Here is a 55,771-nt window from a genome sequence, read left to right as displayed (position 1 = left end):
TTCCGCCGCGTCTACGGCGAATCCCCGTACTCGTACCTGATGACGCGACGGATCGAGCGGGCGATGACGCTGCTGAGGCGCGGGGACATGAGTGTCACCGAGATCTGCTTCGCCGTCGGCTCGTCGTCGCTCGGCACGTTCAGTACCCGGTTCACGGAGCTGGTCGGCGTGCCGCCGAGCGTCTATCGACGCGACCACTCACAGCACGGCGAGGGCATTCCGCCGTGCCTGGCCAAACAGGTGACGAGACCGGTCAGGAATCGAGAAGCGCGGCAGCAGTAGCCCCTTTAGCGTGATGGACATGAACATCACCATTCACTACGCGTTCCTCCCGCACACCGATGCCGACGCGGCACTGGGCTTCTACCGCGACACACTGGGTTTCGAGGTCCGCAAGGACGTCGGCTACGAAGACATGCGGTGGATCACCGTCGGGCCCGTCGGACAGCCGGGCACCTCGATCGTGCTTCACCCGCCTGCCGTCGACCCCGGAATCACCGACGACGAGCGTCGCACCATTCTCGACCTCATCGCCAAGGGTTCGTACGGCGCCGTGACGCTGGCCACCGACGACCTGGACGGTCTTTTCGAGCGTCTGCAGGCGGCGGGGGCGGACGTACTGCAGGAACCGATCGATCAGGACTACGGCGTGCGCGACTGCGCCTTCCGCGATCCCGCGGGCAACCTGATTCGCGTCAACCAGCTCTGATGCGTTGACAGGCAAGTCATCGCTTGCCTATGGTGAGGGCGTGACCGAACAGCCGGACGACTCCGAACTGTTCAAGGCGCTCGCAGACCCGACTCGCCGAATCATCCTCGACGAGCTGGTGGAGCGCGACGGTCAGACATTGTTCGAACTGTGCACGAGATTGATCATGAATCACGGCAATTCGTCGTCGCGGCAAGCAGTTTCGCAGCATCTCGACGTCCTGGCCTCGGCGCAGCTGGTCCGCGCCGAGCGTCAGGGCCGCTACAAGTTCCTCTATGTCGACACACGCCCACTCGCCCGGATCCAGCAACGCTGGCCCATCGCTCAGGAGTTCACGTGAAGATCTACATCTCGTCCCTGTTCGTCCCCGACCAGGACAAGGCACTCGAGTTCTACACCACGACACTGGGTTTCGTCGTCAAGCACGAGATCCCGCTCGGTGAGCACAAATGGCTCACCATCGTCAGCGCCGAGAATCCGGACGGGCCGGAAGTGTCCCTCGAGCCCGACGTGCACCCGGCCCTGAAGCCGTTCAAGACCGCGTTGATGGAAGACGGCATTCCGGCGACGTCGTTCATGGTCGACGACGTGAACGCCGAGTACGAGCGGCTCACGAAGCTCGGCGTCGTGTTCACGCAGCAGCCCACCGAGATGGGCTCGATGACCCTCGCGACGTTCGACGACACCTGCGGCAATCTGATCCAGATCGTCAGCGGCGCAGAGTAGGCGCGAGGGCATCGGCGGTCAGGATCGGACGCGTCGCTCCGACGACAGATCCAAGGCGATGTCGGCGATCAGATCCTCCTGACCTCCCACGAGTCCCCGCTCACCGACAGCGAGCAGAATCGAGCGCGTGTCCAATCCGTACTGCGCGGCAGCGGATTCGGCGTGCCGGAGGAAGCTCGAGTAGACGCCCGCATAGCCCAGGGTGAGCGTCTCGCGATCGACCTGCACCGGTCGATCCTGAAGAGGACGCACGATGTCGTCGGCCGCATCCTGCAACCCGAACAGGTCGCAGCTGTGCTTCCACCCGTACAGATCTGCGACGGCCACGAACGGCTCGAGCGGGCAGTTACCGGCGCCTGCGCCGTGCCCGGCCAGCGACGCGTCGACACGCGTCACGCCTTCCTCCACGGCCACAACGGAATTGGCCACGGACAACGACAGGTTCTGGTGAGCGTGAATTCCGATCTGCGTCTCGGGATCGAGCACGTCCCGATAGGCGCGCACGCGGTCGCGCACCCCATCCATGGTCAGACGCCCACCCGAGTCGGTGACGTAGACGCACTGGGCGCCGTAGGACTCCATCTTCTTCGCCTGCTCCGCGAGAAGAGCCGGCTCCGCGAGATGGGACATCATCAGGAACCCGGAGACGTCCATGCCGAGTTCTCGTGCCGTCGAAATATGCTGCGCGGACACGTCCGCCTCGGTGCAATGGGTCGCGACGCGGACCGACGTCACTCCCATCTCGAACGCCCGCTTCAGCTCCTTGACCGTCCCGACACCGGGAAGCAACAGCGTCGTGAGCCGGGCCCGATGAACCTGTGCCGCAGCAGCTTCGATCCATTCCCAGTCGGTGTTGCTGCCGGGGCCGTACGTGAGGCTGTGGCCTGCAAGGCCGTCCCCGTGCGTCACCTCGATGGCGTCGACGCCTGCACGGTCCAGCGCGCCCGCGATTCGCCCCACGTTCTCGGGGCTGATGCGATGCCGCAACGCGTGCATACCGTCGCGCAGCGTCACGTCCTGGATGTACAACGCCGCGCCGTCGGGCACGGTCGAACGGTTGTCGGTCGAGATGCTCATCGTGCTGCCACCTTTGCCCTGTCGCCCGCGATCGTCTCCGCGACCTGCAGTGCCGCCGACGTCATGATGTCGAGATTTCCCGCGTATGCCGGGAGGTAGTGTGCAGCCCCCTCGACCTCGAGAAAGACCGAGACCTTCCACAGCCCTGGGCCCTTGTCGACGCCACCGGTCAGCGTGGTCATCGAGTCGCCGTCGTCCACACGAGTGAACTGCACGTCCTGCTTGAGGCGATATCCCGGTACGTAGGCCGACACGGTGTCGATCATGTCGAGGATCGACCGGCGGATCGCATCCTGGTCCGGATCGGACACCAGTGCCAGGACGGTGTCTCGCATGATGAGAGGCGGATCTGCCGGGTTCAACACGATGATGGCCTTGCCGTGTGCCGCACCGCCCACCTGTTCGATCGCGGCGGCCGTCGTCTCGGTGAACTCGTCGATGTTGGCCCGCGTACCGGGACCTGCGGATTTCGACGCGATCGACGCGACGATCTCCGCGTAGTGGACCGGGGTGACGGACGAGATCGCTGCCACGACGGGGATGGTCGCCTGTCCGCCGCACGTCACCATGTTGACCACCGGCGCGTCGAGGTGTTCGTCCAGGTTGACCGCGGGGACGACGAACGGGCCGATCGCGGCGGGCGTCAGGTCGATCAGGCGTTTGCCGTACGGACGCAACGCCTCCTCGTTCGCCTTGTGGGCGGCAGCCGACGTGGAGTCGAAGACGATCTCGATGTCGTCGAAGTCCGGGTGTTCGATCAGACCCTGTACGCCGGTGGCGACGGTGTCGATGCCCATCCGGGCGGCGCGGGCGAGGCCGTCGGATGCCGGGTCGATTCCGACGAGGACGGCGATCTCGACGTTCTTCGCGATCCGCTTCAATTTGATGACCAGATCGGTTCCGATGTTTCCGGAACCGATGACTGCGGCCTTCGTGGTGGCCATGGTGCTACCTGTCCTCTTCCGGTCGATGCGTGAATGTGGCTGTGGCGGTGCCGATTCCCGAGATCGTCGTCGTGTACGTGCTTCCCGGTGCGACGGGGACCATCGGGCCGAGCGCTCCGGTCAGCACGATGTCGCCTGCGCGGAGCGGGGCACCGAACTCGATGCAGGTGTTCGCCAACCACACCAGTGCGTTCCACGGACTGCCCAAGCAGTCCGAACCACGACCGGTGGACACCTCGACTCCGTCCGCGGTCAGCGTCATCGCGACCGAGGCGAGATCTGGTGCATCGACACGTGGCACCGAATCGCCGAGCACGAACAGGCCGGACGACGCGTTGTCCGCCACCGTGTCGGCCAGCGAGATGTCCCAGTCTGCAATTCGGCTGTCGACGATCTCGAAGGCCGCGAACACGGTCGAGACCACATCGGGCGCCCGTTCTGCGGTCAACTCTTCGGTGACGTCGACATCGAGGATCACGGCGATCTCCGCCTCGATCTTCGGTTGCAGAACACGGGTGATGTCGAGCGGGCCCGCTCCCGTGCAGTCCATGTCGTCGAGCAACACTCCGAAATCGGGTCGGTCGACGCCGAGTTGACGCTGGACGGCGGGCGACGTCAACCCGATCTTGCGACCCACGACAGTCCGCCCCGACGCGAGCAGCGCATCGATGTTGCGTGACTGAATCCGGTACGCGGACGCGATGTCGTCGCGGCCGATGAGATCACGCACCGGTGAACACGGCTGCCTGGTGCGCGCCGCTGCGGCGAGACGATCCGCGGCTTCGCCGATCGTGTGTGGCTCCAACGTTGTCATGAGGCACAGAGTAGGAACGGCGACGGTCACTGCATACGAGATCGGTCCGGTCAGCGGTCCCGCACCGTTCGCACGACAACCGATGCGCATCTAGTGTCGACGACATCCAGCAACCGCGACGATCGGAGAGATCCACCTTGAGTGACAACGACATCCGAGTTGTCGAGCTGTCGGGGCCCTTCGTGCGGTCCGCCGGGCGGATGCTGGTCGGAATCGGCTGCGACGTCGTACTCGTCGAGCCACCGGAGGGTGACGATACGCGTCGCGACCTCGGCGGGTGCACGTTCGCGCACTGGCACGCGGGTAAGCGATCGGTCGTCGTCGAGACGGGCACCGCGAGCGGGTCGACGTCACTGACCACTCTGCTGCAGTGGGCCGACATCGTGCTCGACGGAAGGCAGCCCGGCGCAACGCCTTTGCCCGACGTCGACGGTCTCGTCCGCGTCCGCGTCACCCCGTTCGGCAGCGACGGCGTCCACAGTGGTTGGGAGGGAACGGATCTGACCGTCGCCGCACGCGGCGGCGCCATGGCACAGGTCGGGGATCCGGACGGACCCCCGTTGCTTTTGCCCGAGGGTCAAGCCGAACAACTCGCCGGCGTCAACGCTGCCATCGGCGCTCTGCTCGGCCTGTCGGCCCGACGTCGCGGACACGGCGGGCAGGACATCGACATCTCGGCACAGGAATGCGTCGCGGCGGCGCTCGAAGCAGGAACGCTGGCGTACCTGCACGAAGACCGAGTTCCACCGCGTCCGGGCCGTGTGCATCCTCTCGTGCCGCACGGCTTGTTCGACGCCGCGGACGGACACCTCGGAGGAGGCCTAGGCGGCAGCCCGCGCATGTGGGACAACCTCGTCGCATGGCTCACCGAGATGGGTGTGGAGGAGGATCTGGGCGATCCGAAGTGGGCCGACGCCCGCACCCGAAAGTCGGGGCAGCAGCACATCTTCGACGTCCTGAACCGCATTCTCTCGTCGTGGACGAAGGAAGAGTTCGCCGCCGCGGCCCAGGACCACCGACTGCCGTGGGCGGCCGTGGACAGGCCGGACGAAACGATCCGCAACCCTCAACTCAACGATCGCGACTTCTTCGTCGATCTGGAACGTGAGACGGGAACCGTGCGCGACCTCGGCTTCGGCTTCGCGTTCCCCGAGGGCCGTCGGCCGACGCGTCTGGACGTGCAGGCGCTGGGAGCGGATCAACAGCTGCTGACGTCGTTGCCCGATGTACGGCTCCCCGCCCACAGCAGCGAACAGGCCGGTCCGCTCGCGCTGTCCGGGATACGCGTGCTCGATCTGACCTGGGTTCTCGCGGGTCCGTACTGCACGCGCATTCTGGCCGACCACGGCGCGGAGGTGATCAAGGTCGAGTCGCTCGGACGACCGGACCCGACGCGCTTCGCCCCGTTCATGCACCTGTCGCGGGACGGCGGCGACGACCCGAACACCAGCGGCTACTTCAACGACGTCAACCGCAACAAACGCAGCATCACACTCGACACCAGATCGCCGGAAGGGCTTGCGGTCCTGCGGGATCTGATCGCCACGTGCGACGTCGTCGTCGAGAACTTCAGTTCGTCGGTGATGGAACGGATGGGCCTCGGTTACGCCGAACTCGACAGCATTCGCCCGGGTATCGTCTACACCTCCATGTCCGGCATGGGCCATACCGGACCTCGCAAGGACTGGGTCTCGTACGCCGACATCGTCTCTGCCAGCAGCGGTCTCACGGCCCTGACCGGCTGGTCCGTCGACGACGTCGTCGGAGTCATCTACGGCCACGGTGACATCGTCGCCGGGTTGCAGGCGGCGTTGGCGACGCTCGCGGCTCTCGAACATCGCAGCCGCACCGGCCGCGGGCAACACATCGACCTCTCGCAACTCGAAGCGATGGCGTCGCACATGGGTACGTCGGTCGTCAGCGCCAACGGCGCGGGCATCACTCCGACCCCGATCGGCAACGCGCACAGACTGTATGCGCCGCACGGGGTGTATCGATGCCTCGGCGCCGACTCGTGGTGCGCCGTGGCGGTACGCGATCATGCCGAGTGGGCGGCCCTGTGCCGTGTCGTGGGCCGAACCGACTGGGTCGACGACCCCCTTCTGCAGACGGCCGATGCTCGACGCGCCCGAGACAAGGACATACGCGATGCCGTGGAGGCCTGGACCCGCGTACGTCCGGTCGCAGTGGTTCAGGACGCGCTGCAGCAGGCGGGCGTGCCCGCGGGCGCGGTGCAGAACGGCAGGGATCTCGTGGAACACGATGTGCACCTGCGTGATCGACAGTTCTACGTCCCCGTCGACCATCCCGTGGCGGGCACCTTCCTGCACGAGGGAACGCCCATCCGTATGTCGTCCACCAGGGGCGGTGTTCGTCGCCCCGCCCCCGTTCTCGGATCCGACACCGACGACGTGTTGAGCACGATCCTCGGCTACACGCCCGACCAGATCGCATCCCTACGGTCCGCACAGACACTGCGCTGACCACCCCGCACACTATTTCAGGAGGCCACATGCGCGCCGCGCTACTGCACACCTACGGCGAGAGCCCCGTCGTCGAGGACATCGATGTACCGGTGCGGGAACCGGGTCGTTCCCTCGTTCGGGTCGACGCGGCCGCCCTCGGCCATCTCGACCTCACCGTCGCCAGCGGCACGTTCGGGGTCAAGCCCACGCTGCCGCACATCGGCGGCACGGACGGGTCCGGCACCGTGGTGGAGTCCGACACCTTGCCCATCGGCTCACGAGTCCTCGTGCGCGGCAAAGGGATCGGACTGTTCAAGAACGGCTGCTGGGCCGACTACGTCGTCGTCGACGACCGCGCTCTCACTCCGGTGAACGCCGAGCTCGATCCAGCCGTCGCCGCGACCTTCTTCCTGCCGAGCACCACCGGATACGTATCGGTCAACGACGTGGCTCGGGTCGCGCCGGGTGAACGCGTCGTCGTCTCCGGCGCGTCCGGCGCCGTCGGCGCGATGGCCGCACAGTTCGCGCTGCTGGCCGGAGCGGCCGAGGTCATCGGGGTCGTACCGCGCGAGGACCAGGTCGAGTTGGTGCCCGCAGGCGTACGGCCGGTGGTGGGGCGCGGGGACACGTTGCTCGAGGCGCTCGGATCGGAGCCCGTCGCCGACGTATTGATCGACACCCTGGGCGGCGACGTACTCGCGCCGCTACTGCGGACGGTGGTGCCGGGTGGTCGGGCCGCGCTGATCGGCTACACCCTGGGTACGGAACTGACCGTCGATCTGCCGAACTGGTTGCTCAGCGACGTGTCGCTGCTTCCGGTCAACATGATGCGCAAGACCGATCGACAGGCCGAACTCGCACCTGTCATGATCGACCGACTGCTGTCCGGTGATCTGGTCCTGACCGTCCAGCGATTCGATCTGGAAGACATCGCCGACGCTCTGATCGCACTGCGGGAAGGCAAAGTGGCCGGCCGGGCAGTGGTCGTTCCCGGGCTCCGGAATCGCTGAACCCTTGGATCGACGCGTGAGAACCATACCGGCGCTGATCGCGGCGCGCGCTGCCGAGCGTCCCGACGCATCGGCGCTTCGCGGGTCCGGTACGACGCGCTCGTACGGACTCCTCGCGGAGCGCGTCGCGTCGATGGGCGGCGCCTTACTGGATCACGGCGTGGTGCAGGGTGATTCGGTCCTCGTGCTGTCGTCGAACCGCATCGAGATGGTCGAGGCCATGCTGGGGTGCGTCTGGATCGGCGCAGTAGCCGTTCCCGTCAACCCCGAGTTGCGAGGCGACGGGTTGACCTTCGTCCTCGCAGCCTCGGGGGCACGCCACGTGTTCACCGAACCCGTCCATACGCAGCGGATTCGATCCGCCGGTTTCCGAGGGGCCCTGTGGGAGTTCGGTTCCGACGCGCCCTCACCCGAGACCGGCCGATCGGTTCCCGCCGCGGACGTCGATTCGCTCGACACCGCCATGGTGCTGTTCACGTCGGGAACCACCGGACCTCCCAAGGGCGTGCGGTGTCCACACGCGCAGTTCGTGTACTGGGGACTCGGTGTCGGTGACGCGCTCGCGGTGACACAGGACGACGTGCTGTACAACTGCTTGCCGTTCTTCCACACCAACGCGATCAACGCCATGTTCCAGGCCTTCGTCGCGGGTGCGACGTTCGTTCTGGGACAACGGTTCTCCGCCCGTGCCCATTGGGCCGACGTCGCCGACGCGCAGGCGACGGTGACCTATCTCCTCGGCGCGATGGTCGCCATGTTGTCGTCGCTACCGCCATCCGAGGCCGACCGCGCACATTCCGTCACCCGATCGCTCGCGCCGGCGACGCCGCCGCACCTGTACACCCTGTTCCGGGAACGGTTCGGCGTGGACCTGATCGACGGGTTCGGATCGACGGAAACCAATCTCGTGCTCGGAAACGACTGGGCGACAGCCCGCCCGGGCTACCTGGGCACCGTACGTCCCGGATACGACGCGGTCGTGCTCGACGCCGACAACGCTGTCGCCGACGGCAATCCGGGCGAACTGGTCGTGCGTACTCACCTGCCCGGCGCCTTCGCGACCGGGTATCTGGGCGAGCCGATTCCCGCGACGGACTCCTGGCGTCGTACCGGCGACAGGGTCGTCCGTGAACCCGACGGCTGGTTCCGCTTCGTGGACCGCATCAAGGACGTCATTCGTCGACGAGGAGAGAACGTGTCGTCCGTCGAGGTCGAAACGGTTCTCGGCCGGCATCCGGCCGTCGCACAGGTGGTGGCGTTTCCTGTCCCGTCGTCGCTGGCCGAGGACGACATCATGGTGGCCGTCGTTCCTCGGACCGGGCACGTCGTCGATCCGCTCGACCTGCTGCGCCGGTCGGAACCGCATCTGCCGTACTTCGCACTGCCCCGTTACGTCGACGTCGTGGACGAGCTGCCACTGACCGACACGGGCAAGGTGCGGAAAGCCGAATTGTCCGGCCGTGGGGTCGGACCGAACACCTGGGATGCCGAACGCTACGGGTACGTACCGACGCGGGTGGTCACCGACCGCACCCGTTGAACGAGCACACCGTCGGGTGGCACGTCGACTCGCGATTCGCGAGGCCGTCGGGTCGGTGGCACTTCATCGCCTGCAGCGTGCGGGAGATCCCCATGCCCGCGGTGCGCAGTGCACCGGTGACGCGACTGACGTTCAACCGAGAGGTCGGTGCCGTCACCGACAGCGCGCCTGCCAGGACGTCGTGGCCGCTGAACACCGGCACCGCGACACTCATGTACCCCAGCCGCGTCTCCTCGACCTCGACAGCGAGCTTGTCGCGTCGCATCCGCTCGAGTTGGTGCGCCAGTACCGACACCGACATCGTCGTACGTGCCGTCAGCGCGGTGAAGCCCTGGGCCGCGACCTCGTCGAACACCGAGCGAGGCGAGAAGGCCATGATGATCTTGCCGGTGGCCGTGCAGTACAGCGGCAATCGACCGGCGACGCGGGAGTTCTCGTTCAGTCCCCGGTGCCCGACGATCTTCTCGATGTAGAGAACGTCGAGGCCCTCGCGAACCGCGAAGTGCACGGTCTCCTGCGTGGCGAGCAGGAGATCCTCCATGTACGGCAGAGCGGCGTCGCGCAGGATCCGCTGCCGCGGTACGAGCTGACCGAGTTCGAAGAGCCGGAGGCCGAGTCGGTATTTCGTTCCCGCACGCTCGAGCAGTCCCCACTCGACCAGCTCACCCGCCAACCGATGCACACTCGCCTTCGCCACACCGCTGCGGCGGGTGAGCTCGGTCAAGGACAGATCGGCGTTCTCGCGGTCGAACGCGTCGAGGATGAGTCGCGCTTTCCCCAGGACGGACGCAAGATCCGCCGAAGGAGCAGACGGCGCGGACGGGCGTGCATCGATGCGCAGCAGCGGAGCCGACGAAGGACCTGGGGATGCGGGAACTGCGGAACTCATTCTTCACCTCGTGTTCGACTGTTGGCTTCCCCCGACAGAACGTTAAGGGTTTTCGGCCGGCTCGGTCACCGAAACGGGTTCATTGGGCGAACTGGACTCATGTTCGTTACATGCCGAGCCGTTTCGTCCGGTTCCGGTCAGGCTTCCTCGAATTCGTCGACGATGGGAGTGTCGACACCGATCGGCCCGATCTTCGCGGCACCGCCCGGCGTTCCGACCGGTTCGGATCTTCCGTCCAGCACCTCGAGGAAGAACCGCTTGTTGTCCTCGCGGAACTCCGGATCCGCCTTGCGGTCGACCGTGATGGCCTCGACCGGGCACGCCAATTCGCATGCCCCGCAATCGATGCACTCGGCCGGGTTGATGTACAGCTTGCGATTGCCCTCGTAGATGCAATCGACCGGGCATTCTTCCATGCACGATCGATCCATGTAATCGATGCACGCTTCTCCGATGACGAACGGCATGACGTCAGTTCTCCTGCTCTGTGGAATGACCCGGGAAGATTTCCGCGTCGGGGTCGAGGACGGCGGCCGCGTTGTTGACGGCGGTGGCGGCTTCACCGAAACCGACGGCGATCAGCCGCACCTTGCCGGGGTAGTCGGTGATGTCGCCCGCTGCGTACACGCGCGGGGCCGTGGTCTGCATTCGGGTGTCGACGAGTACGTGCCGGTTCTCGATCGCGATGCCCCAGTCGTTCAGCGGACCGAGGTCGGCGGTGAAGCCGAGAGCCGCGATGACCGACTGCGCCGACAGGGTGTCCTGGTGACCTGCCTTGTGCGCGATGTCGACCTCGGAGATCCACTCCTCACCGCGCACCGCCGAGACGTCGGCGTTGACGACGACCTGCACCGAGCTGTCGAACACCTTGGCCACCGATGCCTTGTGCGCACGGAACTTGTCACGCCGGTGCACGAGAGTCACCGATTTCGCGATCGGCTCCAGATGGGCTGCCCAGTCGAACGCGCTGTCACCACCGCCCACGATGACGACGTCGCGATCGGCATGCGCGGACAGGTCGGGCACGAAGTAGCTCAGCCCGCGACCGAGGAAACCGTGCCCCTTCGGCAGAGGCCGCGGCGTGAACGCGCCGATGCCACCGCAGATGACGACTGCACCCGCGAAGATGGTGCGGTCCTTGTCCGTCGAGATCGCAACGGATCCGTCCGGAAGGTGCCGCAGATTCGATGCGCGCTCGCCCAGTACGTATTCGGGTGAGTACGGAGCAGCCTGCGCCAGAAGGCCGTCGATCAGGTCGCGTCCTTTCACCGACGGGAACCCTGCGATGTCGAGGATGGCCTTCTCCGGGTACATCGCGCTGATCTGCCCGCCGGGCTCGTCCAGTGCGTCGAGTACGGCGACCCGCAGTCCGCGGAATCCGGCGTAGTACGCGGCATACAGCCCGGCCGGGCCGGCGCCGATGATCAGAATGTCGACCGACAGGTCCACCGATGAAGTCATGATCGAACCGTAAACACAGTGCGGCGCAGAGGAAATGGAAACGGTTCGCTCACCGGAACACTCCCGCCGGCCCGTGCAATCGGCGGTGCACGACGAAAACCGGGTACGCGCGACAAGTCGTCGCGCGTACCCGGTGCTTGAAGTGCAGAACGAAATCAGTGACCGAAGATGTCGGGCTCCTCGGCCGCGATCTTCTGGATGATGGTCGAGTAGGCGAACCACCCCACCTTCTCGGTCCCCACGGCGTCGTACGTCGTGGCCGCGATCTTGTCGTACAACACCACTGGCGTTCCCGCCGCACGTGCCGCGAGCTCCGCCTGCATCGAGCGTTCCATCGACACGTACCACCAGACGGCCGACTCGACGGATTCCCCGACCGTGAGGTGGCCGTGATTGGTCAGGATGACCGCCTTCTTCGAACCCAGTGCGGCCGCGATCCGTTCGCCCTCCTCGTCGTCGAGAACCACACCGTGGTACTCCTCGTACATCGAGTGATCGTCGTAGAAAGCGCACGCGTCCTGCGTGATCGGTGAAAGCAGTTGGTGCAGCGACGAGAACGCCTTGCCCTGCAGGCCGTGTGCGTGGACCGCGCCGATCACGTCCGGGCGTGCGTGGTGGATCTTGGAGTGGATGACGAAGGCCGCCCGGTTCAGTGGCCCGGAACCGGACAGAATCGTTCCGTCCGACCCGACGTGCAGTAGTTCTTCGGGTCGCACCTGCGAGAAGTGTCGACCGAACGGGGCCGTCCAGAAGGTTTCCGGGTCCTCTGGGTCACGGGCCGTGATGTGGCCCGAGATTCCCTCGTCCAGTCCGAAGCGAGACAGGATTCGGTAGCCTCCGACCACCGCGACCTTGCGGCGGTGACGTTCCTGCTCGACAGTCAGACCTGTTGGGGCGCCGGGGATTCCGGCCTTCTCTGCGATGGTGGCGGTGTCGTTCGTCATTTCACTCCGTACTTTCCGAGGAACCTGGTGGAGACCGTTCGGAGAATGCGGTCGAAGAGGAATCCCATGATTCCCAACGTGATGATTCCGACGAAGGTCCAGTCGATGCGTCCGTAGTTACGAGCCTGCCAGATCATCGAGCCGATACCGGCGTTGGCGGCGACGATCTCGGCCGAGACGATCGTCAGGAAGCTGTTTCCCATCGCCAGACGCGCACCGGTCACGATTCCCGGGACGGTCGACGGCAACACGACCGTCTTCATGATCTGGAAGCGACCGGCACCGAGATTGGCCGCTGCCTGCAGCTTGTTGTCGCTGATCGCGACGGTCGCCGCGATCGTACTGACGGTCACGATGAACACCGACGTGTAGAAGATCAGAACGATCTTGGACGTCTCACCGATGCCGAACCAGACGACGGCGAGTGTCACGAACGCGATCGGTGGGATGAATCGGAAGAATTCGATGTACGGGTCGAGGAGTTGTCGAACGATGTCGATGCGGCCCATGAGAATTCCGACGGGGGCTCCGACCACGACGCCGAGTGCCCAGCCGATGAGAATTCGTCCCGCCGACGCCTGGATCGAGCTCCACAGGACGCCGCTGTCGGACAGTTCCTTGGCAGCGGACACCACTGCCGTGGGCGACGCCATCGTGGTCGGCCCGTACCACCATGCAAGGAAGGACCACACGGCCAGTCCGAGCACGACGGACGCCGACCAGAGGGCTGCCGTGCGGAGGACCGATCCGCTCATGGAGCGCGCTCGGCTTGCCTTCCGACGGCTGGGTGCTGATGCGGTCGCGGGACGACCGGCGACGACTGCGGTCACAGCTCGTCCTCCTCGATTCCTTGATTTCTCAGTGAGGCAACGACTTCGGCACGGATGTCGTCGCGAAGACGTTCGTAGAGATCCGCCACGGCCGGGTTCTTCCGGTCACGTGGGCGGGGCGCGTCGACGGTGTAGACGCTCTTGATGCGTGCACTCGGCCCTGCGCTCATGACCACGACCCGATCGGCGAGCGTGATCGCCTCGTCGATGTCGTGGGTCACGAACACGACGGTGCAGCCGGTGTTCCGCCAGATCGTGTCGAGTTCGGTCTGCAGCACCTGACGCGTCTGCGCGTCGAGGGCTCCGAAAGGCTCGTCCATCAGGACCAGGCGCGGCTGGTTGGCGAGAACGCGAGCGATCTGCACACGTTGCTTCATGCCGCCGGACAGCTGGGTCGGGTACTTGGCGCCTGCGTGACGGAGACCGACCATGGCCAGGTACTCGGCGGCGATCCGGGCCTGTTCGGCCTTGTCGGCCCCGCGCATCCGCGGACCGTAGGCCACGTTCTGGCTCACGGTCATCCACTCGAACAGAGCTTCCGAGCTCTGGAAGACCATGCCGGCGTGCGTGTTGTTGCCCTCGACGCGGACGTCGTTGCAGACCACCTCACCCTCGGCGGTGTCGACGAAACCGGCGAGTGCCGACAGCAAGGTCGACTTGCCGCATCCACTCGGTCCGAGCAGACAGACGAACTCGCCCGGTTGGATGTCGAGATCGATTCCGGACACGACCTCCAGCTCGCCGAAACGAATGGCTACATCGCGTACGTGAACCGGGACTCCCTCGATGGTGCTCGCGGTCATGCCTGCCCTCCTTCGGACCAGTCGACGAGAATCGACGCGTTCAGATCCGGCTGCGCGTTCATCGCTCCCACCTTCAGATAGAAGTCGACGACCGACTGTGCGTCCTCGATGCTCTTCTCGGTGAGGTCCTCGACGACGAAGTCGATCTCGTCGATCGCGGTCAGCGTCTGCTGCTCGTCGGAGTTGACCGCGGCCATCGTCGCCGCGGTGGCGGCTGCAGGGTCGGCTTCGACCTTCTCGGTAGCCTCCTGCAGGACGTCGCGCACGGTGCGTGCGGTCTCCTCGTTCGCGCTCAGCCAGGAGTCCGTCGTGATCGCCCAGTGGTGGTAGAACCAGTCGTAGTCACCGGTGGTCGCCACGACCTTGCCCGTTCCCTGGTCGAGGGCCGCCGTCGGCCACGGCTCCCAGAGCACGTAGCCGTCGATGTCACCTCGGCTCAGCAGAGCGGGCATGTCGGTCGGTGTCGCGGTGATCTCCTCGATCGAATCCGCGGCGATGCCGTTGGCCTCGAGGTACTTGTCCGTCGAGATCTGGCTGAGCCCGGGAACGATGCCCAGCTTCCTGATGGCCTGCGGGGAATCGACCCGGTTACGCAGAACCACCTTGATGTACTCCCCCGAGGTCTCGTAGGAGTACATCGCACGCAGCCCCGGGTTCTGCTGCAGCTGCGCGATCGTGGTGGTGTCCGAGCTACCGGCCATCTGAACCTGCCCGGTCGACAGCGCATCGACCGCTTCGCCGCCGCGCCCGAACTGGACCAGTTCGACGTCGAGTCCGGCGGCGTCGAACATGCCTTCGTCCTTCGCGAGGAAGAACGGTGCGTAGGACGCGTCGATGCCGACCGCGATGCGGATGCTCCCTCCCGCCGAGGTGGATTCCGCTGCCTCGGTCGCGGGACGGCTGCAGGCTCCGAGAAACAGTGCGGCCAGCGTCGCCGTCGCGAGAACACTCGTCGTTCCGAGCTTGAATCGTTGTGCCATGGGCTGAAGCTTTCCTTTGTGTGATCTGCGTCGCATACGCGGGCTCATGTCCGAAAACGTAATTGCGGTAGTCGTGAGCGCCCACCAACTGGGTCCACCGTGCGGACCGGGACGAACAACTTACGGCGACGCAACGTCCGGCCACCGGGCCGGAACGAGGACGCAACGCGGGCGAAACATTCCCCGCGCCGAGGTGAGAAGCCGATTATCGGGACGAGAGCGACGTCGGCTGCTGCCCGGCGACGCCGTTGACGACCCACAACGGGTCGTGGTCGCTCAGTACACGCTCGACGTTCCTGGCCACCATGTCGGCGATCGCACGCATTGCCGTCGAGGAACCGCCCGCCACATGAGGACTGAGCAGCACGTTGTCGAACTCGCGTAAGGGTGAGCCGTCAGGCAGCGGTTCGGTCTCGACGACGTCGAGCGCCGCGCCTCCCAGCCGGCCGCGCCGCAGAGCGTCGATCAGCGCGGCCTCGTCGACGACGCCTCCGCGCGCGACGTTCACCAGCACTGCGCCGTCGGGCATGGCGTCGAACTGTGCGCGACCGATTGCGCCCCTCGTGTCGTCCGTGAGCGGTACCGACAGCACGAGGACGTCCGACTCCGCGACGAGCACGTCGAGCGGTACGCGTTCGAAGTTCGCGTCCCGTTTGTCGCTCCGCGCGGCATAGCGCACCGTGCACCCGTACGCGCCGAACAACGACGCAGCGCGTCGCCCGACCTCACCGAAACCGACCACGCCGACGCGACACTCGGCCAGATCGCGGCAACCACGACGAACGATCGACTCCTGCGGCCACCGGCCCGCGCGGACTTCGGCATCGGCCCATCCGACGGATCGGTTCAGGTACGACGCGGCCGTGACGGCCCACTCGGCAACGGAACTAGCATTACCGCCCGGCGCGTTGCTGACCGGCACTCCGGCGTCGGCCCATGCACCGAGATCGATGAAGTTGACGCCTGCACCGGGCTGCTGGACGAGGCGCACGTTCGACCCGGCCAGGGCCTCGTCACGTCCGAGTGGCAGTTCGCCGCTCCACTCTCCGATGACCACCGTCGCGTCGGGAAGCAGTGCCGACACCGCTCGTCGCGTTCTCTCCGGTGGGCGAACGACGTGCCCCCTTTGTCCGATCCGGTCGGTCACGGTGCATTCGATCACACCGTATTCGTCCGTCGCCAACAACAAGATCGTTTCCACGCCTTCACCTTTCACGTCGAGCAGCATCGGCCGAAAACGCACGCGGCCGACGGCACCATTGTGGGTCCCGTCGGCCGCGTCCGCGAGTTGTGCGCACCGAGGCTCACTCGCCCTCGGTTCGAGAATCGGTCAAGCAGTCGTCTTCGCCGCCGCCGACGCTTCCGCGAGGAAGTCGAGACTGAGCGGGTTGTAGAGCGCCGCCTGCTCGTGCTGCGGCCAGTGTCCGCACTCCTCGAAGAGTTCGAGGCGCGCACCGGGGATGTCGGCGGCCATCTTTCGGGCCTCCGGCACGTCGCCGAACGGGTTCTCGTGACCCCACACGACGAGCGTCGGCGCCGTGATGGACGCAAGCCGCTCCGGCCGCAGCAGGTTTCGCTGCCGGGTCTCCATCTCCTGCAGGGTCAGCAGATTGTGGATGTTGTCGACGAATTCCTGGCGGTGATAGATGCGGTGACGTACGTTCACCAATTCTTCGGTCGCGTTGGCCGGATCGTGCATCAGCAGATGCATCCGCGAACGCGTCAGGCCGATGTCGTCGGTGGTGACCGCACGCATGGTGGACGTCTTGATGCGTTCCATCACCTCCGGGTTGGCCACGGTGCCGCCCGCCGCCAGAAGTTGCAGCGACAGAACGCGTTCGGGCTGCTCACTCGCCAGGTGTGCGGCAACCCAACCGCCGAGGGACTCACCGACCAGGTGGGCGCGCGAGAGGCCGACGGCATCCATGTAGGCGACGAGATGCTCGACGTAACGCGGGATTTCGTACGGGTAGTCCGGTTTCCCGGTGTACCCGTGTCCCAGCATGTCGATGGCGTGGCATTCGTAGCGTTCCGAGTGCGAGGCGATGTTGCGTGCGAACGCCTCGAGATGGCCGCTCGTGCCGTGGAGGAAGATGACGGCCTCGTCACCGGATCCGGCTTGCAGCGAACGCGTCGGAATCCCCGCGGCGTCCACCGTCTTCACGCAGAAGTCCAGCCCTGCCAGTTCGGTCCAGATGGTCATTGTCTCTCCGATTTCGTCGTCGTAGCGTTCTGTAGGTCCTGCTGTGCTGCGGGATCGAGCACCGTGATGCCCATGCCCGTGAGCCATTCGGGGATCGACTCGTACGCGAGCCGTTCGCCCGCGACGTCGCGCAGGAGGGTCGACATCATCAGCCAGGTGCGCAGCTCCTGGGCGCCGTTGCCCGCTTCCTTCTCCATCGATTCGGTCGTGTAGTCGACCAGTTCGGACGCACTGCCCTTCTCGAACAGGCGAAGCACGTAGTCGTCGAAAGCCGGCGTGATCGCGGCCTCGGCCGCTCGGATGATCTCACGACGTCGAACGTCGTACTGAGACCAGTTGGCGCGGCCGTCCAGCCACGCCTGGACCATGAAGTCCTCGTCCTCGCCGTGCGGATCCCGCCAGTCCGGCCACGGCAACCGGTGGGACATTCCACCGGACGCGATGACCACGACTCGCTTGTCGGAGGCTTCCCGCTCGATCGAATCACGCAGCGCGACAGCGAAATCCCTGCACCGCTCGAACGTCGGGAGGGGAGGCGCGAACACGTTGACCACGATCGGGACGATCGGCACGTCGATACCGTCGAGAAGATACTGAATGGCGTGCGACTGGCCGTGATCGATCTGAATGCGTGCCGAGAACGCCGGATCGAACTTGCCGTTCTCGATCAGGTCGTTCGCGAGATGACGGGCGAACTCGACGTCGACCCGCTGCGGCCCCTTGGGCGTACCCGACTCACCGCTCGCGACGCATTCGCCGACGCCGATGGTGAACGCGGGTATGAGATCGAGCCAGAATCCTCGAAAGTGGTTGGAGCCCAACAGAACGACGACGTCCGGCCTCGAGTCCGCGATGCGATCGCGAGCCGCGCGCAGTCCGTCACGGAACCGCTCCGCCTCGTCCTTGTGGGTGGTCTCCTCCCAGTGGGTGTTCATCAGGGTGCTGTGCGAAGCACCTACACCCAACGTCACGATAGCCATGTCGTCACAGTCCTACTTCCTCGAGTGTGCGGGTGACCGTGTCGAGTGCGACGTCGACGAGATAGTGCGTCAACTCCTCGGCCCGGCGCAGATCCACGGTGTTCATTCCCATCGCGAAATCCACCTCGAACGGCGCGTCCACTACCTTCGGCATGCCGACCCGAACGGTGGGAATTCCTCTGCTACGCAATATGTTCGCGTCTGTTGCGCCACTGGCGTCGTACGCGGGTTCGTGCGGTCTTCCTTCCCTCGCCTCCCACGCGGCGATCGCGCTACGGCACAACCACATGTCCTCGTCCGACGATTCGCCCGCGATGGCCAACACCTGCTCGACCTCGATCTCCAGTCCGCCCAGGTCGTCCGCGATTCGCCGCACGGCCGCCAGGAGCTGTCGTTTGGCGTCGCTGGGTGTGGTGCGCGGACTCAATCGCAGATCCACCGTCATCGTCACCTGCTCGGGGGTGAACGACGCGGTGCGTTCCCACCCGCCGCGGATGTTGGCGACGATCCCCTGTGGCGCCACCAGACCCGAGGTGTTGGCCACCGAGTACTTCGGGAACCACTCCTCGAGTCGCGCAGCGACCGCCCCCGCCGCCGCAATGGGGTTCGCGTAGGGCAGGCGATGTCTCGACCCGACGTAGGTGTGTGTCCCGTGGACCGTGACGGTGAACCAGGCGAGGCCCACTTCTTCCCACGAGACGGTCCACCCCGGTTTCGCGATCAACGCGAAGTCCGCCCAGACCCCCTGTTCGAGAAGGAACGAGCACCCCACGCCCTGTCCGGTGTTCAGACGCGGATTGCCGACTCCCGCACGCGCATTGGTCGGCATGCCTCCTGCGCCGAATCCGACGATCAGATCGCCCTTCAGCGGTATCTCGGCTGCGGCGATCGCCTCGACCGCGGCGATGACGCACGCCGCGTGCCCCTTGGGGTTGGACGCGCCGAGGCCGATCAGGTAGTCCCCGTCGACTCTGGCCTTCGCCACCATGTCCGGGCGCAGCGCGGGGCCAAGTGCAGGCAGGTCCTCTGCGGGGTCGCCGGTGGTGACGGTGTCGATCGGCGCGTAGAGAAGCAGGTCGGGACCTGTGCCGTCCCCACGCAGGCGACCCCACGAGTTGGCCTGCCGATCGTCCAACGCCATGGTGTGCGCGTCGACCCCCGCACGGTCGAGCGTCTCGGTGACGACACGGGCGAGCGGAGCTTCGTCACCGGTCGGGCTCGCGACGTCGACGAGGTCGATCAATATGTCCCGCAAGCGGTCTCGACTCACGTGCCGATGTGCCTGCGCCGAACGATCGGTGCGGTCGTCGGGCGACGACGTCACGGGCGGACCTGATGGACTTGCGTGTTCGAGTGACGGGCGACGAACTGCCACAGCAGCTGGGAGCCCACGAGCGTACCTGCGCCTGCGAGTGCTGCGATCACGATTCTGGTCATGTCTTCTCCTGGACTATTCGGCGGACTGCCCGTTGACGGGCGTCGAGGCAGGTTCGGTTCCCGCGGACGCGGCGGGTACACGACGCTTGCGTGCTGGCCGCGCCTCCTTCTGCGGAGCGAATTGCGCAGCGGCCGAGAGCTTTTCCGCATACTCCTCTTCCGCGAGGTTCCGCCATGACGTCAACGAGACGTCGGGCCGGTACAGCTTCTCCGGCGGCGCGTCGGTGACCTCGACCATCCAGGCGTCCTGTCCGGAGAACTGACCGTGGAACAGCCATCGGATGGCGCCCAGGTACTTGACGTAGAACTTGGCCTTGCCCAACCCGGACACGAAGTTCACCATCAGACCGACGTAGCGGTGGTTCTCTTCGTCGACGGGCACGTAGAACTCGTAGTGGATGAACGTCGGGTAGGCGATCCTGAGGACCCCCGGCATGGACAACGACGCGAAGCCCGGGAACTTCTGGGCCGCGATGACCGGATTCACTTCCTTACCCGCACCGGTGTTTCCGATGTTGGAGATCTTCGATTCGTCCGGCTTCTTCTTCCACCACCGCTTGTTCGTCCACTTGCCGACACCGGGGAACGTGGCCTCCCAGTAGACCTCGTCCTGGACGCGGTAGATCCACCGTCCCTCGGGAATGATTCGCGTGATGTTCCACGTCGGCATGGGCTTGAACAGACGCCACAGCGCGGTGCGATGCAGGTACTTGGCGTGGCCCTCGTCGAAACCGTTCTCGCACGCGAAGCGCCAATCACCCTGGCGCGGTTGGATGCGCCCGCCGATGATTCCGGTGTTCTCGGTCAGCTCGCGGGGCAGCTGGTCGTCGATGGGGTGAGGCGGCTCGTCGGCGATGGGCAGGTACACCCAGACCAGTCCGAGGCGTTCCTCGACCGCATAGGTTCGGACCGACAGCTTGCCGCAGATCTTCGAGTCGGGACCGTCGGTGATGACCGCGGCCAGCTTTCCGGTGTCGAGCTTGAAGGTCCATCCGTGGTACGGGCAGCTGACCGTGCCCGGGAACTGCTGGTCGCCTTCGGAGAGGGGAACGCCACGATGCGGGCAGCGATCGTGCAACGCGTAGATCTTTCCGCCATCTCGCATCAGCATGAGCTTGTCCCCGCCGAGCATGTAGCTCTTCGGGTCCTTCGTGATGTGACTGGCCCACACCACCGGGTACCAATAGCCGCGGTAGCCACTGCTGGCAGCGTTGTACAGCGGCCAGGCCGTCCAGTCCTGCCGTCCTGCCGCACGGGGGCGCTGTGGCTCGCTGGCGGCGACCGAAGCGTCGGTCACGTCTGTTGTCGTCATGAATTTCCCTTCGAAACGGCGAGCTCGATATCCGAATCCTGAAGCACGACAGATCACTGCCCAATGGATTCGGTTCATTCAGCAAACCGCCGCAGCGAGAGTTCGCCTGTCGGACCGAGGCCCTGTGGTCCGCGCAGCACCTCACGAATGATGAGGCGACCGATTACCGAAGGGACGCTCATGACCTCGTACCTACGTACCACCGTCGCGGACGCGGTCGCGACCGTCGTCGTCGACCGGCCACCGGCGAACGCATTCGACCCGGACCTGATCGACGAGTTGCTGACGGCGTTGCCGCCGCTCGCCGACGACCCGTCGGTGCGCTGCATCGTCGTACGCGGGACCGGTCGCTTCTTCGTGGCCGGCGCCGACATCTCGGTGATGCGCAATCTCACCGAGGAGACACAACGCGCGATGCGTCCGTGGGTCGACGTACAGCACATTCTGACGTCGGCGCCCAAACCCGTCATCGCGGCGATGAACGGTCACGCACTCGGCGGCGGAGCGGAATTGGCACTAGCGTGCGACCTCCGGGTGATGAGCGACGCCGCGACCGTCGGCTTCCCGGAGATCGCGTTGGGACTGTTCCCGGGTGCCGGTGGTAGTCAACGACTTCCGCGCCTGATCGGCGCTCACCGCGCCGTACTGCTGATGATGGAGGGTCGCAAGCTGACGGCCGCCGAGGCGCTGGACATCGGACTCGTCGACCGAGTGGTGGCAGACGATCGTTTCGACGACACCGTTGCCGAGCTGGCCGCGGCGTACGCCGCGAAACCGACCGCGGCGATCGGTCTGATCAAGCAGGTGGTGACCGACGGTCTGCCGCTACCCATGCACGAGGCGCTCGACGTCGAGTTCGACGCCGTTCTGAAACTGATCACGACCAGCGACACCGCCGAGGGACTGCAGGCGTTTCTCGACAAACGACCTGCCGTCTTCACCGGCAAATGACGGAACCGACAACCCCGAGAGGACGCACATGTCGATGATTTCAACCAGGAAGCGGTGGGCGACCGGAGCCACGGTCGCCGCGTTGTCCGTGCTCGTCGTCGCCACCGGATGTACTCGCCCAGCCACCCAGGAAGCGACCGGTACCTCGCTCGTCCGCATCGCCGTCGGCGTCGACCCGTCGTATGCGCCGCTGTTTCTCGCCGACCACGAAGGCATGTTCGACGCGGCGGGCCTCGACGTCGAGATCGTCCAGACCGAAGGGGGTGCCGCGGGCGCCCAGAACGTGGTCGCCGGGACGTCGGAGATGTCCGGTAATGCGGATTCGACCGCGCTGACCGTCATGGCGGCGAACCCGCAGCTGCGGGCGCTCGGCGTGTTCCAGGACTCGGATCGGTACTTCCAGGTCGTTCTCCGAGACGGTGTGCAGCCGAAGGACATCAAGACCATGGGTGTCTTCCCGGGCATCGGCGTCTACTTCACCGATCTCTATCTGAGAAGCCTGGGACTCGACCCCGCGACCATCGAAATCGTCTCGACGAGCCCGCCCGAGCAGCCTGCACTGTTGGCACGCGGTGACATCGACGGATTCGTCTCGTTCGACCCGTGGGTGGCGCAAGCAGAAGCCGATGGATCCAGCGTGGTGGCCACGACCGGTGACTTCGGAGCCGAGTACTCGCAGTGGATCCTCGCCCGAGAGGATTGGCTCGACGCCAACGACGAACTCGCGGGGAAGGTGTTCGCAGTCATCGCCGACGCGTCGGAGATCATCCAGGAAGATCCCGATCGCGCGGCAGCCGCCATTGCGGCCGAGATCCAGATGGATCCAGCGGAGGCACGCGATCGCGTCACTCAGATCGACTTCACCGGCCGTGATTTCAGCGAAGATGACCTCACCCGCTCGAGGAGTCTCGTCGATTTCTTCACGCAGCAGGGTTCCATGGCAGGACCGGTGGATCCCGACGAGGTTCTGTTGACCGGTTGGGTCTCCGACCACCGCGAGTGACATCTCGACTCAGGTCGGCCGGACAGTACCGTGACGTCCGGCCGACCGGAGTCAGGGCAGCCGAACGACGGCGGACCCTGTGGCACACAGTCTTCCGTCCTCCGTGTGCTCCTCCAGCTCGAGGTGGGCGACACCGTCCTGCACGTCGATCACCCGACCCGACACCGTGAGGGTCTCACCGACGTATGCGGGAGCGCGGTTCTGCCACGACAGTGCGGTCACCGTACCGCCCTGCCCGGCCGCCCGAGCAGCGGCACGATGGAACAACGTCCCCTGCAACTGGGCCATCACGACCGGCCTCTCCAAGCCGTCCGAGGCGGCGTGGACCGCGTCGTAGTGAATGCGGTGCGCATTGTGCGTCGTCGCCCCGAAACGGAGGACGCGGACGGGATCGGTTGCGAGAACCACCGTTTCGATGGCGCCCCCGGCCTGAATCGCGTTCATCGGACGATGAAGGTCTCGCGAACACGCGCCAGCGTGCCCGCACCGGACGAGACGTAGTCCTTGACCGTCTCGAGGAGCAGAAACTGCGAACCGGTTCGACCTTTGACGGTGACCGCATCGAGATTGCGTACTGCGTCGACGGTTTCACCCACCACCGGCTCTGCAAGAAACTCGATCGCCTGACCGCCTGCCATCAACCGCACGTCGAGTCCAGCAGTACCGGGCACCTCGTCCGCGAACATTCCGTCGGGACGGTAGTCGTCGTCGACGCCTCCCTGGTGACCGCGCAGCATGCTCAGCAGGTACATCGGGTGCACGGCGAAATCCGCGCGCGTCGGGTCCAGGTATCGGGGCTCGTCGACGGCGGCTGCACGCGCGAAGGCCACCGCATGATCGGCGGACAGCGTTCCCAGCGAACGCGATTCGCGCACACCGACCACGGCGCGTGCCCGTTCCTCGGCAGTGTGTAGGTCAGGATTCATAGCTCGACGGTAGGTCACGTCCGCGGCCACGGAACGAACCCCGGCCCGGAGAGTGGACCCGTTCCCTTTCCGTCGATCACCCGACGCGGTGGAATGACGCCATGGCACAACGACCCCCGAGCCAGTACGCCACGGCGGACGGCGTCAAGTTTCACTATCACGATCTCGGATCCGGCGATCCGGTCATCTTTCTTCACGGAGGTGGTCCTGGCTGCACGGCCTGGTCGGACTTCGGCCCGGTGGCCCCGATGTTCGCGTCGACGCGGCGCGCGATTCTCGTCGACATCCCGCAGTACGGGCTGTCCGACAAGTGCACCATCGAAGGGCCGATGTGGGATTTCCACGCGGCCAAGATGGTGGCCCTTCTCGACGAACTGGGAATCGACCGTGCCGATTTCGTCTGCAACTCGTGGGGAGGCACCATTGCCCTCAACCTCGCAGCGAAGTACCCGACCCGCGTTCGCTCGCTCGTCGTCACCGGCAGCATGCCCGTCTTCTACGGCCCGCTCGCTCCGCTTCCCGAGGGTGGCCGACGCGGTAGGAACGCGCGGGACGTCTACTACGGCGGCACCGGCCCCTCCCGCGAGAAGATGCGGGAACTGATCACCCGCCTCGAATGGTTCGACGGCGATGCGCTCCCGGACGAGACCGTCGACATGCGCTACGAGCAGAGCCTCGACCCCGACGAGATGGCCTTGGCGGCCGCGTCGGACAACCCACGAGGCGAATGGCAGGACCTCACAGCCGAATTGGGGCAGATCGAAGCCCCGGTGCTGTTCGCGTGGGGAATGTACGACGACTTCCTGACGCCCGACTACCCGCTGATGCTCGCGCGCATGGTTCCGCGAGGCCAGCTCTACGTCATGGATCGGGCATCACATCATCTTCAGGAAGAACGGCCACATGACTACCACGCCGTCGTCGCAGGATTCCTCGACCAACAGCACTGACACCACCACACCGACACCACAGGGCTGGACGCGCTTTCGGCTCGTCCTCGTCCTGGGTGCGGTGACCGCCCTCGGTCCGTTCACCATCGACATGTATCTGTCGGCGTTTCCGTTCATCGCCCACGACCTGGGTACGTCGGACGAGCTGGTGCAGTTCACACTCACCGGCTCGCTCGTCGGTTTCGCATTGGGGCAGTTGATCATCGGGCCGCTGTCCGACGCATTGGGCCGCCGTCGTCCGCTGATTGCCGGTTCCGCGATGCATGTCGTCGCATCCGTGGGATGCGCTGTCGCCCCGACGATCGAGACGCTGGCGGCGCTGCGCGTGCTGCAGGGTCTCGGCGCGGCCGCAGGTACCGTACTGGCACTCGCGGTGGTGCGTGACCTGTTCGACGGGCACGCTGCGGCCGTCGTCATCTCCCGATTGATGCTGGTGATGGGAGTTGCGCCGGTGTTGGCGCCCACTATCGGCGGACTCGTCGTCTCCCTCGCGTCGTGGAGATCGATCTTCTTCGTGCTCGCGCTCCTCGGGCTGATCTCCGTCGCGCTCGGAGTGTGGGCGATGCCGGAGACGCTGCCGCCCGTCAAGAGGCATCGACCTCGGATGCGCGTCATGGCGAGGAACTATCGAACGTTGTTCTCTGATTCGCCGTACGTGCGGATGGTGATCGTGTGCGGATGCGGTCGCATCCTCATGTTCTCGTACATCGCATCGTCTCCGTTCGTGCTGCAGAATCAGTTCGAGCTCACCCCGGGACAGTTCGGAGTGTTCTTCGCCTGCGGCGCAGCGGTGTTGATCGGATCGTCGCAACTGAACGTGGTACTGCTGCGGCGGTGGAGCCCGTACGGAATACTCCGGGCGTCACTCGCGGCGGGAACGCTGGTCGGCGGCGTCTTCGTCGTTCTCGCTGCAACGGAGACAGGTGGCCTCGCGGGGTTCGGTGTTCCCGTCCTCCTTCTGCTCGCCGTGATGGGGTCCGTCATGCCGAACGCTCCCGCGCTCGCACTCGCCCGCCATCCCGACACCGCAGGCACGGCATCGGCACTGATCGGCGGATTCCAGTTCCTGTGCGCCGCCGCCGCCGCGCCGGTCGTCGGGCTCCTGGGTAACAATGCACTGGCAACAGCGTCGATGATGGGCGTAGCGGCAGCCGTCGCTCTCGGTCTCGTCGTCACGACCCGTCCCCTCGCCGGGGCTGAAAGGTGACAAGGTTGAACACGCGTTCGCGTTACGTCGATTGCCCGATCGGACAGATCCACGTGGTCGAAGCCGGCGACGGCCCCGCCCTGCTGCTGCTGCATCAGGCGCCGCGCTCGGGCGACGAGTTCCGCGAATTCATACCGCTGATGGCCCGTGAGCATCGCGTGATCGCCATGGACATGGTCGGCTTCGGGGCCAGCGTCAAAGTGCCTGCACCGCAATCCATCGAGCTGTACGCACGCGGCGTCCACGAGCTCCTGCACGAGATCGGGATCGACGAGGTGAGCCTTCTCGGTCACCACACCGGCGGACTGGTCGCACTCGAGGTCGCCTCCGCGGCCGGGAACGGCGAAGTGAGTACCGACGTGACCGCGCTGGTGCTGTCGTCGTGCCCGTTCACCGGCCCGGAGCGTCGTGCACGTCCCGAGAATCCCGACGGCGTCGACAAGGCGAACATCTCCGACGACGGCACGCATCTGAACACGTTGTGGAACAAGCGGCGTCCCTACTACCCGCAGCCGTCCGCGGATCTGTTGAACCGCTTCGTGCACGACGCGCTGACGTACGGCGTCGACCCGGCAGAGGGACATCGGGCGTGCGACCGCTATCGCATCGAGGACCGAATCGGTCTCGTCACGGCGCCGACACTCCTGCTCGGCGCGTCGGACGATCCGTTCGCGATGCCGAACATCGCGCCGCTCGAGTCCGCTCTGTCGCAGGTGACGCGGGTGGAGACAACCATCGTGGAGCACGGGACGGTCGCGCTGTTCGAACGCAAGGCCGACGAGATCTCCGCCGTCGTGCAGCCGTTCCTCCACCGCGCGGCCGCCGACCGCGTAGGGGTGCATTTCGCTCCCTGATTCGACGATATTCGCGAAGATCCCGCATATCCGGTCGAGTAAGGGAGCGAAATACTCGGGGCGCCCGGTTACCATCTCCCGCGTGGCGGCAAACGGCGTGGACCCGAGGGCACGGCTGGCATACCTCGTGCTCGAACGCATCCGGGTCGAGGGCGGCGCCGACCCGATGTACGACTCCGAGAATTTCGCCGTCTACTACGGCCGCGACGCGGTGCTCTACCTGGACAATCTGTTCGCCGAGACCGCCGCGTACGGGGAAGCCGAGCTGTCGGCCCACATCGAACACTTCGTCGCCACGATGATCGAAGCGAACGACGCCCCCGGCAGCTGGGACGTCGCGCTCCCCCGTCTGCGCCCGGTGTTGAAACCGTCGACGTACACGATCGGCGCGCCCCCACCCGGCCTCCTCGTGTCGCGACGCGTGTTCCCCCTCGTCGACGAGCTCGTGGCCGTCGACACCCCGGGCCGGCGCACCATCGTTTCCTGGGAGACCATCTCCGAATGGGGCGTCGATCCCGCCACCGTGTTCTCCGCAGCCCGATCCAATCTCGCGACGATCACGGTGCACGCCGATCCGACGAAGGGCCGCGCGATACAGCGTCTGGTCGACAGCGGCAGCAACTACTTCACGTCCTGGTTGCTCGACCCGGGCTGGCTCGCGTCGCATCGATCGCGATTCGGTTGTGCACCTGTGGCTTTCGTTCCCGACGTCGACACGATCTACGTCGTTCCCGGTGACGACGAGGAGATCCTCGCCCGACACTTCTCGATGATCGAACATCAGTACACCCACACTGCACGCGGGCTCTCGCCGCAGGCGTACACGGTCGACGACGACGGACACATCGTCACCTTCGACACCGTACGGCCCGACAGCGCCGAGGCCGCGCGGGCACGGTGCGTGCACATCGCGAGGGAGTACGACGCTCAATCCGTTTGGCTGCGCGGACAATACGATCTCGACGGCACCACCATCACGATCCGGTCCGCAGCGGTGATCACGACGCCGTTCGGTCCACGCACCGTCACCATCTGGGACGAGGGCGTCGACTGCACGCTCCCGCGAACGGATCTCGTCGCATTCGCCGGTCGCGCGTCGGACATGTTCTACGTGCAGTTCGAGGACGTCGCACGCATCACCGGAATCGAGCCCATGCCGGGTATGGAACCCGCCCGCTTCCGTGCTGCGGCCTGGCCGTCGCACGACGTCGTAGAACAGCTTCGGGCGCACAGCATCTCGGTGGAGTGATCACCGTTCGATCGTGTACTCGTTGATCACGACGCCGGATTCGTACGGTGTGCTCGCGACCAACCGCGCGGTAGTGACGTCGTACTCTCGCTCCGCGAACAACTTCTTGCCCGACCCGAGCAACACCGGGTTGACCTTCAGAATCAGCCGATCGATCTCGTCGATCAGCGACGACGCGAGTTCCCCGCCACCGCACAGGTAGATACCGCTTCCCTCCTCCATCTTCAGCTTCCGCACGACGGTCACCGGATCGTCCGACGTCACCGTGACACCCGGCTCGTCGATCGAATGGTTGCGCGTGAACACGTACTGCCGCAGGTGCGCATACGGATCGGTGGCGCCCGCGGGCAGCCCGGCGGCGTACGTGTTCCACCCCATCAGCACGGTGTCGAACCGTGTGAGCGGTGCCGTGAGACCGAGCGCCTGCAGCCCCAGCGTCGGGACGGTGTCGGTGTATTCGCGCAGGATCATGTCGATGTGATCGCCCTGTACCGGAAATGCGTCGAAGGTGTCGTCGGGTGCCGCGATGTACCCGTCGAGACTGACGGCGACGTAGTAGACCAGTTCTCGCATGGGTTCTCCATTCACGACGTCTGTAGTGGTTCAAGGAGCAGACTACGACATCTGTCGTGGTTGCGCTAGCCTTTTCCCGTGGCACGCAATCCGCAGAGACGGTCGGAGCTCGCCGACGCCGGCCTGCGCGTCCTCGCACGTGAGGGCGCCCGCGGTCTGACGCATCGCGCGATCGACGTCGAGGCAGCCGTCCCCCGGGGCACGGCGTCGAACTACTTCAAGACGCGCGAGGACGTCATCGCGGGCTTGATCGAGCGCATCGGGGAACGCCTCGCACCCGACCCGACGGTGCACGCGCCGCTCGCCGAGCGAGTGCCGAGCGCCGAGTTGTTCGCCGACTACGTCCGCGACATCGTCGCGCGTCTGATCGACAATCGCGACGTGACGCTCGCGCTGTTCGAGCTGCGGCTGGAGGCGTCGAGACGTCCCGAGGTCAGGGAGCTGCTCGGCGACTGGCAGCGATCGGGTTTCCGCGCGGACGTCGAATTCAACCATGCGGCAGGCCTACCGGGCGGCGCGAAGGAGGTTGCGCTGTTCCACTACGCGATCGACGGATTGCTGTTCGACCGACTGACGATGCCGATCGACCCGGAGACGTCGACCGACGAGATCGTCGACGCACTGGTGCAGGGATTGATGCGCTGACGCACACCCCTTGTATGGGTCGTTCCTGCAGGCTCCACTCCCGTTGTATGGGTCGTTCCTGCAGGCTCCACTCCCGTTGTATGGGTCGTTCCTGCAGGCTCCACTCCCGTTGTGCGTGGTTGGTTGCCCTATGGTTCGACTATCCATGCACGGGCGCGAAGCGCACTCCCTGCGCGAGCGGCAGTTCGTTCGAGTAGTTGACCGTGTTGGTCGCCCGGCGCATGTAGGACTTCCATGCGTCCGAACCCGATTCGCGTCCGCCGCCGGTTTCCTTCTCACCGCCGAACGCGCCACCGATCTCCGCTCCGGACGGGCCGATGTTGACGTTCGCTATGCCGCAGTCCGATCCGGTGACCGACAGGAACCGCTCGGCTTCTCGAAGATCCGTCGTGAAGATCGACGACGAAAGCCCCTGCGGCACATCGTTGTGCAGCGCGATGGCCTCGTCGAGGGTGTCGTAGGTGAGCACGTACAGAATCGGAGCGAACGTCTCGTGCCGCACGATGTCCGCCTGGTCCGGCATCGAAATGATGGTCGGCTGAACGTAGTACGCGTTCTCACCGAAATCGTCGACGCGCTGTCCGCCCGCTCGGATCTCGCCACCCGACGCGACTGCCGCGTCGATCGCCTTCTTGAACCCCGCGAACGCGGGCGCATCGATCAGCGGCCCGACGAGTGTGTCCGACTCCAAAGGCGAACCGATGGAGAGTGATTCGTAGGCCTGTGCGATGCGATCGACGAGTTCGTCGGCGATCGACGAGTGCACGATGACGCGTCGCAGCGACGTACACCGTTGTCCGGCAGTGCCTGCCGCCGAGAAGACGATGCCGCGCGTCGTGAGATCCAGATCCGCCGACGGCGTCACGACGGCCGCATTGTTGCCACCGAGTTCGAGCAGCACGCGCCCGAAGCGCTGGGCGACGCGAGGGGCCACCTCGCGTCCCATTCGGGTCGACCCCGTCGCGGACAGCAGCGCGACACGCGAATCGTCCACGAGCGCTTGCCCTGCGACGCGATCGCCGATGAGCAGTTGCGCGACCTTCGGGTCCACACCGGCCTTGGCTGCCGCACGCTGGAACAACGCGTGGACGCCGAGTGCGGTCAACGGCGTCTTCTCCGACGGCTTCCAGACGACGGTGTCACCGGCGACCAACGCCAGCACCGCATTCCAGGACCACACGGCCACCGGAAAATTGAACGCCGTGACGACGCCGACGACGCCGAGCGGGTGCCACTGTTCCATCATGCGATGGCCGGGTCGCTCGGTCGCGATGGTGTTGCCGTAGAGCTGACGGGACAGTCCGACGCCGAAGTCACAGATGTCGATCATCTCCTGGACCTCGCCGAGGCCCTCGGACACGATCTTTCCGGCTTCGATCGACACCAGTGCGCCCAGATCGTCCTTGTGCTCGCGCAGCAGTTCACCGAGTTCGCGAATCAGCCCGCCGCGTACCGGGGCAGGGACCGTCGACCATTCGGCGAAGGCGGTCCTTGCGTCGGCCAGCACCGCGTCCACGTCCGACGCGTCGGCCGCGCGAAGCGACGCGAGATTTCCGCCCGTGATGGGCGATCGGGCGACGATCGTCTCGTGCGAGCGCGGAACGTCGAGATCCACGTCGACGCCGAGACGCTCCAGGATGGCGCGAGTCCTGACGCTCAGTTCGTCGTGGCTGACGGTCGAAGACTGGTCGCCGAGGACAGACATGGCACTACCTTTCGGTGGGGAACGACGACTACGAACGTAATCGACGCGGTGTTCTACCGGATATTTTCCTGCAAAAAGCCGTTGATTACGAAATTTCGGCGCGTATCTTGGTTTCATGACGCAGGTATTACATCGCCAGGAGATCCGCGCCGACGACGTGCACGACACTCTTCGTCGCCACATGCTCGCCGACGGTTTCGAGGTGGTGCTCGACCTCGATGCGTCGCGCGGATGCACGCTCGTCGACGCGCGCGACGGCACCGAGTACCTCGACCTGTTCACCTTCTTCGCGTCGTCCGCGCTGGGAATGAACCATCCCGGTCTGGTCGACGACGCAGCGTTCCGCGCCGATCTGATGCAGGCCGCCGTCAACAAGCCCAGTAATTCCGACATCTACACCGTCGCGATGGCTCGGTTCGTCGACACCTTCTCGCGCGTTCTCGGCGATGCGCGTCTGCCGCATCTGTTCTTCGTCGAGGGCGGCGGCCTGGCCGTAGAGAACGCGTTGAAAGTCTGCTTCGACTGGAAGTCACGCTGGAACGAGGCGCACGGGATCAGTTCCCCAGGCAGCCAGGTCATGCATCTCGAGCACGCGTTCCACGGGCGCACGGGATACACGATGTCGCTCACCAACACCGACCCGAACAAGGTAGCCCGCTTCCCCAAGTTCGACTGGCCCCGAATTCCGTCCCCGTTCATCGGATCCGACGTCGACATGGATGCCGTCGAGGCCGACGCCCTCACCGCGGCCCGCGTCGCGTTCGAGGCCAATCCGCACGACATCGCCTGCGCCATTGTCGAACCCATCCAGGGCGAAGGCGGTGACAATCACTTCCGCCCGCAGTTCCTACAGCAGCTACAGGACATGTGCCACGAGTTCGACGCACTGTTCGTCGTCGACGAGGTGCAGACGGGCGCCGGAACGACCGGAACCAACTGGGCCTTCCAGCAACTCGGCCTGAACCCCGACGTCGTGGCCTTCGGCAAGAAAGTCCAGGTCTGCGGGATCATGGCCGGCGGACGCGTCGACGAGATCGCCGACAACGTGTTCGCCGTGTCGTCGCGTCTGAACTCCACATGGGGCGGCAACCTCACGGACATGGTGCGTGCGCGTCGAATCCTGGAGGTCATGGAATCGGAGCAGCTCGTCGCGCGAGCCGCGGTGCTGGGCGAGCATCTGCTGACCAGGTTGCAGGGTGCGGCCTCGCGGCATTCGGCGATCACGCAGGTCCGTGGCCGCGGTCTGATGTGCGCCTTCACGATGCCCGACGCGGCCTCGCGCGACCGACTCCTCGACGATCTTCGCGTCGTCGAACATGTTCTCGTCCTCGGTTGTGGGGAGCGAGCCGTACGGTTCCGGCCTGCGCTGACGGTCACCGAGGACGAACTGGATCGGGGTGTGGACGCGATCGAGCGGTGTCTGACTCAGGCCGGGTAGTACCCCTCGGCCCAAGCACGGCTGGCAGGCGGCTCGACGACGTCGACCGGCACGCCGTCGCGGTAGTAGCTCCGGTGGACGACGGACCCGGCCTCGACGGCTTCCTGCCACGCCTGGGTCGGCCCTTCGCCGAACCACAGCCACGGGGTGATGTCGTCCATGACGACAACGGTCTCCGGAGTGGCCAGCGAACGCAGGTCGGCGAGGTCGGCGCGGGCACCGTCGAGCGAATGGTCCCCGTCGACGAAGATGACGTCGAACCGCATGTCGGGATACTTGGCCGCGAATTCCTTGATCGTGGAGTGCGAGTCGCCCTGAATCAGGGTGTGGCGGCCGGGAAACAGTTCGTCGATGTGTTCCTTCGCGGCCGCGCTGTAGGCGTAACCGGCCAGGTCGAACGAGTACACGACCGTCGACGAGGACGCCGACAGGAACGCCCAACTGGAGAAGCCCGCATTGAATCCCACTTCGCACACGAGCTGCGTACCGGGCCTGGCCGCCAGGGAAGCCAGGTAGTTCAGCTCCGACTCGTCCGCCCCGTACTCGAAAGGCTCCCCCGCGGTCACCGTTTCCTTCACCATCGCTTCGAGCTGTTGCAGACCCACGGACGCCTCCTGTCGTCGATTTCTCGAAGCGGTCGATACCGCAAACCCGGCGTCGGTAAACCGAGGCCTGTCCTTCCCGACGATTCCCTGTATGGTTCTCCTGGCTAAATACCGCCTGGTCTGTAGGAGGACGAACGGTGCCGTACCTGGGCTTGCTCATCATGATCCTGTGGGTGTTCTGTCTGATCGACGTGATCACGGCCGACGAGGGCGGCGTCCGGCACCTGCCGAAGATGATGTGGCTGCTGCTGGTGATCTTCATCCCGCTCGCGGGGTCGATCGTATGGCTGCTCGTCGGCAGGCCAATCGGTGGCGGTATCTGGGGTGGGGCAGGCGTGCCGCAGCGACGCAGCAACTCCGCGTATCCCGAGTACGACACCCGGCCCGGCCGCGCCGTCGGAACCACACCCGAGGCCGACGCGGAATTCCTGCGTCAGTGCCGCGCCCGCGCCGAGGAGCAGCGACGAAAGGCCAGGGGCGAGTAGCGGACGTGCGCGCGAATGTACAGCCCGCTATACATTCGCGCGCACGTGCCCGGTGCGCCGACGATACGTGACCTGCAGATACGTCCCCGACTCGTCGAGTTCGACGTCGGCGTGCACGTTGTAGACCTCCCGCACCAGGTCCGCGGTGATGACGTCGACCGGCGTTCCCGTCGCCACCACCCGACCGTCGCGCAGCACCACGATCCGGTCGCAGAACATCGCCGCCAGATTGAGATCGTGCAGGGCGATGAAGCTGGTCAGCGGCAGTTCGGCAACCAACGCCAGTATGTCGAGCTGATGTTGGATGTCGAGGTGATTGGTCGGTTCGTCGAGCAACAACTCCGTTGGCTCCTGCGCCAACGCCCGTGCGATCTGCACACGTTGACGCTCACCGCCGGACAACGTGTGCCACAACCGGTCCGACTTCGACGTCATCCCGGTGTTCTCCAGGGCGCGTGCGATGGCACGATCGTCGGCGGCCGCGTCGCCGCCCAACAGTCCCTGATGCGGAATGCGACCGAGCCGCACGACGTCCCGCACGGAGATGTCGACGTCGGTGGTCGCATGCTGATCCACCATCGCCACCCGCCGCGCTATCTGCTTGCGTCGCAACGACATCATCGCGTCGCCGTCGAGTGTCACCGAGCCGTGGTCGGGCGTCACGATGCCGGCGAGGATGCGCAGGAGCGACGACTTGCCGGACCCGTTGGGGCCGATCAAGCCCACGGTCTCCCCCGCCGTGGGCTCGAAATCGACGCCGTCCAGGATCGTGTGCCCCGAGCGAGCCCACCGAATTGCTTTGCCACGAATGGTCATCGAGCCCTCCGCATCCGAAACAGAATGACCGCGAACGCAGGAACACCGATCAGCGCGGTCACCACGCCGACCGGAATCTCCTGCGGTTCGAACAACGTGCGTGCGACGGCGTCGACCCACACCATGAAGATGGCGCCGACGAGAACCGTCGTCGGCAACAGACGCCGATGTCGCGAGCCGACGAGGAACCTGGCCGCATGCGGCAGCACGAGGCCGACGAATCCGATCGCCCCCGCCGCGCTGACGAGCATCGCCGTGATCAACGCCGTGATGACGAGCAGAAGAACACGAATCCACTTGACGGACACACCGAGCGACGCGGCCGCGTCGTTGCCGAACGTGAAGGCGTCGAGCGCCGACGCGTACAGCAAGCAGACGACGATGCCGACCGCGCAGACGGTGCCGCACAGGACGACGTCGTCCCAGTCGGCACCGCCGAGTGAGCCGAGCAGCCAGAACAGAACCCCTCGTGTCTGTTCTGCGTCTGCCGACGAGATCACGATGAACGACGTCAGGGCCGAGAACAATTGCGTCCCAGCCACTCCTGCGAGGACGACGCGATCAGTGCCACCTCCCGCACCCGCGGCGAGCAGCATCACCAACACGAACGACAGCGCCGCCCCGACGAACGCCCCCGACGACAACGACAGCATGCCGCCGCCGACGCCGAGCACTGCCACCAGCACCGCCCCCGTCGACGCTCCGGACGAGATACCGAGAACGAACGGATCCGCCAACGGGTTTCGCAGCAACGATTGCATGATCGCGCCGCACAGCGCGAGCCCCGCGCCGCAGATCGCCGCCAGCAACGTCCGAGGAAGCCGTAGTTCCCAGACGATGCCGTCCTTGATCCTGCTGACGCCCGAATCACCGAAACCGATGTGCTGCAACACCACTCGGTATACGTCCGAGATGGACAGATCGGCGGGACCGATGGTGATCGCCAGAGCGATCGACAGTGCGAGAACGACCACCCCACCGAGCAGAAGCGGGGCGAGTACGCTCCGCTTCTGCCTCGGCCGCTCCAGCACCGACGTCACTTCGCCAGGCCCCAGTCCTGCAGTGCGGCAGCAACTTTCTCGACGCCGTCGACCGTTCTGATCGACGGATTCAGATCGGCGCCGTTCACGACGATGTACCGTCTGTTCGCCACTGCGGGCAGGCGCTGCGTCACCGGATTGGTTTCGAGGAACTCGATCTTGGAGTCAAGCGCGTCTCCGGCCAATGTGCGACGGCTCAGATCGGCGAGAACGAAGGCCGTCGGATTCCTGTCCGCGACGGATTCCCAGCTGACCTGCGGCCATTCGTCGGTCGTGTCGGCGTAGATGTTGTCGGCGCCGACGGAGTTCGTGATGATGCCCGACGACCCGCAGCAACCGGCCATGTAGGGCGTAGCCGTGTCGGCGAACCAGTAGACGAGCGACGTGCCCGACGCATTCACCGTCGACGATGCCTTCTCGAAGCGATCCTGCAGCTCGGCGACGAACTGCTCACCGCGCTCCCGGACGTCGAAGATCGCGGCGAGTTCGCGCACTTCGTGGTACACGGTCTCGATCCGGAGCGGCTCGGTGCGTGCGCCGTCGGAGTTGACGCTGTCGTCGGTCTTGCCGTTGCAGTCCGTCGGCGACAAATAGTTCGGGACGCCGAACTGCTCGAACTGGTTGCGTTCGGCGACGCCACCCGGGCCGAGGGTTCCACCGAACGACGCCGTCACGAAATCCGGTTCGGTGTCGAGCACCGTCTCGAACGACGGATTGTTGTCGGACAGGCGCGGTACCTTCTCGTTCTCGGACGCGAGGTTGCTGCGCACGGGGTCGGTCCACGTCGCCGTGCCGACCATGCGATCCGCGAGACCGAGGCTGAGCAGAATCTCCGTCGAACCTTGATTCAGAGAGACAGCGCGCTGCGGTGGTGCGTCGACGACGACGTCCTGGCCGCAGTTGGAGATGGTGAGGGGGTAACTGGAGTTGCCGTCGGCGGTCTGGCTGGGCGCGTCGGTATCGGTGGAGGCGCACCCGGCGAGAACGAGCATCGCCAGCATGGCCGACGCCACAGGCTTACGTAGTGTCATAGGGAGCCGAACTTCCTACTAGGGGCTCGTGTCGCGGAGCCGCGGGACGTACGTCGTGCGGAGCAAGCGATCGGACTCCTGCTCGGGCAGAGCAGTCACCGTTGCGCGTCAGTCCCGGATTCGCACCGGGTTCCCTTGCACCTCACGCGGCCGCAGGTGCGGCCTCGGTGACCATATCCTGCTCTCGATGTGTACAGTGACCCGACATGTACGCATCGATATCCGTCGCAGGATCCTGGTGGTGGCGCTCCTAGGCGCCCACACTTCGCGTATTTCATGCCGTGGCCGCCTCTCGAGGCGGCCATTTTCATGTCTTTCTCGGGAGTCCGCACAACTTACGAGAGAGGCAACCCGTGAACGAACTACTGTCCGACGCTCTCCGCGGCGACGAGCCATTCGCCGTCATCAGCCGCCAGGGCGGGGTCGACGTCCTGGTCGGCGACGTCGTATCGGTGGACTCGCTGGCCGACATCCCCATCGATGGCGACTCGGACGTACTCGCCCTCGTACCGTTTCGGCAGATCCGGGAGCGTGGGTTCGTCTGCCACGACGACGGCGCGCCGCTGGAATGCCTGCTCGTCCGCTCGCGGTTCGCCGTCACCGTCGACGAGGTCGTGGAGGCAATCGACCCTGGTGAGCTGACGTTGACCGACGGCCGCTTCGAACCGGGCGACGACGAGTACGCCTCGATCGTCGAGAGGGTTCTGGCCGACGAGATCGGTACCGGCGCCGGCGCCAACTTCGTCATCCGACGGGACTTTCGCGCCCAGCTCGACGATTCCGTCGGGTCCGGCCTCGAGATCTTCAGACGATTGTTGCTCGGCGAATCCGGTTCGTATTGGACGTTCTTCGTGCACACGCCGTCGGTGACGTTGGTCGGTGCGACGCCCGAGCGACATGTCGGTTTCGACGGGCGCTCGGCATTCATGAATCCGATCAGCGGAACGTACCGGCATCCCGTCGAAGGACCCTCCGGTGCGGGAGTACTCGAGTTCCTGGACGACGCGAAGGAGAATGCCGAGCTGTTCATGGTGGTCGACGAAGAGCTCAAGATGATGAGTCGAATCTGCGATCACGGCGGACGCGTCGTCGGGCCGAGACTCAAGCAGATGGGCCATCTGACGCACACCGAGTACGTCCTCGTCGGCGAGAGCGATCTCGATCCACGAGACATCCTGCGTGACACCATGTTCGCGCCGACGGTCACCGGATCACCGATCGAGAACGCGTCGCGCGTCATCGAACGGTACGAGACATCCGGGCGTGGCTACTATTCCGGTGTCCTCGCGTTGTTCGAGGGTCGCGACGGCGTCACGACGGTCGACGCACCCATCCTGATCCGTACCTGTGAAATATCGCCGACCGGTGCACTGAAGATCTCCGCCGGGGCCACGTTGGTGCGCAACTCCATTCCGGAACACGAAGTGGCCGAGACGCGTTCGAAGCTCGGCGGCGTGCTGGCGGCGTTGGGAGTCGAGGCTCGGCGGCCGTCGGGTGAGAATGCCGTTCGGCTCAGCGAGTTTCCAGGCGTCGCCGACGCGTTGGCGCGGCGCAACGAGAAGCTCGCGTCGTTCTGGATGAATGTGCAGCCCGAGGCCGCGGGTCCTTCGCGCGGAACAGCCGTCGTCGTCGACTTCGAGGACCAGTGGACTGCGATGCTCGCGCACCAGCTGCGGCACCTCGGGATGGGCGTGACGGTCGTGCGATGGGAGGAGTTCACGTCGTCGACCGCGGACCTGCTGGTGTGCGGACCCGGGCCGGGCGATCCGTCGGACATGTCGGATCCGCGCATCGTCCGCGCGGGAGAGATCGTGCGGGAACGACTGTCGACGGGTGAAGCCTTGCTCGCGATCTGTTTGAGCCATCAGGTCCTCGCGCGCGAACTGGGATTGGACCTGGCTGCACTGCCTCAGCCGCAGCAGGGTGTGCAGAAGACCGTCCGCGTGTTCGGCGAAGAGCGGACCGTGGGGTTCTACAACACCTTCGTCGCCCGGCCCGGCAACATCGCGGGGGTGGACGTGTCGGTGGACGAAGGGCACGTCAACGCCCTGCGGGGTCCGGGTCTCGAGTCCATCCAGTTCCACCCGGAGTCCGTGCTCTCGACCGACGGGATCGCATTGCTGTCCGGGTTGGTGGACAGGTTGGTGGGTGCGCGGGTGGGGCTGGCCTTCGCCGCCGGAGCGAGGGTGACATCCGGTCACTCGGAGTGAGCAAGGGACGCCTTCGGTCGATCCGGGGAGGCGAAGGTACCCCGCCCCAGCACCACCGTCACGAGGGCGGCGACGACCAGCACGCATGCTGCTGCCGTCACCACCGCGATACTGCTCCGATCGATGATCACGCCCCCGATCAGCGCTCCCGACGCGATGGCGACCTGGAACGACACGACATAGATCGCCGACGCCCGATCCGGATCCGGGCGTGGGGTGTTCAGCACCGAGGACTGCAGGCAGACCGGGACGGTCGTGAAGGCCAGCCCCCACATGCCGATCGCCAGAACGGCGAGTGCCGCGAGCGAACCCGGCGCCGACTGCAGGGTCGTCCACAGAATCAGCAACGCTGCGGCGACGACGCTCAACGACACGATCGTCGAGTGCCGCGGCCACCGGTCGAACGTCTTGCCGATGATCCAGATTCCGATGACGCCGCACAGTCCGTAGAGCAGGAGCATCAGTGTGAGCGTCGTGCCGATCGACCCGAGACCACGGTCGACGAGCAACGAGAAGTACGTGTACGCGATGAAATGCCCGAGGACCGCGAGAAATGTTGCGACACAGATCAGTACGAGAGATCGATCGACGACCTTTCCGCGACTCGGTCCGGCGTCGACGGCCTCCATTCTCGGAAGTACGGCGAACAGGGTCACGGCGATGACCGCGGACACCACCCCGATACATGCTGCGGCCGTGCGCCATCCGAGCCACTGCCCCAACGCCGCGGTCAGCGGATTGCCGGCGACGAGCGCGAGTGACGTTCCCGCGTACACCGTCGCAATTGCTTTGCCCCGCATGGTCGGCGCAACGAGTGAGGCCGCGACGGGCGCGACGACCGCCCAGAACACGCCGTGCGTCGCCGCGCAGATCATGCGTGCGATCACGAGCATCGGATAGCCGACGGCGACCGCGGACAACAGTTGCGACAACGCCAGCGCCGCAACGGTCACGACCACGACTCGCCGACGCGGCCATCGGCGAACGAACGTGATGAGCGGCATCGTCATGACCGCGACACCGTAGGCATAGAAGGTCAGAAGCAGGCCGACGCTGGACTCGCTGACGCCCATGTCCGACGAGATCTCCGGGAGCAGGCCTATCGGCAGCGTCTCCGCGGTCACGTAGACGAACGCGGCGGCGGCGAGCACCACGAGTCGGAGAACAGTCGAGCCAGGCATGCTGTGTATCGTTACACATCAGGCTCGCCAGCCGCTAGTCTGACCCCATGAGCACCCGCCCGACCATGGCCGATGTCGCCCGCGCCGCCGGGGTGTCGACCATGAGCGTCTCCTACACCTACAACCAGCCCGGGCGGGTGTCCGGATCGACCAGGGACCGCGTCCTCGCCGCCGCGTCCGAACTCGGCTACACCGGACCGCACCGAGCGGCGAGTTCACTGCGCAGCGGAAAGACGAACAACCTGGGCGTCGTCCTGACCGAGAAGCTCACCTACTCGTTCGAGAACCCCGAAGCCCGCGCATTTCTCTCCGGTATCGCCGAAGCCTGCCTCGACACAGACACCGGACTCGTCCTGCTCCCCAACTCGCGCATCGGCGTCGACCTCGACAGAATTCGCGACGCCCACGTCGACGGTTTCGTACTGTGGACGACGGTCGCCGACGACCCCGTCCTCGACATCATCACGGCCACAGGGAAACCCGCGTGCATCCAGGGCGGACCGCGACATCCCGGCATCGAATTCATCGGAATCGACGACGCGTCAGCCGCACACGCCATCGGCACCATCGGACTCTTCGGCGCCCGGCGACCCGCGATCATCAGCTTCCCGTGCGACCGCGAGCGGATAGCCGAGACAGTCCTCGGACCCGAACCCGAGAACGCCACCTTCCCGGTGACGGCTGCCCGCCTTGCCGGGTACCGGCGAGCGGTCGTCGAATATGGGTTGGGGTGGGAGCAGATACCGGTGGCGTTCGTGCCGACGAACGCACGCGCGGAGGGCGCGGTTGCGGCGCGGACTCTGCTCGACGACTACCGTGCCGACGCGATCCTGTGCACCAGTGACGATCTGGCGCTCGGTGTGCTCGACGCGGGCGCATCGGGTGTTGCGGTGACCGGGTGGGACGACTCGGAGGCGGCCGGGGCGGCGGGACTGACGACGGTCGCACAATCCCTGTACGACCAGGGCCGGAACGCTGCGCGCTGGGTACTCGGGTCGCTGTCGACGCTCCCGCAGGCCGAGTGGTCCGTGGTGGTGCGAGGTTCGACGAGGTAGCGGATTCGCGTAGCTGCGATCAGAGGGCCGACGACGCTAAACGGGGAAAGAGTTTTGTTTGTGGCGTCAAAGCAGACTTTGAGGTTATTCTCTTCCACGGCCGACCGGCCACTAGGGGGGAGCATGAGCAGAGAGCGTGCCGAGCCCCGCCCTGCGCCCGGCCGCCACGGCTTCGCCGAGGATCTGAGCGACGACCACCGTGCGCGTCTCGACATTCTGGAGCGACTGCGCGGCGCCGCGATGACCGAGCACGAGCTGCAGATGCTCTACCAGCCCATCGTCGATCTGGCGTCGGACACGATCGTGGGCGCCGAGGCGCTGATCCGCTGGAACCACCCCGAGCTCGGATTGCTGCTGCCCGGCAACTTCATTCCACTCGCCGAACAGTCCGACCTCATCATCCCGCTCACCGATTGGGTGCTCGACGAGGTCGGCCGGACGATGTCGGCCTGGCAGCACCGGGACATCTCGGTCCAGGTCGGCATCAACGTCAGCCCGCTGCACTTCGCGGCCGGCACACTTGCGACGGACGTCATCGGTGTCGTCGACCGCTTCGGTATTCCACCCGGCCGGTTCGTGATCGAGCTCGCCGAGTCGACGTCGCTGCACGACATAGATGCCGTGGTCGAGCAACTCACCGACGTTCGTGAGCATGGGGTCCTGGTCGCCATCGACGACTTCGGCTCCGGATTCTCCTCGCTCGAACGGCTCGCGACGCTGCCCGTCGACATCCTCAAGATCGACAAATCGCTGACGCAGCACCTGGACAGCCACGACGGCGAGCGACGACGGACGATGTCCGCCCTGTGCTCCGCGGTCATCCACGTCGCGCACGAGCTGGGGATGGACACCGTCGTGGAAGGCATCGAAACCTCCGCGCAACTCGACGTGTGCATCGACATGGAGGTGACCTCCGGACAGGGCCACCTGCTCGGACGTCCCATGGTCGCCTCGAAGTTCGAGACGGCAAGGCTGCGCAGCGGTGCACGCAGCGAATCGGCGTGACAGTGTCGTCGGTATGAAGATCGACGACGAAATCGGGCGGTTCGGCGAGGCCCGACGAGCACAGCTGTCCACCGTCAACGCCGACGGCACGCCACACCTCGTACCCGTCGTCTTCGCCGTAGTCGACGAGCGAATCGTCACCGCGATCGACTGGAAGCCCAAGACCACCCAGAAGCTTCGGCGGCTCGAGAACATCCGCGCCGACCCTGCCGTGAGCCTCATCGTCGACCACTACGACGAGGACTGGACCAAGCTGTGGTGGATCAGGGCCAGCGGTTCGGCGCGCATCGTCGACGCCGACACACCGGAAGGGTCCGCCGCCCTCGACGCGCTGGTCGGCAAGTACGAGCAGTACGCCTCCGCCAGGCCCCAGGGTCCCGTCATCAGCGTCGGGAGTCTGACCTGGCGGTCGTGGCGGGCGTCGTGAGGGGTGGTCGGTAGCCCGGGCCCATGGGCCGCCCCGGGCGCGTGCCCCCATTCGGCCCCATTCGGCCCCATTCGGAGCGAGGGTGACATTCGGTCACTCAGAGTGAGCAAGGGACGCCCTCGGTGCATCCGGGCGCGTGCCCCCATTCGGAGCGAGGGTGACATCCGGTCACTCAGAGTGAGCAAGGGACGCCCTCGGTGCATCCGGGACGCTCGGCAAAGCGGGCCTCCACCGACGCGGACCCGGCTGCTTCGAGCTCGGTTACTGGCTGACCGCCGACGCCGAGGGACGCGGCGTCATGACCGCGGTCGCGTCGACACTCACGGACGTCGCACTGGGCATTCGACACGTCACACGCGTCGAAATTCATTGCGACGCAGCCAATCTACGAAGCCAAGCGGTCCCCCGACGCCTCGGATACCGGCTGGCTCGCGTCGTCGATCATCCGATCACGACGCCGAGCCAGACCGGTCGTCAGATGATCTGGGTCTACGATGCCTGCTGACGCCACTCGGCCAGCGGAATTGCGCGTAGGTTCGGACGTGGCCGCTGCTTGGCCTGCTCGTACGCGCGCTCGAGGTCGGCGATCACTCGATCCGGTTGTGTACGAATCGTCTTCGGTGTGTGCGCGAGCACGATGGCGCCGTGCCCCTGAATGTGAGCACGTCGTTCCAGTGTCTTCGCGAACTCCGCCGGCGCAGAGTGATGCAGGAAGGATTCGACCTCGAACGCTAGGTAGACGTTGTCCTCGAGCAGATCGACGATGGCGATGAACTCGCCCGACGCCGTCAGAAGCACCCAGTTGGCCTTCATCGGCGGCAGTCCGCTTCTCTCGCACAAGGCGCGGGCTTCGACCTCGGCCACCGAATGAGCACCCGACGCCAACTCACGCAGAACGCGTCGTGGCAGCGCACTTCCGCGACCATTACCTGCTTTCAACTCGACGAGCAGCGCCTCGATGTCGGCGTCGCCCCGCTGTACGACCTCCGCGATGAGCGCCGTGATCCGTGCCGGGTCACTCATACGACGGACCGCGTCGAGAAGACAGCGATCGATGGGTGCGACGGGCAATCCGGACTTCGTCGTCACTTCCGGTATCCGCCAGGTGCGCTCGACGACGACGAATTCGGCGTCTTTACGGTGCTGCTCGTGCGGGATGAGCAGACCGACGTCGTTGGCCTGGAACCCTGCCGAGTATCCGTGAAGACCGAGCCCGGTGCGTCCGGTCAACAGGCAGTCGGGTCCCCCGTACATCACCGCCGCCGTCTGCCGCTGAAGTACGCTCGGAGGACCGTTGTGCAGCAACACAAGCCCGGGCAACATCCGTTGCCACGGACCACCTGAAGTTCTGTCGATGATCGTCTTCGCTCCCACCCCCATCCCCCGCAATACCGACGTGCGTATTACGCCGTTCTTGGATTTCGCGCGCAGTGCCGCGAAGTTGTCGTCTGCCCACTCCCCACGTTTCATGCGGGCATCGAACATGGCGGGTACGACACATTTCCGACAGTTCGGGCGTATCTCACAGGTGCCTGTGGATAACTCGTCGAACTGTGGATAACTCGTGGGCTCCGACGGGTTGGTGGACCGAGGGCGCCCCTCGCTCACTCTGAGTGACCGTATGTGACATTCGGTCGGCGAGACCGGCACCCCCGCCAACCAGAACCCCCACGAACCTCGACGCCACTGCCCACTGTCCGTACCGTTGGGTTGGCAACGGGGCGTCGGGGCCGACTCGGATTTTCGCAAGGGGGAAGCATGGCGATCACGGACATCAAGGAGTACGCCCATCTGACCGAGGCCGATATCGAGGCACTCGGGAAGGAGCTCGACGCGATTCGACGCGACGTCGAGGATTCACGCGGCGAGCGGGACGCGAAGTACGTTCAGCGCACCATCACGTTCCAGCGCTCGCTGATGGTGGCGGGCAGGCTCGTGCTGTTCGCGAGCAAGAAGAAACCGGCCTGGCTGTTGGGGTCGGCGTTGCTCGGTGTCGGCAAGATCATCGAGAACATGGAGTTGGGCCACAACGTCATTCACGGCCAGTGGGACTGGATGAACGACCCGGAGATTCATTCCAGTAACTGGGAGTGGGACAACACCTGCCCGTCGGCGGGGTGGAAGCATTCGCACAACTTCACCCATCACAAGTACACGAACATCGTCGGGCTCGACAACGACGTGGGCTACGGCATCCTGCGCATCACCCGCGACCAGGAGTGGCACCCGAAATACTTCGCGCAGCCGCTGGTCAACGCACTCCTGGCGACGTTCTTCGAGTGGGGCGTCGCGCTGCATCACCTCGAGACGGACAAGCTCCGGACCGGCGAAGTGAAGTGGGAGGACAAGAAGGAGATGGCGGTCGACGTCGTCCGCAAGATCGGCAGGCAGGTCGGCAAGGACTACATCCTGTTTCCTCTGCTGACGGGTCCCGCCTGGAAGTCGACGTTGACGGCGAATGCGACGGCGAACTTCATCCGCAACTACTGGTCCTACGGCGTCATCTTCTGCGGTCACTTCCCGGACGGTGCCGAGAAGTTCACGCTCGCCGAGTACGAGAAGGAAACGCAGCCCGAGTGGTATCTGCGACAGATGCTGGGCAGCGCCAACTTTCACGCCGGACCCTTAATGGCGTTCATGAGCGGCAACCTCTGCTACCAGATCGAACATCATCTGTTCCCGGATCTGCCGAGCAATCGGTACGCCGAGATCTCCGTCAGGATTCGCGCTCTGTGCGACAAGTACGACCTGCCGTACACGACGGGTTCGCTCGCGCATCAATACGGGCAGACACTGCGCACCATCATGAAACTGTCTCTGCCGAACCGGTTCCTGTCGGCGACGTCGGACGATGCACCGGAGACGTCGTCGGAGCTCAAGTTCCGTATTCGCGGCGGTATCAAGGAAGTGTTCGGCGTCGACCCGGCAACCGGCAAGCGCCGAGGTCTGAAGACGGCGCTCGCCATGATCGGAAAGCACACGCCGGTGCACACCGCTTGACGGAATGATCCGTGCTCGTCTGCCGTCAGCGCTACCGTTGCCAGGAGGTAGCAGGTAGCACTGACGGCAGGAGTGGGCAGTGACGAGCACATCGGTGTCACCGGAGGAGTCGGAACGCCACGGACGCGACACGGAGAAGTCGGCTCCGCGCGCATTCGTTCCTCCCGCGCACGGTCGGCTGACGGAAGTTCCGCACATCGCCGGGCTGGTGCTCGGGGTGTACGCGGTCTTCGTGTTCCTGTGGAGCCTGTCGCCTGCGTTGCGCGTCGTCATCCGGGTGCCGCGTGAGTACATCGACACCTACTATTTCGACGCCCCCGACACGTCGCTCTCGTGGGCGCTCGTCGTCGGCATTCTCGCGGCGGCGCTCGCGAGCCGCAAACGCATCGCCTGGTGGTTGTTGACGATCTACCTGGTGCTGCTGGCACTCACGAACATCGCCGAAGGCATCGACACCGGAAAGGTCGATGCCTGGATCGCGCTCGGCGTCCATCTCGTCGTCATCGGAATCCTCATCGCGTCCCGACGCGAGTTCTACACCCGCGTCAGGCGCGGCGCCGGCTGGAAAGCACTCGGGGTGTTGATTCTCGGTGCCGTCGTCGGCACCCTCGTCGGCTGGGCTCTCGTCGCGCTGTTCCCCGGCACTCTCCCGGAGAGCCAGACCTTCCTGTGGGCATTCAACCGCGTCACCGCGCTGGCGACCGTCGACAACGAGCAATTCGACGGTCGGCCACACGGTTTCGTCAACACCCTGCTCGGGCTGTTCGGCGCGCTCGCACTGCTCGCCGCGACCATCACGCTGTTCCGCTCACAGCGCTCGAGCAACGCACTGACCGGAAGCGACGAGTCGGCGCTACGCGGGCTGCTCGACAAGTGGGGCGCCGACGACTCGCTCGGATACTTCGCGACGCGTCGCGACAAGGCCGTCATCTTCGCACCGAGCGGCAAGGCAGCGGTGACGTACCGCGTCGAGATCGGCGTCTGCCTCGCCAGCGGCGATCCGATCGGAAACCCGGAGGCGTGGCCACACGCCATCGACGCGTGGCTCGGACTCGCCGAGAAGTACGGGTGGTCGCCTGCCGTCATGGGCGCAAGCGAGACCGGTGCGACGGCGTTCAAGCGCGCCGGACTCAACGTCCTCGAACTGGGCGACGAAGCGATTCTGAACACCAAGCATTTCAATCTGAACGGCCGAGAGATGCGCCCGGTACGACAGGCCGTCAACCGCGCCCGCAAGGCCGGCGTCACCGTCGAGATTCGACGGCACCGCGACATCCCGGCACCGGAGATGCAGGACATCATCGAGTGCGCCGACGCGTGGCGCGACACCGAGACCGAGCGCGGCTTCTCGATGGCACTGGGCCGCCTCGGGGATCCGCTCGACGGTGACTGCCTGCTCGTCCAGGCACGTCAGGGCGAGAAGACCGTCGCCGTTCTGTCGCTCGCGCCGTGGGGTCGCACCGGTGTGTCGCTGGATCTGATGCGTCGCGACCCGCAGTCACCGAACGGCGTCATCGAACTGCTGGTGACCGAACTGGCCACCGGCGGCGATCAATTCGGCGTCCAGAAGATCTCGCTCAACTTCGCGGTGTTCCGTTCGGTGTTCGAAGAAGGCAGCCGCATCGGCGCGGGTCCGGTACTGCGCATCTGGCGATCGGTGCTCGTCTTCTTCTCCCGGTGGTGGCAGCTGGAGGCCCTGTATCGCTCGAACGTGAAGTACCAACCGGAGTGGGAACCGCGCTACCTGTGCTTCGCCGACAATCGCGAACTCCCGAAGGTCGGGATCGCGTCGGCCATCGCCGAAGGCTTTCTGACGCTCCCCAGTTTCCGACGCGCGAGCAAGCACACCGGCAGTCACGTCGCGGTGCCTGCGGCGCTCGTCGGCAGCGAGCAGATCCACAGCGACGGCAGTGGGCCCGACACGGTCGACGACGAGCTCGTGTCGGTCGGCCCGAAGCGCCCCGACCAGGTGCGCGTCCGCATCGCAAAGCTGAACAGGCTCAGCGGAGACGGCGTCGAAGGCTACCCCGTCGCATATCCGCCGACGCATACCGTCGCCGATGCACTCACTGCACCACAGGGCACATCGGTCCGAATTGCCGGCCGTATCCTGCGAATTCGTGATTACGGCGGCGTCGCGTTCGCCGTCGTACGCGACTGGACCGACGACATCCAGGTGCTCTTCGACCGGATGCGAGTCGGCGACAAGCTCGACTCGTTCGACTCCGACTTCGATCTCGGTGATCTCATCGAGGTCAGCGGCGTCATCGGCCGTAGCAAGAAAGGTGAGTTCTCGCTGCTGGCGTCGGACTGGCGCATGAACGCCAAGTGCCTGCATCCGTTGCCGGACAAGTGGAAAGGACTCACCGACCCGGAATCCCGTGTGCGACAACGCTATGTGGACCTTGCGATCAACCCGTCCGCACGGAAGCTCATGATCGCGCGCAGCAATGTCGTGAAGTCACTACGAGATTCGTTGTCCGACCGCGGGTACATGGAAGTCGAGACACCCATCCTGCAACAGGTGCACGGCGGTGCCAACGCTGCCCCGTTCGTCACCCACATCAACGCGTACAATCTCGACCTGTACCTGCGCATCGCACCCGAGCTCTATCTCAAACGACTGTGCGTCGGCGGCATCGACAAGGTCTTCGAGATCGGCCGAGTGTTCCGCAACGAAGGCGCCGACTTCAAACACAACCCGGAGTTCACGATCCTCGAGGCATACGAAGCGCACAGCGATTACGAGCGCGCAATGGTGTTGTGCCGCGAGCTGATTCAGAAGGCGGCCGTCGCGGCGCACGGCCGCGAGATCGTGCTGCGACCCGACGGTCCGAACGGCGAGATGATCGAGATCGACATCTCCGGCGAATGGCCCGTCAAGACACTGCACGGAGCCGTCGCCGAGAAACTCGGAGTCGACGTCGCACCGGACACCCCGCTTCAGGAGCTGCAGCGACTGTGCGACGAGAACGACATTCCGTACGAAAAGGATTGGGACGCAGGCGCCGTCGCACAGGGCATGTACGAGCACCTCGTCGAGGACTACACCGAATTCCCGACGTTCTACAAGGACTTCCCGACGTCGATGTCACCGCTGACGCGTCCGCACCGCTCGATTCCCGGCGTCGCCGAGAAGTGGGACCTCGTCGCGTGGGGCGTCGAACTCGGGACCGCGTACAGCGAGCTGACCGATCCGGTCGATCAGCGTCAGCGACTGACCGAGCAGTCACTGCTCGCGGCAGGCGGGGACGAGGAGGCGATGTCTCTCGACGAGGACTTCCTGCAGGCACTCGAGTACGGCATGCCGCCCACCGGTGGACTCGGTATGGGCGTCGACCGCGTCGTCATGCTCATCACCGGCGGCAGCATCCGCGAGACCCTCGCGTTCCCTCTGGCGAAGCCACGACAGTGACGGCGTCGACGCTGGAATGTTTCACATGAAACCACCCGGCGAGTTCGTGACAGTGCATGGTCTGCGTACCCACGTACTCGTCACGGGCGGCGGTCCGGCGGTCGTGCTGTGCGGCGGACTCGGAGGTAACTGGTTCGATTGGAACGACTGTGTGGACATCCTGTCGCCGTTCCACACCGTCGTCGTGTTCGACCGCCCGGGCTTCGGGCTCAGCGAACCACTACCGCGCGGAACGACGCCGACGGCCGCCGGGGAGGCCGACCGCATCCTCGCGGTACTCGACGCAGTGGGACTCACCGAGCAGGCTTACGTCGTCGGCCACTCGATCGCCGGGTTCTACGCCGAGGCGTTCGCCCGGCTGCACCCGAGCCGAACGGCGGGCATTCTGCTGCTCGACTCCAGTGCCGAACGCGACCCGTGGGCGGTGATCCCGAAGTCGATACGCATATCGGCGGCGTACGGCCTCGCCACGACGTCGAGCGCGAGCGGTGTGCAGTACGTGCTCGGGCCGACGGTGCGCAGAATTCTCAACCACTCGATCCCGCCTGACGGCATTCCGATCGAGACGTACGACTGGATTCGGCAGATCTACCGCACCCCGTCGTACCTGGAAGCCGCGATGATCGAGAACTTCGTCTACCCCGACATGGCGAGCGAGCTGAATGCGATCCGTCGTCGGACACTCATGCCGGACGTGCCCGTCACGGTCGCCGCCGCCCACACCGGGCGCCCGACGCCATGGGGGCGCGCGTGGATTCGCAAACAACGACGGCTCGCGCAGTATCTGAACGCCGAGTTCGCCGTCGTCGACGACGCCCATCATCACGCGATGATCGACCAGCCGGAGGTCGTGTCGGGCCTGATAGCGAGGTTGGTGTCACATCACGAAGGCGTCGACACGTAACGTGTTCCCCGAGCCCGCAGCCCAAGACCCGAGCCCAAGCCCGGCGATGGCGCGGTAGCACGAAGGGAACCAGAGATGGGTACGCCGATCAGCACGACCCAGGGTCGTCAGTCCAAGCTTCTCGGTTTGGGCGTCTACAGGCCCGAACGAGTCGTGACCAACGACGAGATCTGTGAGTTCATCGACTCGAGCGACGAGTGGATTCAGACGCGGTCCGGGATCAAGAACCGACGTTTCGCCGAGCCCGAGGACAACGTCGTCAAGATGTCCATCGAGGCAGGCAAGAAGGCACTCGAGGCCAGCGGCGTCTCCGCCGACCAGATCGACACCGTCATCGTGGCGACGTCGACGCATCTCGAACTCACTCCGCAGGCCGCCGCGAAGGTCGCGCACGGTCTCGGCACCAAGGGCCCGGCCGCATTCGACATCTGCGCCGGATGTGCTGGATTCTGCTACGCACTGGCCGTCGCATCCGACCTGGTCAAGGCGGGCACCGCCCAGCACGTGCTGGTCATCGGTGCCGAACAGCTCAGCCTCACCACCGACCCGTACGACCGCACGACGCGATTCATCTTCGCCGACGGCGCGGGTGCCGTCGTGGTCGGAGCCAGCGACGAGACCGAGATCGGACCCGTCGTCTGGGGTTCGGACGGATCGCAGTCCGACGCCATCGTCCAGACCATCGACTGGTACGACTACATCACCACTGCGGACGCCGAGCGTCCGTGGATCAAGATGAACGGCATCTCCGTCTTCCGCTGGGCCGCGTTCGAGATGGGCAAGGCCGCACAGAAGGTTCTCGACGTCGCGGGCATGAAAGCCGACGAGGTCCATGCCTTCGTCCCGCACCAGGCCAACAGCCGCATCACCGAGCTTCTCGCCAAGAGCCTGAACCTGCCCGACGAGACGCCTGTCGCCAACGACATCGCCGAGACCGGCAACACGTCGGCCGCGTCGATCCCGCTGGCGATGGAAGAGCTGCTGCGCACCGGCAAGGTCAAGCCGGGCGATTCCGCGCTGCTGCTCGCATTCGGCGCCGGCCTCTCCTACGCGGGCCAGGTCGTCAAGCTTCCGAAGCTGTAACACATCGCGTCGAGATCGAGGTTGTGCCGGCGAAACACGGTTTTCGTGGGCACAACCTCGATCTGGGCGGGAGTGGAGTAGGTTTTCGACGCGCTGGGTACCTTTGGCTACATGCCGAAGCCACCGTTGCCTGCAGATGCCGTCGAACTCCTGAAGAAGCCGAACCCGGCCGTCATGGCCGTCGTGCGCGCCGACGGAACGCCCATCACCGCTCCCACCTGGTACCTGTGGGAAGACGACAAGATCGTCCTCAACTTCCAGGCCGACCGTAAGCGCCTCGAACACATCAAGGCCAACCCCAAGGTCTCCATCTCCGTGCTCGACGAGGCCAGCTGGTACACCCACGTCACCGTCCACGGCACCATCACGCTGCAGGACGACCCTAACGTCGTCGACATCGACCGCATCTCGACTCACTACACGGGTGAGCCGTATCCCGTGCGCGACCAGGCGCGTGTCACCGGGTATCTCGAGGTCGACGCCTACGTCGGGTGGGGCAAAGTCAGCTCGTGACCTCCGCATGATCTCCTGGCCGGTCGCCGTCACCATCGCGTCGGTGTGCGTCGGATTCGTCTTGTTCGTGTCTGCAGCCGCAGGCGCTCAGCAACGATGGAATCGCCGACGCGTCATCGCCCTTCTGGTGGCGGCGATCTGCTGTCTCAGCGTCGTGCCGTTGACGGTGGCGCTGGCAGCTGCGGTCTGACACGACCGAATTGCCCGATATTCGGGCCGATGCGAGACTTTGCTGATGGCCTATCAGCAGGGACCGTATCCGGGCTACCGATTTCAGCCTCCCCGTCGAACGAACACGATGGCGATCGGTGCGCTGATCTGCGGCGTCTTCGGGCTGTTCACCGGCATTGCGGGCGTCGTCGCCGTCGTTCTCGGCCATATCGCGCGCAACCAGATCAAGCGAACCGGTGAGCAGGGTGCCGGGATCGCGCTGGCCGGGCTGATTCTCGGCTACCTGAGCGTGGTCCTACTGGCGGTCGCGGTCACGGTGTACGCCCTGGTCGTGATCGCGTTCGTCACCGCGTGAGTGCGCTTCGCACCCGTCCGCGGATAGTTGCACCCTGGCCCGACTATCCGCGCACGAGCCGCGCAGCGGCGGCCGCGGCGACCGCAAGACTCGCGACGAACACCGCCATCGCCGTCCAGCCGAACTGCTGGTAGACGACGCCGCCGACCCAGCCGACGAGGGACGAGCCGCCGTAGTAGAAGAGGTTGTACAGCGACGTGGTCTGAGCGCGGCCGACCGTCGCGCGTTGACCCGTCCAGCCCGACGCGATCGCGTGGGCGGCGAAGAATCCGACGGTCAGGATGACGAGTCCGACCAGAATGACGATCAGATTGCTGCTGATCGTCAGCGCGACACCGGCGATCATGACGGCCGTCGACCCCGCGAGTACCGGACCACGGCCATGCTTGACGGCCAACTGCCCGGCGACTCGTGACGACACCGTGCCGCTCAGGTACGCGACGAAGATCAGGCTGATCAGCGACTGCGGCAGACCGAACTGCGCACTTTCGAGGCGGAAACCGAGGAAGTTGTAGATCGCGACGAACCCGCCCATCAGCAGGAAGCCCTGCGAGTACAGCGCGAGCATGCTCGGTTCGCGCAGGTTCGCCCACAGCCGTGCCCCGAGTGACGGCCCGTCGGACGTGCCACCGACGAACCGTCGCGGCGTGGGGGCCAGAAACAGGAAGAGGCCTGCGGCGACGGCCGCGATGATCGACACGGTCAACGTCCCGACACGCCAGTTCGTGAATTCGCCGACGGGTCCCGCGACGATGCGTCCGAGCAGCCCACCGAGCGTCGTGCCCGAGACGTAGGTCGCGGCAGCGAGCGCGGTGTGGCTGCGGTGGACCTCCTCGCTCAGGTAGGCGATGGCGATCGCGGGCAGTCCGCCGAGAGCCGCGCCCTCGAAGAAACGTAGCGACAGCAGCATCGGTAGCGAACCGGACAGCGGAACGACGAGTCCCAACATCGTCGCGACGACGATGGAGACGGACATGGCACGGACGCGTCCGATGCGGTCGGCGACGATCGACCACGGCAGGACCGACACGGCGACGCCGACGGTCGCCAACCCGACCGCAAGAGACGACTGCGACGGCGTGATCTGCAGGTTCGACGCGATGAGCGGCAGGATGCCCTGCACCGAGTACAGCTGAGCGAACGTCGCGATGCCGGCGAACAACAGCGCGGCGACGAGTTTCTTGTACTCGCGCGATCCCCGCGGATGCCCCTCCCAGCCATACCGCTGGACTTCACTGACCGATGCACTCATTGCCTCGACGTTAGAAGTCGTGGGGAACATACGTCCAATGCATGACGGCACCGCTTTTCATGCGTCGGCGATATCATTGGCTCTATGCGCGACGAGGCAGCGGCATTGCTCCCGCTCATTCCGACGATCCTGGCCGTCGCCGATACCGAGCACATCACCGAGGCGTCGCACGTGCTCGGCGTTCCGCAGCCGACGGTCAGCCGTCAGATGGCGAGAGCGTCGGCGATTCTCGGGGTCGACATCGTCGAGCGGAAGGGTCGAGGAATCTCGCTGACGACGACGGGACGCATCCTGGTTCCGTACCTCGAACGAGCCGTCGCCGACCTCGAAGCCGGTCTCGACGCGATGAGCGAGCACGACGCCCGTGCACGTGGCCGGATCTCGATCAGCTTCCAGAACACGCTCGGCGAGGACGTCGTGCCTGCGCTGATCAAACGGTTCCGCGCCGACCATCCGGCCGTCACGTTCGCGCTCGATCAGGGCGCGCGCACACGATGCCTCGACCGTCTCGACAACGGGTCTGCCGACGTCGCGTTCGTGTCGCTCAGCGCCGAGCACACCGAGGACAACTCGTTCCAGCTGTACGAGGAGAGACTCGTGCTGGTCGTGCCCGCCGATCACCGGCTCGCGCGTCGGAAATCGGTGAATCTGACCGACACCGCCGAGGAAAGTTACGTCGCGATGGGCCATGGATTCGGCATGCGCTCGATCTGCGAGGACCTGTGGGCGGAGTCGGGCATCACCCCGGACATCGCGTTCGAGGGCCAGGACATCCACACCGTGCGCGGTCTCGTCGGCGCCGGCCTCGGCGTCAGCATTCTGCCGCGCCTGCGTGGTCAGGGCCCCGAGACCGTCGAGGTCCGCATCGACGACCTGTCTGCTCGACGACGCATCGGCATGGTGTGGCCGACGCGTCAGCTCGCGCGTCAGGTCCAGGCTTTTCGGACCATGGTGATCCGAAGCGGCAGAAGCCTCGTGGTTAGGTAGAGCAGTGCAGCTGATCCTCGTGCGCCACGCACTCCCGCAACGGTCCGAGGTGTCGGCCGACCCACCGCTCGACGAACTCGGCCACGAGCAGGCGAAACGAGTTCCAGGTGCGTTGGCCCGCTTTCCGATCGCGAAGACCGTCGCCAGCACGCAGCTGCGCGCGGTGCAGACCGGAACCGTGCTCGCCGCCGAGCTCGGCTTGTCGTTGGAGTCCGACGAGCGCATCGCCGAGTACGACCGCGACTTCGCCGGCTACATCCCGATCGAAGCCGCGCGCACCGAGTTCCGCGACGCCTTCGAGCGGATCAAGGCCGGGCACCTGCCCGAACAGGTCGACGAGGCAGCCTTCCGGGCGCGTGTGCTCGACGGGATCGCGGACGCGGTCGACGGCGTCGAACACAGCGATACCGTCGTCGTCTTCGCGCACGGCGGCGTCGTCAACATCCTGCTGCAACACATCCTCGGCACGCCGAAGGTGCTCGGCTTCCCGATCGACTACTGCTCGATTACTCGGATTCTGTACGCGCGCAACGGAAATCGATCGGTTGCGTCGGTCAACGAGACTCAGCACGTGTGGGATCTGCTGCCGCGGAACCGCTGACGGCGTCCGAATCTCATAGGACTCTTAAACTGCCAGGTCGCACCGGCTTTTCACCCGTTTCACCGGCTCTTCGTGGTCGAGACGACCTGTCGAGACGGTTAGCCTCAGGGACACTATGCGCGTATCCAGTGTCCTTCGCAGGCCGTCCGTTGCACTCCTTGCCATCGCCTTCCCGCTGGTTGCCGCCGGTGCGTTCACACTCGGTGCAGGCTACGACCTCGACCCGGCCGAGACCGTCCGGGTGGACACTGCCACCGAAACGCCCGCCGAGGCGTCCGGTGACCCGCTGGCGTCGCCGCGGCAGAACCTGCAGCGGGCAGGGCTTCCCATCAGCTTGCTGTCCGGCGGTCTGACTCAGCTCACCGACGGGGGCAACCAGCTCAACGACGGTGCCGGACAGCTGTCCGACGGCATCACCCTGGCCCACGACGGCACGGTCCAGCTCGCCGACGGGTGGGTGCAGTACCGCGACGGCATCGGTCAGCTCGGCGACGGCGCGTCGCAGATCAGCGGTGGCGTCGACCTGGTGGTCGATCAACTCACCGGATTGGGTGAGCAGCAGGCAGGCTTCACCGCGCAGCTCGAGGCCGCAGCGGCCCAGGTCGCCGCATTCCCGACACCCGGATCGCAGGAAGCTGCCGCACAGATTCGCGGCGTCATCGACACGTTGAACACCCAGGGACTCGGGCCGCAGACACTCGGCCAGCTCTCCGAACTGAAGAGCGGGGCGCGTCAGCTGTCGAGCGAGCTCAACGACCCGTCGAGCCAATTCCTGACTGCGACAGGACAGATCGGCGACGCCACCGTCCAGCTCAGGGACGGACTCGGCCAGCTCGACGACGGCGGCAAGCAGCTGCGCGCGGGCACGCAACAGCTGGTCACATCCGTCGAACCGGTCCCGGGCATCGTCAGCGGCATCCAGACGAACGTCAGCGAGGCGACGGCCGGGTTGCCGTCGGCCAAGGAACTGAGCGCACCGGCCGCGACGCCTACCGCCGTGACGGTCGACG

56 protein-coding genes, 1 pseudogene and 1 riboswitch (2 of these 58 only partly in view) are annotated in these 55,771 nt (G+C 65.6%); of the genes and pseudogenes, 31 read left to right on the top strand and 26 right to left on the bottom strand.

Features of this window, described 5'->3' with window-relative positions; genetic code table 11:
• The 4 genes in view from RhoFasB10_RS11765 to RhoFasB10_RS11750 are tightly spaced (at most 40 nt apart) and all read left to right on the top strand, a layout consistent with a single transcriptional unit that may run on beyond the window.
• Nucleotides 1–282 carry the 3' portion of a helix-turn-helix transcriptional regulator gene (locus RhoFasB10_RS11765; RefSeq protein WP_068430095.1) on the top strand. The gene continues 105 nt to the left of window position 1, outside the view, so the window shows 282 of its 387 coding nt (coding positions 106–387); its start codon lies off the left edge, out of view; its stop codon occupies nt 280–282.
• 19 nt (nt 283–301) lie between these two features.
• Nucleotides 302–709: a VOC family protein gene (locus RhoFasB10_RS11760; RefSeq protein WP_068430092.1), complete on the top strand. Its 408-nt coding sequence runs from the start codon at nt 302–304 to the stop codon at nt 707–709.
• 40 nt (nt 710–749) lie between these two features.
• Nucleotides 750–1,049, top strand: coding sequence for a helix-turn-helix domain-containing protein (locus tag RhoFasB10_RS11755; RefSeq protein ID WP_068429801.1), 300 nt, complete (start codon nt 750–752; stop codon nt 1,047–1,049).
• The gene (locus RhoFasB10_RS11750) at nt 1,046–1,435 is read left to right on the top strand and encodes a VOC family protein (protein ID WP_167676500.1); all 390 of its coding nucleotides are present in this window, start codon (nt 1,046–1,048) and stop codon (nt 1,433–1,435) included. Before RhoFasB10_RS11755 ends, RhoFasB10_RS11750 begins: the two co-directional genes overlap by 4 nt.
• Before the next feature lie 18 nt (nt 1,436–1,453).
• Here the strand turns inward: RhoFasB10_RS11750 and dmpG are convergent, their stop codons facing one another.
• From dmpG to RhoFasB10_RS11735, 3 genes are read right to left on the bottom strand one after another with little or no spacing between them, the layout of a single operon-like run.
• Nucleotides 1,454–2,512 carry a 4-hydroxy-2-oxovalerate aldolase gene (dmpG, locus tag RhoFasB10_RS11745; RefSeq protein WP_068429798.1) on the bottom strand — a complete coding sequence of 353 codons (1,059 nt, stop codon included), beginning with the start codon at nt 2,510–2,512 and terminating at the stop codon, nt 1,454–1,456.
• Nucleotides 2,509–3,456 carry an acetaldehyde dehydrogenase (acetylating) gene (locus RhoFasB10_RS11740; protein WP_068429795.1) on the bottom strand — a complete coding sequence of 316 codons (948 nt, stop codon included), beginning with the start codon at nt 3,454–3,456 and terminating at the stop codon, nt 2,509–2,511. Before RhoFasB10_RS11740 ends, dmpG begins: the two co-directional genes overlap by 4 nt.
• Before the next feature lie 4 nt (nt 3,457–3,460).
• Nucleotides 3,461–4,270 (bottom strand): fumarylacetoacetate hydrolase family protein, encoded by an 810-nt coding sequence (locus RhoFasB10_RS11735; protein WP_068430089.1) that lies wholly within the window; start codon nt 4,268–4,270, stop codon nt 3,461–3,463.
• 137 nt (nt 4,271–4,407) lie between these two features.
• On the opposite strand from RhoFasB10_RS11735, the gene RhoFasB10_RS11730 reads away from it, so the two are divergent.
• The 3 genes from RhoFasB10_RS11730 to RhoFasB10_RS11720 are packed head-to-tail and all read left to right on the top strand — an operon-like array spanning nt 4,408 to nt 9,285.
• Complete coding sequence (locus RhoFasB10_RS11730; protein WP_167676499.1) at nt 4,408–6,753, top strand: CoA transferase; 2,346 nt, start codon at nt 4,408–4,410, stop codon at nt 6,751–6,753.
• Nucleotides 6,754–6,782: 29 nt separating this feature from the next.
• Nucleotides 6,783–7,745: a zinc-binding dehydrogenase gene (locus tag RhoFasB10_RS11725; protein ID WP_068429791.1), complete on the top strand. Its 963-nt coding sequence runs from the start codon at nt 6,783–6,785 to the stop codon at nt 7,743–7,745.
• A gap of 16 nt (nt 7,746–7,761) precedes the next feature.
• Nucleotides 7,762–9,285, top strand: coding sequence for an AMP-binding protein (locus tag RhoFasB10_RS11720; RefSeq protein ID WP_254303599.1), 1,524 nt, complete (start codon nt 7,762–7,764; stop codon nt 9,283–9,285).
• On the opposite strand, the gene RhoFasB10_RS11715 is transcribed toward RhoFasB10_RS11720, so the two are convergent.
• The 12 genes from RhoFasB10_RS11715 to RhoFasB10_RS11660 form a co-directional block, all read right to left on the bottom strand.
• Nucleotides 9,266–10,174 (bottom strand): IclR family transcriptional regulator, encoded by a 909-nt coding sequence (locus tag RhoFasB10_RS11715; protein ID WP_068429786.1) that lies wholly within the window; start codon nt 10,172–10,174, stop codon nt 9,266–9,268. The two genes, RhoFasB10_RS11720 and RhoFasB10_RS11715, sit on opposite strands and share 20 nt — an antisense overlap.
• 137 nt (nt 10,175–10,311) lie before the next feature.
• Nucleotides 10,312–10,641 carry a ferredoxin gene (fdxA, locus tag RhoFasB10_RS11710; RefSeq protein ID WP_068429785.1) on the bottom strand — a complete coding sequence of 110 codons (330 nt, stop codon included), beginning with the start codon at nt 10,639–10,641 and terminating at the stop codon, nt 10,312–10,314.
• A 4-nt stretch (nt 10,642–10,645) separates the two neighbouring features.
• The gene (locus RhoFasB10_RS11705) at nt 10,646–11,635 is read right to left on the bottom strand and encodes an NAD(P)/FAD-dependent oxidoreductase (protein ID WP_068429782.1); all 990 of its coding nucleotides are present in this window, start codon (nt 11,633–11,635) and stop codon (nt 10,646–10,648) included.
• Between the two features lie 155 nt (nt 11,636–11,790).
• Nucleotides 11,791–12,579: a class II aldolase/adducin family protein gene (locus RhoFasB10_RS11700; RefSeq protein WP_068429779.1), complete on the bottom strand. Its 789-nt coding sequence runs from the start codon at nt 12,577–12,579 to the stop codon at nt 11,791–11,793.
• On the bottom strand, nt 12,576–13,409 hold the full coding sequence (locus tag RhoFasB10_RS11695; RefSeq protein WP_068429778.1) for an ABC transporter permease: 834 nt from the start codon (nt 13,407–13,409) through the stop codon (nt 12,576–12,578). The genes RhoFasB10_RS11700 and RhoFasB10_RS11695 overlap by 4 nt, the downstream gene beginning before the upstream one ends.
• On the bottom strand, nt 13,406–14,212 hold the full coding sequence (locus RhoFasB10_RS11690; protein ID WP_068429777.1) for an ABC transporter ATP-binding protein: 807 nt from the start codon (nt 14,210–14,212) through the stop codon (nt 13,406–13,408). The genes RhoFasB10_RS11695 and RhoFasB10_RS11690 overlap by 4 nt, the downstream gene beginning before the upstream one ends.
• Nucleotides 14,209–15,192 (bottom strand): ABC transporter substrate-binding protein, encoded by a 984-nt coding sequence (locus tag RhoFasB10_RS11685; protein ID WP_068429775.1) that lies wholly within the window; start codon nt 15,190–15,192, stop codon nt 14,209–14,211. The genes RhoFasB10_RS11690 and RhoFasB10_RS11685 overlap by 4 nt, the downstream gene beginning before the upstream one ends.
• A 205-nt stretch (nt 15,193–15,397) precedes the next feature.
• Nucleotides 15,398–16,393 (bottom strand): NAD(P)-dependent oxidoreductase, encoded by a 996-nt coding sequence (locus tag RhoFasB10_RS11680; protein ID WP_254303598.1) that lies wholly within the window; start codon nt 16,391–16,393, stop codon nt 15,398–15,400.
• A 129-nt stretch (nt 16,394–16,522) separates the two neighbouring features.
• On the bottom strand, nt 16,523–17,395 hold the full coding sequence (locus RhoFasB10_RS11675) for an alpha/beta fold hydrolase (RefSeq protein ID WP_068429771.1): 873 nt from the start codon (nt 17,393–17,395) through the stop codon (nt 16,523–16,525).
• Nucleotides 17,392–18,375 carry a catechol 1,2-dioxygenase gene (locus RhoFasB10_RS11670; RefSeq protein WP_068429768.1) on the bottom strand — a complete coding sequence of 328 codons (984 nt, stop codon included), beginning with the start codon at nt 18,373–18,375 and terminating at the stop codon, nt 17,392–17,394. The genes RhoFasB10_RS11675 and RhoFasB10_RS11670 overlap by 4 nt, the downstream gene beginning before the upstream one ends.
• A gap of 4 nt (nt 18,376–18,379) precedes the next feature.
• Nucleotides 18,380–19,699: a peptidase dimerization domain-containing protein gene (locus RhoFasB10_RS26795; protein ID WP_068429766.1), complete on the bottom strand. Its 1,320-nt coding sequence runs from the start codon at nt 19,697–19,699 to the stop codon at nt 18,380–18,382.
• A gap of 126 nt (nt 19,700–19,825) precedes the next feature.
• Nucleotides 19,826–21,124 (bottom strand): Rieske 2Fe-2S domain-containing protein, encoded by a 1,299-nt coding sequence (locus RhoFasB10_RS11660; RefSeq protein ID WP_068429764.1) that lies wholly within the window; start codon nt 21,122–21,124, stop codon nt 19,826–19,828.
• Between the two features lie 180 nt (nt 21,125–21,304).
• Here RhoFasB10_RS11660 and RhoFasB10_RS11655 point away from each other — a divergent pair, with 180 nt between their 5' ends.
• The gene (locus RhoFasB10_RS11655; protein ID WP_068429762.1) at nt 21,305–22,075 is read left to right on the top strand and encodes an enoyl-CoA hydratase/isomerase family protein; all 771 of its coding nucleotides are present in this window, start codon (nt 21,305–21,307) and stop codon (nt 22,073–22,075) included.
• Nucleotides 22,076–22,109: 34 nt separating this feature from the next.
• On the top strand, nt 22,110–23,078 hold the full coding sequence (locus RhoFasB10_RS11650; protein ID WP_068430086.1) for an ABC transporter substrate-binding protein: 969 nt from the start codon (nt 22,110–22,112) through the stop codon (nt 23,076–23,078).
• A gap of 51 nt (nt 23,079–23,129) precedes the next feature.
• Here the strand turns inward: RhoFasB10_RS11650 and RhoFasB10_RS11645 are convergent, their stop codons facing one another.
• Both RhoFasB10_RS11645 and RhoFasB10_RS11640 read right to left on the bottom strand, forming a co-directional pair.
• Nucleotides 23,130–23,522, bottom strand: coding sequence for a hotdog domain-containing protein (locus tag RhoFasB10_RS11645; RefSeq protein ID WP_068429760.1), 393 nt, complete (start codon nt 23,520–23,522; stop codon nt 23,130–23,132).
• Nucleotides 23,519–24,004 (bottom strand): hypothetical protein, encoded by a 486-nt coding sequence (locus RhoFasB10_RS11640; protein WP_068429758.1) that lies wholly within the window; start codon nt 24,002–24,004, stop codon nt 23,519–23,521. Before RhoFasB10_RS11640 ends, RhoFasB10_RS11645 begins: the two co-directional genes overlap by 4 nt.
• Nucleotides 24,005–24,105: 101 nt before the next feature.
• Here RhoFasB10_RS11640 and RhoFasB10_RS11635 point away from each other — a divergent pair, with 101 nt between their 5' ends.
• The 4 genes from RhoFasB10_RS11635 to RhoFasB10_RS11620 all read left to right on the top strand — a co-directional run bounded on the left by RhoFasB10_RS11635 (nt 24,106) and on the right by RhoFasB10_RS11620 (nt 28,264).
• Nucleotides 24,106–24,954: an alpha/beta hydrolase gene (locus tag RhoFasB10_RS11635; protein WP_068429756.1), complete on the top strand. Its 849-nt coding sequence runs from the start codon at nt 24,106–24,108 to the stop codon at nt 24,952–24,954.
• The gene (locus RhoFasB10_RS11630) at nt 24,908–26,161 is read left to right on the top strand and encodes a multidrug effflux MFS transporter (protein ID WP_068429754.1); all 1,254 of its coding nucleotides are present in this window, start codon (nt 24,908–24,910) and stop codon (nt 26,159–26,161) included. The genes RhoFasB10_RS11635 and RhoFasB10_RS11630 overlap by 47 nt, the downstream gene beginning before the upstream one ends.
• A 5-nt stretch (nt 26,162–26,166) precedes the next feature.
• On the top strand, nt 26,167–27,015 hold the full coding sequence (locus RhoFasB10_RS11625) for an alpha/beta hydrolase (protein WP_068430083.1): 849 nt from the start codon (nt 26,167–26,169) through the stop codon (nt 27,013–27,015).
• 82 nt (nt 27,016–27,097) lie between these two features.
• A complete protein-coding gene (locus tag RhoFasB10_RS11620; RefSeq protein ID WP_254303597.1) occupies nt 27,098–28,264 on the top strand; it encodes a hypothetical protein in 1,167 nt (388 codons plus the stop codon).
• On the opposite strand, the gene RhoFasB10_RS11615 is transcribed toward RhoFasB10_RS11620, so the two are convergent.
• Entirely contained in the window at nt 28,265–28,837 is a 573-nt protein-coding gene (locus RhoFasB10_RS11615) for a dihydrofolate reductase family protein (protein WP_167676497.1), read from the bottom strand.
• A 78-nt stretch (nt 28,838–28,915) separates the two neighbouring features.
• Here RhoFasB10_RS11615 and RhoFasB10_RS11610 point away from each other — a divergent pair, with 78 nt between their 5' ends.
• Nucleotides 28,916–29,482, top strand: coding sequence for a TetR/AcrR family transcriptional regulator (locus RhoFasB10_RS11610; protein WP_068429748.1), 567 nt, complete (start codon nt 28,916–28,918; stop codon nt 29,480–29,482).
• A 139-nt stretch (nt 29,483–29,621) separates the two neighbouring features.
• Here RhoFasB10_RS11610 and RhoFasB10_RS11605 read toward each other — a convergent pair whose 3' ends face one another.
• Nucleotides 29,622–31,187 (bottom strand): aldehyde dehydrogenase family protein, encoded by a 1,566-nt coding sequence (locus RhoFasB10_RS11605; protein ID WP_068429745.1) that lies wholly within the window; start codon nt 31,185–31,187, stop codon nt 29,622–29,624.
• Between the two features lie 142 nt (nt 31,188–31,329).
• On the opposite strand from RhoFasB10_RS11605, the gene lat reads away from it, so the two are divergent.
• Complete coding sequence (lat, locus tag RhoFasB10_RS11600) at nt 31,330–32,625, top strand: L-lysine 6-transaminase (RefSeq protein ID WP_217266278.1); 1,296 nt, start codon at nt 31,330–31,332, stop codon at nt 32,623–32,625.
• On the opposite strand, the gene RhoFasB10_RS11595 is transcribed toward lat, so the two are convergent.
• Nucleotides 32,613–33,230: a class I SAM-dependent methyltransferase gene (locus RhoFasB10_RS11595; protein ID WP_068429743.1), complete on the bottom strand. Its 618-nt coding sequence runs from the start codon at nt 33,228–33,230 to the stop codon at nt 32,613–32,615. The genes lat and RhoFasB10_RS11595 overlap by 13 nt on opposite strands.
• A gap of 137 nt (nt 33,231–33,367) precedes the next feature.
• Between RhoFasB10_RS11595 and RhoFasB10_RS11590 the strand changes: the two genes are divergently transcribed.
• Nucleotides 33,368–33,715 (top strand): PLD nuclease N-terminal domain-containing protein, encoded by a 348-nt coding sequence (locus RhoFasB10_RS11590; RefSeq protein WP_068429742.1) that lies wholly within the window; start codon nt 33,368–33,370, stop codon nt 33,713–33,715.
• A 27-nt stretch (nt 33,716–33,742) separates the two neighbouring features.
• Here RhoFasB10_RS11590 and RhoFasB10_RS11585 read toward each other — a convergent pair whose 3' ends face one another.
• The 3 genes from RhoFasB10_RS11585 to RhoFasB10_RS11575 are packed head-to-tail and all read right to left on the bottom strand — an operon-like array spanning nt 33,743 to nt 36,563.
• Complete coding sequence (locus tag RhoFasB10_RS11585; protein WP_068429741.1) at nt 33,743–34,531, bottom strand: ABC transporter ATP-binding protein; 789 nt, start codon at nt 34,529–34,531, stop codon at nt 33,743–33,745.
• Complete coding sequence (locus tag RhoFasB10_RS11580; RefSeq protein WP_068430075.1) at nt 34,528–35,562, bottom strand: iron chelate uptake ABC transporter family permease subunit; 1,035 nt, start codon at nt 35,560–35,562, stop codon at nt 34,528–34,530. The genes RhoFasB10_RS11585 and RhoFasB10_RS11580 overlap by 4 nt, the downstream gene beginning before the upstream one ends.
• A 5-nt stretch (nt 35,563–35,567) precedes the next feature.
• Nucleotides 35,568–36,563, bottom strand: coding sequence for an ABC transporter substrate-binding protein (locus RhoFasB10_RS11575; RefSeq protein ID WP_157105396.1), 996 nt, complete (start codon nt 36,561–36,563; stop codon nt 35,568–35,570).
• A gap of 82 nt (nt 36,564–36,645) precedes the next feature.
• A riboswitch (cobalamin riboswitch) is annotated at nt 36,646–36,784 on the bottom strand.
• Nucleotides 36,785–36,955: 171 nt separating this feature from the next.
• On the opposite strand from RhoFasB10_RS11575, the gene RhoFasB10_RS11570 reads away from it, so the two are divergent.
• Nucleotides 36,956–38,812: an anthranilate synthase family protein gene (locus RhoFasB10_RS11570; protein WP_068429740.1), complete on the top strand. Its 1,857-nt coding sequence runs from the start codon at nt 36,956–36,958 to the stop codon at nt 38,810–38,812.
• Here the strand turns inward: RhoFasB10_RS11570 and RhoFasB10_RS11565 are convergent.
• A complete protein-coding gene (locus RhoFasB10_RS11565; protein WP_068429737.1) occupies nt 38,800–39,993 on the bottom strand; it encodes an MFS transporter in 1,194 nt (397 codons plus the stop codon). The genes RhoFasB10_RS11570 and RhoFasB10_RS11565 overlap by 13 nt on opposite strands.
• A gap of 47 nt (nt 39,994–40,040) precedes the next feature.
• Here RhoFasB10_RS11565 and RhoFasB10_RS11560 point away from each other — a divergent pair, with 47 nt between their 5' ends.
• From RhoFasB10_RS11560 to RhoFasB10_RS11545, 4 genes and pseudogenes are all read left to right on the top strand, one after another.
• A complete protein-coding gene (locus tag RhoFasB10_RS11560) occupies nt 40,041–41,048 on the top strand; it encodes a LacI family DNA-binding transcriptional regulator (RefSeq protein ID WP_167676495.1) in 1,008 nt (335 codons plus the stop codon).
• Between the two features lie 123 nt (nt 41,049–41,171).
• A complete protein-coding gene (locus RhoFasB10_RS11555) occupies nt 41,172–42,053 on the top strand; it encodes an EAL domain-containing protein (RefSeq protein WP_167676493.1) in 882 nt (293 codons plus the stop codon).
• Between the two features lie 13 nt (nt 42,054–42,066).
• Nucleotides 42,067–42,480, top strand: a complete 414-nt coding sequence (locus tag RhoFasB10_RS11550; RefSeq protein WP_068430069.1) for a TIGR03668 family PPOX class F420-dependent oxidoreductase — start codon at nt 42,067–42,069, stop codon at nt 42,478–42,480.
• Between the two features lie 214 nt (nt 42,481–42,694).
• Nucleotides 42,695–42,985: pseudogene (locus RhoFasB10_RS11545) on the top strand (GNAT family N-acetyltransferase); the annotation flags it as partial.
• Here RhoFasB10_RS11545 and RhoFasB10_RS11540 read toward each other — a convergent pair.
• Nucleotides 42,970–43,950, bottom strand: a complete 981-nt coding sequence (locus RhoFasB10_RS11540) for a hypothetical protein (RefSeq protein WP_167676491.1) — start codon at nt 43,948–43,950, stop codon at nt 42,970–42,972. The pseudogene RhoFasB10_RS11545 and the gene RhoFasB10_RS11540 sit on opposite strands and share 16 nt — an antisense overlap.
• A 288-nt stretch (nt 43,951–44,238) precedes the next feature.
• On the opposite strand from RhoFasB10_RS11540, the gene RhoFasB10_RS11535 reads away from it, so the two are divergent.
• From RhoFasB10_RS11535 to RhoFasB10_RS11505, 7 genes are all read left to right on the top strand, one after another.
• Complete coding sequence (locus tag RhoFasB10_RS11535) at nt 44,239–45,480, top strand: fatty acid desaturase (RefSeq protein WP_068429723.1); 1,242 nt, start codon at nt 44,239–44,241, stop codon at nt 45,478–45,480.
• A gap of 178 nt (nt 45,481–45,658) precedes the next feature.
• A complete protein-coding gene (lysX, locus tag RhoFasB10_RS11530) occupies nt 45,659–48,895 on the top strand; it encodes a bifunctional lysylphosphatidylglycerol synthetase/lysine--tRNA ligase LysX (RefSeq protein WP_206030813.1) in 3,237 nt (1,078 codons plus the stop codon).
• Nucleotides 48,896–48,911: 16 nt separating this feature from the next.
• Entirely contained in the window at nt 48,912–49,799 is an 888-nt protein-coding gene (locus tag RhoFasB10_RS11525; RefSeq protein ID WP_068429717.1) for an alpha/beta hydrolase, read from the top strand.
• Nucleotides 49,800–49,874: 75 nt separating this feature from the next.
• Nucleotides 49,875–50,882, top strand: a complete 1,008-nt coding sequence (locus tag RhoFasB10_RS11520) for a beta-ketoacyl-ACP synthase III (RefSeq protein WP_068429714.1) — start codon at nt 49,875–49,877, stop codon at nt 50,880–50,882.
• A 111-nt stretch (nt 50,883–50,993) separates the two neighbouring features.
• The gene (locus RhoFasB10_RS11515; RefSeq protein ID WP_167676487.1) at nt 50,994–51,395 is read left to right on the top strand and encodes a PPOX class F420-dependent oxidoreductase; all 402 of its coding nucleotides are present in this window, start codon (nt 50,994–50,996) and stop codon (nt 51,393–51,395) included.
• A gap of 7 nt (nt 51,396–51,402) precedes the next feature.
• Nucleotides 51,403–51,585, top strand: a complete 183-nt coding sequence (locus tag RhoFasB10_RS11510) for a hypothetical protein (protein WP_068429709.1) — start codon at nt 51,403–51,405, stop codon at nt 51,583–51,585.
• Nucleotides 51,586–51,630: 45 nt separating this feature from the next.
• Nucleotides 51,631–51,921: a DUF4190 domain-containing protein gene (locus RhoFasB10_RS11505; protein ID WP_068429708.1), complete on the top strand. Its 291-nt coding sequence runs from the start codon at nt 51,631–51,633 to the stop codon at nt 51,919–51,921.
• Between the two features lie 43 nt (nt 51,922–51,964).
• Here the strand turns inward: RhoFasB10_RS11505 and RhoFasB10_RS11500 are convergent, their stop codons facing one another.
• A complete protein-coding gene (locus RhoFasB10_RS11500) occupies nt 51,965–53,173 on the bottom strand; it encodes an MFS transporter (RefSeq protein WP_167676485.1) in 1,209 nt (402 codons plus the stop codon).
• Nucleotides 53,174–53,257: 84 nt separating this feature from the next.
• On the opposite strand from RhoFasB10_RS11500, the gene RhoFasB10_RS11495 reads away from it, so the two are divergent.
• The 3 genes from RhoFasB10_RS11495 to RhoFasB10_RS11485 all read left to right on the top strand — a co-directional run.
• Nucleotides 53,258–54,160 carry a LysR family transcriptional regulator gene (locus tag RhoFasB10_RS11495; protein WP_068429705.1) on the top strand — a complete coding sequence of 301 codons (903 nt, stop codon included), beginning with the start codon at nt 53,258–53,260 and terminating at the stop codon, nt 54,158–54,160.
• Nucleotides 54,161–54,164: 4 nt separating this feature from the next.
• The gene (locus RhoFasB10_RS11490; protein ID WP_068429703.1) at nt 54,165–54,761 is read left to right on the top strand and encodes a histidine phosphatase family protein; all 597 of its coding nucleotides are present in this window, start codon (nt 54,165–54,167) and stop codon (nt 54,759–54,761) included.
• Nucleotides 54,762–54,876: 115 nt separating this feature from the next.
• On the top strand, nt 54,877–55,771 hold the 5' portion of the coding sequence (locus RhoFasB10_RS11485; protein ID WP_068429702.1) for a phage infection protein. It continues 587 nt past the right edge of the window; 895 of the gene's 1,482 nt are visible here — the first part of the coding sequence; it begins with the start codon at nt 54,877–54,879; its stop codon lies beyond the right edge, outside the window.

Source organism: Rhodococcus sp. B10 (genome assembly GCF_011770055.1).
GTDB classification, from domain to species: domain Bacteria; phylum Actinomycetota; class Actinomycetes; order Mycobacteriales; family Mycobacteriaceae; genus Rhodococcoides; species Rhodococcoides kyotonensis_B.
Note: the sequence above shows the minus strand (reverse complement) of the source record. Positions and strands in the feature narration are given on the sequence as shown.

What these genes read in the sequence shown, in the direction of transcription:
- RhoFasB10_RS11725 (WP_068429791.1), top strand. Translation starts at nt 6,783, where the DNA reads ATGCGCGCCGCGCTACTGCACACCTACGGCGAGAGCCCCGTCGTCGAG.
- RhoFasB10_RS11515 (WP_167676487.1), top strand. Translation starts at nt 50,994, where the DNA reads ATGCCGAAGCCACCGTTGCCTGCAGATGCCGTCGAACTCCTGAAGAAG.
- RhoFasB10_RS11690 (WP_068429777.1), bottom strand. Translation starts at nt 14,212, where the DNA reads ATGACCGCGAGCACCATCGAGGGAGTCCCGGTTCACGTACGCGATGTA.
- RhoFasB10_RS11660 (WP_068429764.1), bottom strand. Translation starts at nt 21,124, where the DNA reads ATGACGACAACAGACGTGACCGACGCTTCGGTCGCCGCCAGCGAGCCA.
- RhoFasB10_RS11495 (WP_068429705.1), top strand. Translation starts at nt 53,258, where the DNA reads ATGCGCGACGAGGCAGCGGCATTGCTCCCGCTCATTCCGACGATCCTG.
- RhoFasB10_RS11615 (WP_167676497.1), bottom strand. Translation starts at nt 28,837, where the DNA reads ATGCGAGAACTGGTCTACTACGTCGCCGTCAGTCTCGACGGGTACATC.
- RhoFasB10_RS11520 (WP_068429714.1), top strand. Translation starts at nt 49,875, where the DNA reads ATGGGTACGCCGATCAGCACGACCCAGGGTCGTCAGTCCAAGCTTCTC.
- RhoFasB10_RS11640 (WP_068429758.1), bottom strand. Translation starts at nt 24,004, where the DNA reads ATGAATCCTGACCTACACACTGCCGAGGAACGGGCACGCGCCGTGGTC.
- RhoFasB10_RS11715 (WP_068429786.1), bottom strand. Translation starts at nt 10,174, where the DNA reads ATGAGTTCCGCAGTTCCCGCATCCCCAGGTCCTTCGTCGGCTCCGCTG.
- RhoFasB10_RS11630 (WP_068429754.1), top strand. Translation starts at nt 24,908, where the DNA reads ATGACTACCACGCCGTCGTCGCAGGATTCCTCGACCAACAGCACTGAC.
- RhoFasB10_RS11540 (WP_167676491.1), bottom strand. Translation starts at nt 43,950, where the DNA reads ATGAAACGTGGGGAGTGGGCAGACGACAACTTCGCGGCACTGCGCGCG.
- RhoFasB10_RS11685 (WP_068429775.1), bottom strand. Translation starts at nt 15,192, where the DNA reads ATGGCACAACGATTCAAGCTCGGAACGACGAGTGTTCTCGCGACGGCG.
- RhoFasB10_RS11645 (WP_068429760.1), bottom strand. Translation starts at nt 23,522, where the DNA reads ATGAACGCGATTCAGGCCGGGGGCGCCATCGAAACGGTGGTTCTCGCA.
- RhoFasB10_RS11505 (WP_068429708.1), top strand. Translation starts at nt 51,631, where the DNA reads ATGGCCTATCAGCAGGGACCGTATCCGGGCTACCGATTTCAGCCTCCC.
- RhoFasB10_RS11510 (WP_068429709.1), top strand. Translation starts at nt 51,403, where the DNA reads ATGATCTCCTGGCCGGTCGCCGTCACCATCGCGTCGGTGTGCGTCGGA.
- RhoFasB10_RS11670 (WP_068429768.1), bottom strand. Translation starts at nt 18,375, where the DNA reads ATGGCTATCGTGACGTTGGGTGTAGGTGCTTCGCACAGCACCCTGATG.
- RhoFasB10_RS11655 (WP_068429762.1), top strand. Translation starts at nt 21,305, where the DNA reads ATGACCTCGTACCTACGTACCACCGTCGCGGACGCGGTCGCGACCGTC.
- RhoFasB10_RS11740 (WP_068429795.1), bottom strand. Translation starts at nt 3,456, where the DNA reads ATGGCCACCACGAAGGCCGCAGTCATCGGTTCCGGAAACATCGGAACC.
- RhoFasB10_RS11550 (WP_068430069.1), top strand. Translation starts at nt 42,067, where the DNA reads ATGAAGATCGACGACGAAATCGGGCGGTTCGGCGAGGCCCGACGAGCA.
- RhoFasB10_RS11650 (WP_068430086.1), top strand. Translation starts at nt 22,110, where the DNA reads ATGATTTCAACCAGGAAGCGGTGGGCGACCGGAGCCACGGTCGCCGCG.
- RhoFasB10_RS11565 (WP_068429737.1), bottom strand. Translation starts at nt 39,993, where the DNA reads ATGCCTGGCTCGACTGTTCTCCGACTCGTGGTGCTCGCCGCCGCCGCG.
- RhoFasB10_RS11500 (WP_167676485.1), bottom strand. Translation starts at nt 53,173, where the DNA reads ATGAGTGCATCGGTCAGTGAAGTCCAGCGGTATGGCTGGGAGGGGCAT.
- RhoFasB10_RS11560 (WP_167676495.1), top strand. Translation starts at nt 40,041, where the DNA reads ATGAGCACCCGCCCGACCATGGCCGATGTCGCCCGCGCCGCCGGGGTG.
- RhoFasB10_RS11705 (WP_068429782.1), bottom strand. Translation starts at nt 11,635, where the DNA reads ATGACTTCATCGGTGGACCTGTCGGTCGACATTCTGATCATCGGCGCC.
- RhoFasB10_RS11535 (WP_068429723.1), top strand. Translation starts at nt 44,239, where the DNA reads ATGGCGATCACGGACATCAAGGAGTACGCCCATCTGACCGAGGCCGAT.
- RhoFasB10_RS11735 (WP_068430089.1), bottom strand. Translation starts at nt 4,270, where the DNA reads ATGACAACGTTGGAGCCACACACGATCGGCGAAGCCGCGGATCGTCTC.
- RhoFasB10_RS11575 (WP_157105396.1), bottom strand. Translation starts at nt 36,563, where the DNA reads ATGCTCGTTCTCGCCGGGTGCGCCTCCACCGATACCGACGCGCCCAGC.
- RhoFasB10_RS11760 (WP_068430092.1), top strand. Translation starts at nt 302, where the DNA reads ATGAACATCACCATTCACTACGCGTTCCTCCCGCACACCGATGCCGAC.
- RhoFasB10_RS11585 (WP_068429741.1), bottom strand. Translation starts at nt 34,531, where the DNA reads ATGACCATTCGTGGCAAAGCAATTCGGTGGGCTCGCTCGGGGCACACG.
- RhoFasB10_RS11675 (WP_068429771.1), bottom strand. Translation starts at nt 17,395, where the DNA reads ATGACCATCTGGACCGAACTGGCAGGGCTGGACTTCTGCGTGAAGACG.
- RhoFasB10_RS11605 (WP_068429745.1), bottom strand. Translation starts at nt 31,187, where the DNA reads ATGTCTGTCCTCGGCGACCAGTCTTCGACCGTCAGCCACGACGAACTG.
- dmpG (WP_068429798.1), bottom strand. Translation starts at nt 2,512, where the DNA reads ATGAGCATCTCGACCGACAACCGTTCGACCGTGCCCGACGGCGCGGCG.
- RhoFasB10_RS11525 (WP_068429717.1), top strand. Translation starts at nt 48,912, where the DNA reads ATGTTTCACATGAAACCACCCGGCGAGTTCGTGACAGTGCATGGTCTG.
- RhoFasB10_RS11700 (WP_068429779.1), bottom strand. Translation starts at nt 12,579, where the DNA reads ATGACGAACGACACCGCCACCATCGCAGAGAAGGCCGGAATCCCCGGC.
- RhoFasB10_RS11555 (WP_167676493.1), top strand. Translation starts at nt 41,172, where the DNA reads ATGAGCAGAGAGCGTGCCGAGCCCCGCCCTGCGCCCGGCCGCCACGGC.
- fdxA (WP_068429785.1), bottom strand. Translation starts at nt 10,641, where the DNA reads ATGCCGTTCGTCATCGGAGAAGCGTGCATCGATTACATGGATCGATCG.
- RhoFasB10_RS11635 (WP_068429756.1), top strand. Translation starts at nt 24,106, where the DNA reads ATGGCACAACGACCCCCGAGCCAGTACGCCACGGCGGACGGCGTCAAG.